This window comes from uncultured Maricaulis sp. (genome assembly GCF_905480005.1).
Classification (GTDB): domain Bacteria; phylum Pseudomonadota; class Alphaproteobacteria; order Caulobacterales; family Maricaulaceae; genus Maricaulis.
In genome coordinates this window covers 57,672-105,783 of record NZ_CAJQOO010000011.1, presented here as the reverse complement: position 1 = coordinate 105,783, position 48,112 = coordinate 57,672, and the positions used below count along the sequence as shown (strand labels likewise).

The 48,112-nt window shown below is 64.6% G+C and carries 40 protein-coding genes (1 of these 40 running past the window's edge); 24 read left to right on the top strand and 16 right to left on the bottom strand.

Annotated features, from left to right (window positions below; translation table 11 throughout):
- Together QZ266_RS02235 and QZ266_RS02230 are read left to right on the top strand one after the other, a co-directional pair.
- On the top strand, positions 1 to 535 hold a 535-nt coding region (locus QZ266_RS02235; RefSeq protein WP_295691297.1), incomplete at its 5' end, for a hypothetical protein.
- A 91-nt stretch (positions 536 to 626) separates the two neighbouring features.
- Positions 627 to 1,403: a hypothetical protein gene (locus QZ266_RS02230; protein ID WP_295691296.1), complete on the top strand. Its 777-nt coding sequence runs from the start codon at positions 627 to 629 to the stop codon at positions 1,401 to 1,403.
- A 10-nt stretch (positions 1,404 to 1,413) separates the two neighbouring features.
- Here the strand turns inward: QZ266_RS02230 and QZ266_RS02225 are convergent, their stop codons facing one another.
- Positions 1,414 to 2,103 (bottom strand): SOS response-associated peptidase, encoded by a 690-nt coding sequence (locus QZ266_RS02225; protein ID WP_295691295.1) that lies wholly within the window; start codon positions 2,101 to 2,103, stop codon positions 1,414 to 1,416.
- A 112-nt stretch (positions 2,104 to 2,215) separates the two neighbouring features.
- Here QZ266_RS02225 and QZ266_RS02220 point away from each other — a divergent pair, with 112 nt between their 5' ends.
- The 4 genes from QZ266_RS02220 (at position 2,216) to QZ266_RS02205 (ending at position 8,590) form a co-directional block, all read left to right on the top strand.
- Positions 2,216 to 3,289 (top strand): hypothetical protein, encoded by a 1,074-nt coding sequence (locus QZ266_RS02220; protein ID WP_295691293.1) that lies wholly within the window; start codon positions 2,216 to 2,218, stop codon positions 3,287 to 3,289.
- Positions 3,201 to 4,862: a hypothetical protein gene (locus tag QZ266_RS02215; protein WP_295691291.1), complete on the top strand. Its 1,662-nt coding sequence runs from the start codon at positions 3,201 to 3,203 to the stop codon at positions 4,860 to 4,862. The genes QZ266_RS02220 and QZ266_RS02215 overlap by 89 nt, the downstream gene beginning before the upstream one ends.
- A gap of 66 nt (positions 4,863 to 4,928) precedes the next feature.
- Positions 4,929 to 5,342: an endonuclease domain-containing protein gene (locus QZ266_RS02210; protein ID WP_295691290.1), complete on the top strand. Its 414-nt coding sequence runs from the start codon at positions 4,929 to 4,931 to the stop codon at positions 5,340 to 5,342.
- Positions 5,342 to 8,590: an error-prone DNA polymerase gene (locus QZ266_RS02205; protein WP_295691288.1), complete on the top strand. Its 3,249-nt coding sequence runs from the start codon at positions 5,342 to 5,344 to the stop codon at positions 8,588 to 8,590. The genes QZ266_RS02210 and QZ266_RS02205 overlap by 1 nt, the downstream gene beginning before the upstream one ends.
- Before the next feature lie 273 nt (positions 8,591 to 8,863).
- On the opposite strand, the gene QZ266_RS02200 is transcribed toward QZ266_RS02205, so the two are convergent.
- The 4 genes from QZ266_RS02200 to QZ266_RS02185 form a co-directional block, all read right to left on the bottom strand.
- The gene (locus QZ266_RS02200; RefSeq protein WP_295691287.1) at positions 8,864 to 11,386 is read right to left on the bottom strand and encodes a hypothetical protein; all 2,523 of its coding nucleotides are present in this window, start codon (positions 11,384 to 11,386) and stop codon (positions 8,864 to 8,866) included.
- A gap of 91 nt (positions 11,387 to 11,477) precedes the next feature.
- Positions 11,478 to 12,248: a DUF1295 domain-containing protein gene (locus QZ266_RS02195; RefSeq protein ID WP_295691285.1), complete on the bottom strand. Its 771-nt coding sequence runs from the start codon at positions 12,246 to 12,248 to the stop codon at positions 11,478 to 11,480.
- A 9-nt stretch (positions 12,249 to 12,257) separates the two neighbouring features.
- Positions 12,258 to 13,958 (bottom strand): sodium:solute symporter family protein, encoded by a 1,701-nt coding sequence (locus QZ266_RS02190; RefSeq protein ID WP_295691283.1) that lies wholly within the window; start codon positions 13,956 to 13,958, stop codon positions 12,258 to 12,260.
- Positions 13,955 to 14,278: a DUF4212 domain-containing protein gene (locus QZ266_RS02185; RefSeq protein WP_295691282.1), complete on the bottom strand. Its 324-nt coding sequence runs from the start codon at positions 14,276 to 14,278 to the stop codon at positions 13,955 to 13,957. Before QZ266_RS02185 ends, QZ266_RS02190 begins: the two co-directional genes overlap by 4 nt.
- A 125-nt stretch (positions 14,279 to 14,403) precedes the next feature.
- Here QZ266_RS02185 and QZ266_RS02180 point away from each other — a divergent pair, with 125 nt between their 5' ends.
- Positions 14,404 to 14,769 (top strand): BlaI/MecI/CopY family transcriptional regulator, encoded by a 366-nt coding sequence (locus QZ266_RS02180; protein ID WP_295691281.1) that lies wholly within the window; start codon positions 14,404 to 14,406, stop codon positions 14,767 to 14,769.
- Between the two features lie 3 nt (positions 14,770 to 14,772).
- Here QZ266_RS02180 and QZ266_RS02175 read toward each other — a convergent pair whose 3' ends face one another.
- From QZ266_RS02175 to QZ266_RS02165, 3 genes are all read right to left on the bottom strand, one after another.
- Complete coding sequence (locus QZ266_RS02175) at positions 14,773 to 15,735, bottom strand: alpha/beta fold hydrolase (RefSeq protein WP_295691280.1); 963 nt, start codon at positions 15,733 to 15,735, stop codon at positions 14,773 to 14,775.
- Positions 15,736 to 15,849: 114 nt separating this feature from the next.
- Entirely contained in the window at positions 15,850 to 18,162 is a 2,313-nt protein-coding gene (locus tag QZ266_RS02170) for a TonB-dependent receptor (RefSeq protein WP_295691278.1), read from the bottom strand.
- Positions 18,159 to 19,070, bottom strand: a complete 912-nt coding sequence (locus QZ266_RS02165) for an alpha/beta hydrolase (RefSeq protein ID WP_295691277.1) — start codon at positions 19,068 to 19,070, stop codon at positions 18,159 to 18,161. Before QZ266_RS02165 ends, QZ266_RS02170 begins: the two co-directional genes overlap by 4 nt.
- Before the next feature lie 154 nt (positions 19,071 to 19,224).
- Here QZ266_RS02165 and QZ266_RS02160 point away from each other — a divergent pair, with 154 nt between their 5' ends.
- The 6 genes from QZ266_RS02160 to QZ266_RS02135 all read left to right on the top strand — a co-directional run bounded on the left by QZ266_RS02160 (position 19,225) and on the right by QZ266_RS02135 (position 24,552).
- Entirely contained in the window at positions 19,225 to 19,761 is a 537-nt protein-coding gene (locus QZ266_RS02160; RefSeq protein ID WP_295691275.1) for a TetR/AcrR family transcriptional regulator, read from the top strand.
- Complete coding sequence (locus QZ266_RS02155; protein ID WP_295691274.1) at positions 19,758 to 20,552, top strand: enoyl-CoA hydratase/isomerase family protein; 795 nt, start codon at positions 19,758 to 19,760, stop codon at positions 20,550 to 20,552. The genes QZ266_RS02160 and QZ266_RS02155 overlap by 4 nt, the downstream gene beginning before the upstream one ends.
- Entirely contained in the window at positions 20,552 to 22,054 is a 1,503-nt protein-coding gene (locus QZ266_RS02150) for a long-chain fatty acid--CoA ligase (RefSeq protein WP_295691272.1), read from the top strand. The genes QZ266_RS02155 and QZ266_RS02150 overlap by 1 nt, the downstream gene beginning before the upstream one ends.
- A complete protein-coding gene (locus QZ266_RS02145) occupies positions 22,051 to 22,446 on the top strand; it encodes a MaoC/PaaZ C-terminal domain-containing protein (RefSeq protein ID WP_295691270.1) in 396 nt (131 codons plus the stop codon). Before QZ266_RS02150 ends, QZ266_RS02145 begins: the two co-directional genes overlap by 4 nt.
- A complete protein-coding gene (locus tag QZ266_RS02140; RefSeq protein ID WP_295691268.1) occupies positions 22,443 to 22,832 on the top strand; it encodes a phosphate acetyltransferase in 390 nt (129 codons plus the stop codon). The genes QZ266_RS02145 and QZ266_RS02140 overlap by 4 nt, the downstream gene beginning before the upstream one ends.
- Before the next feature lie 70 nt (positions 22,833 to 22,902).
- Positions 22,903 to 24,552 (top strand): NAD(P)/FAD-dependent oxidoreductase, encoded by a 1,650-nt coding sequence (locus QZ266_RS02135; RefSeq protein WP_295691267.1) that lies wholly within the window; start codon positions 22,903 to 22,905, stop codon positions 24,550 to 24,552.
- A 71-nt stretch (positions 24,553 to 24,623) separates the two neighbouring features.
- Here the strand turns inward: QZ266_RS02135 and ppa are convergent, their stop codons facing one another.
- From ppa to QZ266_RS02120, 3 genes are all read right to left on the bottom strand, one after another.
- Complete coding sequence (ppa, locus tag QZ266_RS02130) at positions 24,624 to 25,151, bottom strand: inorganic diphosphatase (protein WP_295691266.1); 528 nt, start codon at positions 25,149 to 25,151, stop codon at positions 24,624 to 24,626.
- Positions 25,152 to 25,261: 110 nt separating this feature from the next.
- Positions 25,262 to 29,791, bottom strand: a complete 4,530-nt coding sequence (gene gltB, locus QZ266_RS02125) for a glutamate synthase large subunit (protein ID WP_295691265.1) — start codon at positions 29,789 to 29,791, stop codon at positions 25,262 to 25,264.
- The gene (locus QZ266_RS02120) at positions 29,788 to 31,209 is read right to left on the bottom strand and encodes an NAD(P)-dependent oxidoreductase (protein WP_295691264.1); all 1,422 of its coding nucleotides are present in this window, start codon (positions 31,207 to 31,209) and stop codon (positions 29,788 to 29,790) included. Before QZ266_RS02120 ends, gltB begins: the two co-directional genes overlap by 4 nt.
- 401 nt (positions 31,210 to 31,610) lie before the next feature.
- Here QZ266_RS02120 and moaA point away from each other — a divergent pair, with 401 nt between their 5' ends.
- The 7 genes from moaA to QZ266_RS02085 all read left to right on the top strand — a co-directional run bounded on the left by moaA (position 31,611) and on the right by QZ266_RS02085 (position 36,301).
- The gene (gene moaA, locus QZ266_RS02115; RefSeq protein WP_295691263.1) at positions 31,611 to 32,624 is read left to right on the top strand and encodes a GTP 3',8-cyclase MoaA; all 1,014 of its coding nucleotides are present in this window, start codon (positions 31,611 to 31,613) and stop codon (positions 32,622 to 32,624) included.
- Positions 32,625 to 32,628: 4 nt separating this feature from the next.
- Positions 32,629 to 32,880 (top strand): MoaD/ThiS family protein, encoded by a 252-nt coding sequence (locus QZ266_RS02110; RefSeq protein WP_295691261.1) that lies wholly within the window; start codon positions 32,629 to 32,631, stop codon positions 32,878 to 32,880.
- A 3-nt stretch (positions 32,881 to 32,883) separates the two neighbouring features.
- On the top strand, positions 32,884 to 33,354 hold the full coding sequence (locus tag QZ266_RS02105) for a molybdenum cofactor biosynthesis protein MoaE (RefSeq protein ID WP_295691259.1): 471 nt from the start codon (positions 32,884 to 32,886) through the stop codon (positions 33,352 to 33,354).
- Positions 33,354 to 33,863: a molybdenum cofactor biosynthesis protein B gene (gene moaB, locus QZ266_RS02100; protein ID WP_295691257.1), complete on the top strand. Its 510-nt coding sequence runs from the start codon at positions 33,354 to 33,356 to the stop codon at positions 33,861 to 33,863. The genes QZ266_RS02105 and moaB overlap by 1 nt, the downstream gene beginning before the upstream one ends.
- Complete coding sequence (gene moaC / locus QZ266_RS02095) at positions 33,863 to 34,348, top strand: cyclic pyranopterin monophosphate synthase MoaC (RefSeq protein WP_295691256.1); 486 nt, start codon at positions 33,863 to 33,865, stop codon at positions 34,346 to 34,348. Before moaB ends, moaC begins: the two co-directional genes overlap by 1 nt.
- Positions 34,345 to 35,529 (top strand): gephyrin-like molybdotransferase Glp, encoded by a 1,185-nt coding sequence (gene glp, locus QZ266_RS02090; protein WP_295691255.1) that lies wholly within the window; start codon positions 34,345 to 34,347, stop codon positions 35,527 to 35,529. The genes moaC and glp overlap by 4 nt, the downstream gene beginning before the upstream one ends.
- A gap of 94 nt (positions 35,530 to 35,623) precedes the next feature.
- Positions 35,624 to 36,301 (top strand): GntR family transcriptional regulator, encoded by a 678-nt coding sequence (locus QZ266_RS02085; protein ID WP_295691253.1) that lies wholly within the window; start codon positions 35,624 to 35,626, stop codon positions 36,299 to 36,301.
- 98 nt (positions 36,302 to 36,399) lie between these two features.
- Here QZ266_RS02085 and QZ266_RS02080 read toward each other — a convergent pair whose 3' ends face one another.
- Together QZ266_RS02080 and QZ266_RS02075 are read right to left on the bottom strand one after the other, a co-directional pair.
- On the bottom strand, positions 36,400 to 37,401 hold the full coding sequence (locus QZ266_RS02080; RefSeq protein WP_367178198.1) for a 4-hydroxyproline epimerase: 1,002 nt from the start codon (positions 37,399 to 37,401) through the stop codon (positions 36,400 to 36,402).
- A 16-nt stretch (positions 37,402 to 37,417) separates the two neighbouring features.
- Complete coding sequence (locus QZ266_RS02075; protein WP_295691251.1) at positions 37,418 to 38,338, bottom strand: dihydrodipicolinate synthase family protein; 921 nt, start codon at positions 38,336 to 38,338, stop codon at positions 37,418 to 37,420.
- A gap of 259 nt (positions 38,339 to 38,597) precedes the next feature.
- Here QZ266_RS02075 and QZ266_RS02070 point away from each other — a divergent pair, with 259 nt between their 5' ends.
- Together QZ266_RS02070 and QZ266_RS02065 are read left to right on the top strand one after the other, a co-directional pair.
- Positions 38,598 to 41,111 (top strand): zinc-dependent metalloprotease, encoded by a 2,514-nt coding sequence (locus tag QZ266_RS02070; RefSeq protein WP_295691250.1) that lies wholly within the window; start codon positions 38,598 to 38,600, stop codon positions 41,109 to 41,111.
- Between the two features lie 14 nt (positions 41,112 to 41,125).
- Positions 41,126 to 42,166 (top strand): hypothetical protein, encoded by a 1,041-nt coding sequence (locus QZ266_RS02065; RefSeq protein WP_295691248.1) that lies wholly within the window; start codon positions 41,126 to 41,128, stop codon positions 42,164 to 42,166.
- 61 nt (positions 42,167 to 42,227) lie between these two features.
- On the opposite strand, the gene QZ266_RS02060 is transcribed toward QZ266_RS02065, so the two are convergent.
- The 3 genes from QZ266_RS02060 to QZ266_RS02050 form a co-directional block, all read right to left on the bottom strand.
- Positions 42,228 to 42,899, bottom strand: coding sequence for a TorF family putative porin (locus QZ266_RS02060; RefSeq protein ID WP_295691246.1), 672 nt, complete (start codon positions 42,897 to 42,899; stop codon positions 42,228 to 42,230).
- 250 nt (positions 42,900 to 43,149) lie between these two features.
- Entirely contained in the window at positions 43,150 to 44,481 is a 1,332-nt protein-coding gene (locus QZ266_RS02055) for an ammonium transporter (RefSeq protein WP_295691245.1), read from the bottom strand.
- Positions 44,482 to 45,079: 598 nt separating this feature from the next.
- On the bottom strand, positions 45,080 to 45,439 hold the full coding sequence (locus QZ266_RS02050) for a YbaN family protein (RefSeq protein ID WP_295691244.1): 360 nt from the start codon (positions 45,437 to 45,439) through the stop codon (positions 45,080 to 45,082).
- A 426-nt stretch (positions 45,440 to 45,865) separates the two neighbouring features.
- Here QZ266_RS02050 and QZ266_RS02045 point away from each other — a divergent pair, with 426 nt between their 5' ends.
- Together QZ266_RS02045 and ilvC are read left to right on the top strand one after the other, a co-directional pair.
- A complete protein-coding gene (locus tag QZ266_RS02045; RefSeq protein WP_295691242.1) occupies positions 45,866 to 47,587 on the top strand; it encodes a dihydroxy-acid dehydratase in 1,722 nt (573 codons plus the stop codon).
- A protein-coding gene (gene ilvC / locus QZ266_RS02040; RefSeq protein WP_295691240.1) for a ketol-acid reductoisomerase crosses the window boundary here: on the top strand, positions 47,584 to 48,112 show its 5' portion. The gene runs 488 nt beyond the window's last position; only the first 529 of its 1,017 coding nucleotides appear in the window; its start codon is at positions 47,584 to 47,586; its stop codon lies beyond the right edge, outside the window. Before QZ266_RS02045 ends, ilvC begins: the two co-directional genes overlap by 4 nt.

The following is a 48,112-nucleotide window of genomic DNA, read 5'->3' as shown; positions in this document are numbered from 1 at the left end:
TCGCACGGCCGAGACCGTGACCCAGTTAACAACCCGGATCGAGGCCGGCTCGGCCTTCGAAGCCATGCTGGTCCAGCCGCCCGAAGAGGTTGATCCGACCGACTTCTATATCGCCATGGTCAACGCCATAGGCACGCCAGTTCCCGCCGGCCGGTCAGCCACTTATGCCGAGTTGCTCGCCTCCGGTGAAATGCGCCTGATCCGGTCGGAAGCCCTGCGCTCGGCGCTGGTCGAATTTGACGAGCAGGTGCGACGCCAGGAACTGGCCTATGCCTCGCTGGCCCGCCTGATCACTGACAATGCCGGCATTCTGCTCGAAGCCAGCACCTGGACGGTCGCCGAGATCGACACGCTGCCGCCCCATCTCGCGGCCGCACCCGCAGACCTGCGCCGCTCACCCGACCTGCTTGTCGCCGCCCGCCTGACCATCCGCGCCAATCTCGCCAATCGCGTCTGGCATGAAGGTACGCTGGCGCGCGCACGGGATGTACTCGCCGCCCTGCCGGAAAGCGCTCGCGAGGCGAGCGCGCCATGATCCTCGCCCGTATCGCCCGCGCCCTGAAGGACCAGAACTGGCTGGCCGTTGGACATTCGTTGTCCGCTCGGGCGCAGCCCGATGATGCTGGATGAGGCGCCGCTTTCGCCGCAAGGTTGAACGGTCCGCGCCACTTCCCGTGCGCCATGCCTGGATGACGACCTGGATCATCATGCTGGCGGCCTTCTTCTGGTATTTGCTCCATCTGTTTTCGACCATCTCCTTTAGTTGTCGCGAGATCCATGACTGGTGGTTCGAACGCGAGATGATCGGCATGGCGACGCTGCAATGGACCAGCCTTTATGCGGTTACCCTGGCGTTGTGGTTCTGCGTCCTCATTGTCCGCCCCAAACGCGAACGCATCCCCTTATGGATCCGCTTTTTCCAGGGCAAGATGATCTTCTGGATGGTGGTAATCAGCGTCTTCCAGTGGGGCATGTTCCGCCCGCAATCCGACGAGTCCCGTGTCTATGACTGGTTCCAGGAAGAGGTCACGGGCTGGCCGGTGATGAATTGGTATTTCGGGGTCGAAGTGGCGGTCTCTGAGGAAATCCAGGATTCGATCTACGGCATGGAAATTGACTACGATGACCCGTTGTTCGACGAGGCCGAGGCCCTGCAGGCCGAATATGACCGAACTTTCCGGGCCATCATGATCCCCCGCTGGATGGGGATGTATGGCGGCGAGCTGGAATGCGAGGCGACGGCCCGGGTCGACAAGACCTGGGAGCGGGCCTTCACCGTCTATTACAAGCGCTGGCGCGAGGACCAACCGGTCGAAGTACCCACATGGTCAGTCTGGGACATGCCCATCGAGATTGACCCGGGGCCCGATCCGGAGCCCGGCCCGGTCCGCGCTACTCCCTGAATACACCCGCCTAGATCAGCCCGACCCGCTGCGGGCCATCACCCGGTTCGATCAGCCAGTCCTCGTCGATGCGGACATTGCCGACCGCCTTGTTGGCCTCGCGGATGACCATCGCGTCGGACGGCAATCCCTTGAGCAGGGTTTCGACCTCCAGATTGTCGGTATCGGTCCAGGCGTCAAAGTCTTCCGGGCCGAGAATGACCGGCATGCGGGTGTGGATCGTCGCCATGGCCGCGTTCGGCTGGGTGGTCAGGATGGTGAAGCTCTCGATCGTCTCGCCCTCGATTTCGACACGGTCCCACAGACCGGCAAAGCCGAACCAGTCCTGGTCTTTCACGGTGATGAAATGGGGTTTTTTGGCGCCTTTCGGGCCAGTCCATTCGTAAAAGCCGACGGCCGGGATGATGCAGCGGCGCTTCTGGAAGGGGACGCGAAAACTGGGGGCCGAGGCGGCCGTCTCCGACTTGGCGTTGAAGGTCGAGTATTTCATCGCTTTCAGCGGCTTCTGCCAGAAATAGGGGACCAGCCCCCAGCGCGCCATGACCGCTTCGGTGCGGCCATCCTCACGGCGGATGATCGGCGCCCGCTGGGTCGGCGCGATATTCCAGCGCGGTTCCATGTTGAGCGCGCCCTGCTGGAGTTTGAACGTCTCCTGCAGGATCCACCACTCAAGCTTTCCAAGGGCATAGCGTCCACACATGGCGGGGAGTCTAGCGCGTTTGGCCGGCCCTGCGAAAGCACCCGGATTCGCTGCTTGACTCTTTTTCCTCAGATGAGAACATAAGTAGAACATCAAGCGAGAGCCAAACCTGATGACTGTGCCGTCACGTCCTGACCGGCGGCAGCAGCTTGCCGAGCTGCGCCGTCAGATACGGGCCCTGGATATGAGCGAAAGCGGATCGCCTGAAACGTCGGGCAAACCGCCAATCGGACGGTCGGGAGAGACTGTGCGTGCGGGCGCCGGGCCTGCGGCCAATTCCGGTGCGGTGACGGACCCCGGTGTGGTGGCGAACCCCTGTGCGGTGACGGACCCCGGTGCGGTGACGGACCCCGGTGCGGTGGCAAACCACGGTGCGGTGGCAAACCCCGGGCCGGCCCGCTGCGGCGATGCGGCGCGCTGTGGTGATGATCCGCTCGAGCTGGCGCCGGGCCTGCACGAGATCTGTCCGGCCGGCTATCTCGACACGCCCGCCGCCCTGGCTTTCCAGGCGGGTCTCATGGCGACCCATCTGGGCGGTGCAGGGCAAGGCCATGGCGGGCGCGAGCAATTGGCGCAACGCCCGGTGCTCTGGGTCCGGCGCTCCATGGGCACCGGGCAGGATTTCGGTCGCCCCTACCCGCCGGCACTGGCGCAATGGGGGCTCGATCCGGCCCGGCTCATCCTGGTCGAGACGGGCAGCGAGACGGATACGCTGTGGACGCTGGAAGAGGGTTTGAAGACCGGCGCCGTGGTGATCGGCGAGACCGGGCCCTCGGCCCGCTATGACCTGACCGCCACGCGCCGGCTCGACCAGGCGGCGCGGCGGGCCGGAGCCCTGGCTCTGGTCCTGCGACCGCATGAGGGCCTTGCGCCCAGCGCCGCGCTCAGTCGCTGGCGTATCGCCGCCCGCCCGTCCCCGGCACGGGCCTGGATCGGCGCACGAGGGCTGCCGGGATTGGGAGAACCGCGGTTTCACGCCGCACTGGAACGGGTCAGGGGCGGCCCGCCACAGGAATACGAGATCGAGTGGAAACATGCGTCGTTTCATGTCCTTGAGCCTGCCCCGCTGGCCGACCGACCGGCATCGCCCGAGCGCAATGCCGAGCCCTATACCCGACCCGCCAGCCCGGCTCCGGCCGGTTTCGGCCCGGCCCTGGCCGGCCAACTCATCCGCCTCACCGGATAAGCCGGCCTCACCGGGGCCGTCAGGCAAGCTGGACAACACCGGGACGCCGACCCGGCAGTCCCCCTTCGCCCTTGTCCACTCCACGACGGGCGGCGAACGCCTCTATGCGCTCGATACCGACGCGGTCCGATGCGGCCTTCAGCCCGGCCAGGCGGTTTCCGATGCCAAGGCGCTCGAGCCGACCCTGCAACTGCGCCCGGCCGATCCGGCTGGCGATATCCGCCGCCTGGCCGCGCTGGCGCGAGGCTGTGGTCGCTGGTCGCCCTGGACCGCCCCCGATCCCGGCCAGCCCGGCGAGGACGGCATCCTGCTGGAAATCACCGGTTGCGCCCATTTATTCGGTGGCGAGGCGGCCTTGCTCACCGAAGCCCTGACCGCCCTGCGCCGCCAGGGCCACAAGGCCCATGGCGCCATCGCGCCGACGATCGGCCTGGCCTGGGGTCTGGCCCGTCACACCGCCCCCGACGCACCGGATGGCCAGGTCGTGGTCAAGGACATCGCTGCCCTCAACCCGCTGCCGGTCACCGCCCTGCGCATTGGCGAGACCGCCGCCACCCTGCGCCGTTTCGGGCTCAAACGGGTCGGCGATATCGCCAGCCTGCCGCGCGCCAGCCTGGTTCGCCGCTTCGGCCGCGCGCTGGTCGACCGGCTCGACCAGGCGACCGGCCGGGCCCGCGAAATCCTCAATCCGCTACAGCCGGTGACGCCCTTTCGCGCCCGCACCCGCTATGTCGATGCCCTCCTCCTGCTGGACGGGTTGAAACAGGGGGTGAAGGACACGGCCGAGGGTTTGTGCGAGGCGCTGGAAGCCGCCGGGCGCGGCGTCACCCGGCTCGACCTCCACCTCTTCCGCGTCGACGGCAAGACCCATCTCCTCACCCTGGGCACCGCCGCTCCGGCCCGCGAGGCCGGTCATCTCGCCCGCCTGTTCAACGAGAAGCTCGACCGGGCCGAGATCGATATCGGTTTCGGGATCGAAATGATCGAGCTGACTGCCCGCGCCACCCAGCGTCTGGGCGAACGCCAGGACGGGCTGGTCGATGATGGCCGGATCGACGAGACCGATCTGGCCCGCCTGACCGATCGCCTGGTCGTGCGCCTGGGTGAGGACAAGGTCCAGCGCGCCGCCCGCCGGGCCAGCCATCAGCCTGATCGCGCCGCCCTCTGGCGCCCGGCGCTGGCATCCCCGCCCGTCCCTTCTGCCTCACGCCGCTCCGCCATGCTGGCTGTCGCCGAGCCCGCACCGCAATCCACGCTCCTGCCACCGCCACAACGCCCCCTGCTCATCCTGGCCCGACCGGAACCGGCCGAAGCGGTCGCTGAAATCCCCGACGGCCCGCCGCGCAGCTTCATCTGGCGCCGGGTCCGTCATCAGGTCGACCGTGCTGAAGGCCCGGAACGCCTCGCCCCGGACTGGTGGCGGGAGGGTGTCTGGCAGACCGAACGCCCGGCCCGCACCCGCGATTATTTCCGCGTCGAAACCCGCGAAGGCCGCCGCTTCTGGCTCTATCGCGACGGCCTCTACGGCCTCGAAACCACCCGCCCCCAATGGTTCGTCCATGGCGCGTCATGACCCGCCCCTGCAAGGCGGGGGAGGTGTCGAGCGCAGCGAGACGGAGGGAAAAGAAAGGAGTCAGACATGCGAGAAGACCGCGAACGCGCCACCCGGCAAGCCCGCCACCTGCGCCGGAACATGACGATGAGCGAAGTCCGCCTCTGGCAGGGCCTGCGCGGACGCCGCCTCGACGGGTTCCGCTTTCGGCGCCAGCATCCGCTGGGACGCTATATCGTCGACTTTGCCTGCCTGTCGGCGCGGCTGGTTGTGGAGGTTGATGGCCCGCCCCATCTCAGCCCCGGGCAGGTCCTGTATGATGCGGCGCGGACGGACTGGCTGACCGACCAGGGCTGGACGCTTGTCCGCGTGTCCAATGAGGCCGTGTTTCAGGACTTTGACCGGGTTGTGGCTGATATTCGCCGCGCGCTGGCCGACACACCTCCATCGACCCGCCGCAAGGTGCCGGACCCAATCCCCCGCCTTGCGGAGGACGCGTAATGAGCCGTGAGTTTGCGGAATTGCTCACGGCCAGCAATTTCACCTTCCTCACCGGCGCCTCGCATCCTGACGAGATGGTGGCCCAGGCCCGGGCGCTGGGTCTGGCCGCCATCGGACTGGCTGATCGCAACAGTTTTGCCGGCATGGTCCGCGCTCACCTGGCCGCCAAGGATGCCGGTATCGCGCTGCTTCCCGGCACCCGTCTTGTCACCCGCTGCGGACTGGAAATCGCCGCCTATCCAACGGATCTGGCCGCCTGGGCCCGGCTGACCCGCCTGCTCACCGACGCCAATTTCGCGGCCAGCAAGGGCGATTGCGAATTGCACGCCGAGGCGGTCGCGAACGCCTCGACGGGCCAGCTTCTGCTGCTGATCCCGCCGCGCGAGCCGAGCCAGGATTGGCAGGACAGGGTCACGACCTTCCTGCCCGGGCTGAAAGGCGAGACCCATCTGGTCCTGACGCGCTGGTTTGATGGCCGCGACGGCGAACGCCTGCACCGGCTCAGCATGCTGGCGCAGGATTGGGGCCTGACCACGGTCGCCAGCACCGATGCCCGCTATCACGCGCCGGGCCGCAAACCCCTGGCCGATGTCGTCACCTGTATCCGCGAGCATGTCCGCATTGACGAGGCCGGCTTCCACCTCGCCGCCAATGCCGAACGCCACCTCAAACCCGCAGCCGAGATCTATCGCCTGTTTGACGGATATGAGGAGGCCGTCGCCCGCTCTGTCGCGATCGCCCGCCGCCTGACCTTCTCGCTGGACGAGCTGGTCTACAATTATCCCGATGAGGTGATCGGCAAGAATGAAACCCCGAACGAGACCCTGCGCCGTCTCGCCGCCGAAGGTCTGATGACCCGCTATCCCGGCGGCGCACCGGACAGGATCGCCGCGGCGGTCGCGCGCGAGCTGGATCTGATCGAAGGGCTCGACTACCCGTCCTATTTCCTCACCGTCCAGGACGTGATCCGCTTTGCCCGCTCCCGCGGAATCCTGTGCCAGGGGCGTGGCTCGGCGGCCAATTCGGCGGTCTGTTTCGCGATCGGCATCACCGAGGTCGATCCGGACCGGATTGATTTGCTGTTCGAACGTTTCGTCTCGGCCGAGCGCGGCGAGCCACCCGATATCGATGTCGATTTCGAGCACAATCGCCGCGAAGAGGTGATCCAGTATGTCTATGAGAAATACGGACGCCGCCGCGCCGCCATGACGGCGACGGTCAATTGCTATCGTCCGCGCGGCGCCATCCGCGAAGTCGGCAAGGTGTTCGGCCTGTCCGGCGATGTCATCTCCGCCCTGTCGAAAAGCCTGTGGGGCTGGTCGTCCGGCGAAATCCAGGAGAGCCGTATCCGCGACGAGCTGGGCCTGGATCCGGACAGCCCGGCCCTGGCCATGACGCTGCGCTATGCCCGCGAGCTGATGGGCTTTCCGCGACACCTGGCCCAGCATCCCGGCGGCTTCGTGATGACCCGGGCCCGACTCGACGAGATCGTGCCCCTGCACAATGCCGCCATGCCCGAACGCACCATGCTGGAATGGGACAAGGAGGATATCGACGCGCTCGGCCTGATGAAGGTCGATGTGCTGGGTCTGGGCATGCTGACCTGTGTCGCGCGCGCCTTCGACCTGCTGGCCACGCATCATGGCCGCCATCTGACCATGGCCAGCATCCCGGCCGAGGACCCGCGCGTCTATGACATGATCTGCAAGGCCGACACGGTTGGTGTTTTCCAGATCGAGAGCCGCGCCCAGATGACCATGCTGCCCCGGCTCAAACCGCGCAATTTCTATGATCTGGTGATCGAGGTCGCGATCGTCCGGCCCGGACCGATCCAGGGCGACATGGTCCATCCCTATCTGCGCCGGCGCCGCGGCGAGGAAGTCGTGGAATATCCCTCACGCGAACTGGAGGAGGTACTGGGCAAGACGCTCGGCGTGCCGCTCTTCCAGGAACAGGCGATGCGGATCGCCATTGTGGCCGCCGGTTTCACCCCGTCGGAGGCCGATCGGCTGCGCCGCTCCATGGCCGCCTTCCGACGCTCGGGCACAATCCATGAAATGGGCCAGAAACTCATGCATGGCATGATTGCCAATGGTTATGAGCCGGACTTTGCCGAGCGCTGTTTCAAACAGCTCGAAGGCTTCGGCGAATACGGCTTTCCCGAAAGCCATGCCGCCAGCTTCGCCCTCATCGTCTATGTCTCCTGCTGGCTGAAGCATTATTATCCCGACGTCTTCCTCGCCGCCCTCTTGAACAGCCAGCCCATGGGGTTTTACGCCCCGGCCCAGCTGGTGCGCGATGCCCGTGAACATGGCGTCGATGTGCGTCCGCCGGACATCAATCATTCCGACTGGGATTCCACGCTGGAAGAGACCGATATCCCGCGCCGCGACGGCACCGGCATGCGCTTTGCCGTGCGGCTGGGCCTGCGCCAGATCAAGGGCATGAAAGAGCCCGCCGCCGCCCGCCTGGTCGCCGCGCGCCAGGCCGAGGGATGTTTCGAAAGCCTGGCCGATCTCGCCCGCCGGGCCCGGCTGGACAAGGGCTCACTCGACCGGCTGGCCAATGCCGATGCGGTCGGCTCCCTGGACATGGACCGGCGCAAGGCGAGCTGGACCGCCCTGGCCGAGGCCGGCAAGCCGCTTCCCCTTTTCCAGCATGCCGACAGCTGGGGCGCCGAACACCCCGTCGCCCTGCCCGAACTGACCGGCGGCGAACAGGTCGCGCAGGATTACGCCACCCTGCGCCTGTCCCTGAAGGCTCACCCGCTGAGCTTCTTTCGCGGCGAGCTGGCCGAGACCGGCCATGTGCCCTGCGCCGCCCTCAGTGACATGCGCGATGGCCGCTGGGTCACCCTGGCCGGGCTGGTCCTCGTGCGCCAACGCCCCGGCTCGGCCTCGGGTGTGATCTTCGCCACGCTGGAGGACGAGACCGGCATCGCCAATATCATCGTCTGGCCAAGCTGTTTCGAGCGGCACCGCCGCATTGTCATGTCATCGAAACTGCTCGGCGTGACCGGCCGGGTCCAAAAGGAGGGCCGCGTCATTCATGTCGTCGCCAACCGCCTCACTGACCAGTCCTGGCGCCTCGCCGCGCTCGCTGACGGGGCTGATTTCGCTGAAGCCGTCGCCCATGCCGACGAAATCGCCCGCCCCAATGCCGACCCCCGAACCGTTGCCCTCTACCGCCGCGTCATGCAGGGCGAACGGCTGGAAGACATCTTGCCCAGGAGCCGGGATTTTCATTGAGGGGGGAGACCGGAGACAATCAGCGTCCCGCGCGGTTCATTCCGGGCGCAACCGCGCGCAATCATCCATTGATCCCTTGTCAGCCAGCAAGCCGCATCCGATTTTCCAGCTCAAGGGTGAAACCGCGCAGCGGCCGCTTTGCGGCCCTTGACCTGGAAAACCGGATACGGCGACATCTCGGCAAGTGATGAATGGCGGGGTGAGCGCCCGGCGAGCGCCTTCAACCAAGATCGAAACCCTCCTTATGCCGCAGAAATCGAGCACCCGTCCTGATCAGGTGATCCATGAACTCGTAACGGTCACCTCATAGGCGCCGACATCATCACGACGAATATAGAATTCTCCACCCGTCCATCCGGCGCTCCAGACAACATAAACCTGACTGCGGTCGCTGTTCGGCAGAATCGCCGAAAAGCCCAATGGATAGGTGATGCCATAATCGGGACTCATCCGGGCTTCAGCGTCGCCATCCAGCACAATCAGACGCTGATCACTGATCACCCCTGCAAACAGATCCGGATCACCCTTCAAGATCAATGTGGACCGGCTCGAAGGTGGCACCGAACGCCCCGCCAGAGCATTCCCGATGATCTGCTCAAGCCCGGCGCCCGGTTCATGAACCGGAACCCGGATGGCGGCCGCATCGTGGCCAAGGACTTCGCTGATCATGAGGCGGATCAGCTCGGCCTCGTGCACACGCGCCGGATCAAAGGGCGTGAGCGGCAATCCGTCGATACCATCATCAAGCCCGTCGCCATCAGTGTCGGGGTTCGTCATGTCCAGCCCGATCCGATGCTCAAAAACATCCGTTAGCCCGTCCTCATCCTGGTCCCGGGTCAGAACAGCGAGCCGCGCCGTGATGAAAAGACCGTCCTCCTCCCGTTTCAGCGCCAGGCCGATCGGCGGGAAGGTGATGCTGGCCGGGTCCAGTTGACGAACCACGACGGCCAGCTGAAGGCGGTCATCGACGATCATGGGCAGACTCGACCCAGGCAGGATGACGTAGGGGAACATCGGTTGCAGACCGAGATAGACCGGCTGCTGCCAATCGGTGCCACCCGGTTCACTCTGGACGTACCAATACCCGCCAGCTGAGACCTCACCCGTCGGGTCGAGTTCAGTGGAGGTGTAGATCAGGTCCCAGACCTCACCACGCGGTTCCAGCCGGGCAACCTGCCATTCACTAACCGGCAAGACGACCCCATCCGGGACTATTGCTGGCTCCGGGAACATGATTGCAGGTTCCGTGCTGACTCCCTCTGGCAGTGGCAATTCCTCGAAGACCGTGAGGCGAGGCGGCGGCACGACTTCCGTGTTTTCTTCGACAGTGGCCGGAGTTGGGGAGGACTCGGCAGTCGCTCGCAAAGCGAGAAAGCCGGGGATGTCCAGATCCAGTTCAACGTCCTGATTCCAGCCGCTGCCCGAGGCCGCATCAGCGCGAACCAGATGTGCAGCCAAGGCGTCGGTATCTTCGGCGCCCTCCAGCAGATCGACCGCAATATCACCAAAAACAAGGGGCGCGCTCGGGATCAGCCAGAGCCAGCCCGCCGTCGCTCGGGCCATACCGCGTTCGTCGGGACGCATGACATCGCGCGTCGGCCCACCCAGCACAAAGAGATTATAGCGCTCATTCGGCGAGAATTGCGGAGACATGGCCTCCCGCAACATGGCCCCAAGCGCCGCATCAGCGTGACTTGCAATCCGGGTCCGCCGGTTCCCGTAGCGCTGCGTTGACGCGTAGGCCTCGGCAATCGCCGCATCTTCTTCGCTAAAAACGGCGATATCATCCGCTTGCTCAAGCAAGTCAGCCGCCACATCCAGTCGCGCCTGATCGATCGCCGATGCTGCGAGCCAGACCATCAACTCATAGGTTTGCTGGCGTGACCTTTGCGATTCGGCTGCCCCTGATGGCGAATGGCTGGTCAGGGACCAGAGTTGCCGCTGCTCATCTGAACTCAAGGCGACAAACATGCCGAAGGCACGTTCATGCTGCCCGACACGGATCGCGCTACGCATGACAAGCGCCTTCAACACCAGACGTTCAGCGCGCCCGACAGCCCGCCCCGGCGCATGCTCCAACAACCAGGTCAGATAGGCAAATTGATCAACCTCACTGACATCGCCGGGCGGCCGCGTGAAAACAGACTGCAGGAATTCAAGATCAAGTGCGCCCTCATCCAGCGCGACCAGAATGCGAAAATCCTGAGTGTAGCTGTATTCGTCCCGAAGGAATTCCAGCGTCGAACCCGCTGACACCCAACTCGCGCTCATTCGCACCCAATTGAGCTTGAATGAGTGCTGTCGTCCAAAGGACGCAAAGAGCAAAGGCGCTTCTGACAGTACCGGAACCTGCTCCCAGAGCGCTGGCAAGACGCTATCCGCAGGCCAAGCGCAACCGAAATAGATATTGCCACAATCTCCCCGAAAACGACGTGTTTCGATCAGAAGCTCGACCGCCAATCCAGCCGCCTCGACAGAGATGTCGAGCTGGTCCGCAAATCGCCGGATGATCGCAGCTTCGCCCCCGCCACGCATGATGGCTTCCTGGAAGTAGAAGGCGAGATCAGTCGGCCCGTCTGCAACACGCGTCTCGTACGCATCCTCATTCTCCCGGCAGATTTGAGCCTCTTCCAGCGTCAGGTCGTCGGCATACAATCGGCATTCATAAAGCGCGCTCCCGGACCCGTTTGAGTCGCGCCAATACTCATCAAACCGTTCGGACCCTGACACCGATTGCGCCCAACCACTGCCCGCCGCGAAAACGGCTGTCGCTGCCGCAAGTAGAAACAAACGCATGAACACCCCCTCCAACTCCCGGCAGCAAGGATAAGCTGTCGATCCGGTCGAGAATACGGCGCAATTGAGATGAAGTCCGGGTCGAACCCCCTCACCCCCGCTTCGGCCACCACGGCACAAAGCCCGATGTCCGCGCGACATAATCCGCATAGCCGGGCCGGCTTTCGTGCAGGCCTTCTTCCAGCATTTTGGCGCCGGTCCAGCGGGTCAGGGTGAAGGTGAGGAAGAGCGGGCCGATGATTGTCCACCAGCCATCGCCATCGGCGACGGCGATCAGCCACAGCCCCCAGAACAGGACGGCATTGCCGAAATAGTTCGGATGGCGGGTATAGCGCCACAGACCCTTGTCCATGACCTGGCCCTTGGTGTCCGGATCGGCCTTGAAGGCGGCGAGCTGACGATCACCGATCACTTCGAAAGCAAGACCGACCACGAAGAGAACAATCCCGGCGATCGCGGCGGGCGCGGCATAGCTGGCGCCCTCCATGACCGCATGCTGGACCGGCAGGGCCGTCACCCAGAGAAGAACGCCCTGCAAGAGGAAGACCGCGACCAGCATGAAGATCGCTTCCTTGCCCGGCGGTGAGCGCTCCAGCAGTTTTTGATAGCGCTTGTCCGGCCCCTCATGCTGCCAGCGTGTGAAGAGATGATTGCCCAGGCGCAGGGACCAGATCGCCACCAGGACGACATACCAGGTCGAGCCGTCCGCACCGGCGAAGAGCAGCGAAGACAGCGCCAGCACGAGAAAGCCGAGCGGCCAGATCGCGTCGATATAGGACGGGTCCTTGCGGGGCACGCTGAACGGCCATGTCAGGACCATGACGCCAAGGATGACAGCGAGATTAAGGAGATAAGGGATCATGCCATGAACCTAGGGTGCGCGTATCCGTTCGACCAGCTCTCTCACCTCGGGGGGCGGCGCCGGCGTCAGCAGGGAGACCGTCACCGAGACGGCAAAACTGATGACCATGCCGATCGTGCCAAAGCCTTCCGGCGAGACACCGAGTATCCAGTGCTCCGCATTGTTCGGGACCCAGCCGAAAATCTTGTAGGTGAGAATATAGGCGCCGGTGACCCCCAGCCCCGTCACCATGCCGGCAATCGCGCCTTCCTTGCTCATGCGCTGCCAGAAAATGCCCAGCAGGATAGCGGGGAAGAAGCTGGCGGCCGCCAGTCCGAAGGCCAGCGCCACGACCGAGGCGACAAAGCCCGGCGGATAGATGCCGGCGAGGATGGCAATCAGCACCGCCCCCGTCGCCGATAACCGGGCGATCAGGAGTTCCTGCTTGTCGGTGATGGATTTGAACAGGACCTTGCGACACAAATCATGCGAAATCGAGGATGAGATCACCAGCAGGAGGCCGGCCGCGGTCGAGAGGGCTGCGGCGATCCCGCCGGAGACGACGAGGCCGATCACCCAGGCGGGCAGATTGGCAATCTCCGGATTGGCCAGCACGAAGATATCCCGATTGAGCGTGGTGACCTCATTGGCCTCGGGATCGGCACGATACTGGATACGGCCATCGCCATTGCGGTCCTCGAAGGCGAGGAGGCCGGTCGTCTCCCAGCGATGGAACCAGTCCGGTGTCTCGCTCTCGCCCTCGACCAGGGCGGTGGTCTCGGCGTCATAGACACTCTCATTCACCGTCTCGATGAAATTGGTCCGGGCGAAGACGGCAACCGCCGGCGCGGTGACGTAGAGGATGCCGATGAAGAGGAGCGCCCAGCCGGCCGATTTGCGGGCATCGGCGGCCTTGGGCACGGTGAAGAAGCGCACGATGACATGGGGAAGACCCGCGGTTCCCGCCATCAGTGCCAGGGTGATGGCAAAGACGTCGAAGGTCGATTTGGAACCGTCGGTATAGGGGGCGAATCCGAGCTCGGTCAGCATGCCATCCAGCTTCATGAGGAGCGGCATGCCATCGCTGGCATTGCCGATGAAGCCAAGCTGCGGGACCGGCGTGCCGGTCAGCTGCAGCGAGATGAAGATCGCCGGCGTCATGAAGGCGAAGATCAGCACACAATACTGGGCGACCTGGGTGTAGGTGATGCCCTTCATTCCGCCGAGCGTGGCATACATCAGGACCACCAGCCCGCCGATCACGACGCCGGCCTCGATCGGGATTTCCAGGAAGCGCGAGAAGGCGATACCGACGCCCTGCATCTGTCCGGCGATATAGGTGAAGGAGACGAAGATCGCACAGATCACCGCAACCACACGGGCCGTGTCGGAATAATAGCGGTCGCCGATGAAGTCCGGCACGGTGAATTTGCCAAACCGCCTCAGATAGGGCGCGAGCAGCAGGGCCAGAAGGACATATCCGCCGGTCCAGCCCATCAGGAAAACCGAACCGTCATAGCCGGAAAAGGCAATCAGGCCGGCCATGGACAGGAAGGAAGCGGCGCTCATCCAGTCCGCCGCCGTGGCCATGCCATTGAAGACCGGCGGCACATGGTGGCCGGCGACGTAGAATTCATCGGTCGAGCCGACCCGCGAAGCGATCGCGATACCGATATAAAGCGCGAAGGACGTGATGACGAAGAAGCCGGTCCAGAACAGGGTTGCCGTCATGACGCGTCCTCCTGGTCAGGCGCATCCGTCGCGGCGGCGGGCGTCATGTCATCACTGCCAAGCTGTTCGGCAAAGCGCGCCTCGAGCCGGTTCATGGCCCAGGCGTAGTAGAAGATCAGCACGATGAAAACGAGGATGGATCCCTGCTGGGCGAACCAGAAACCCAGCGGCGCGCCGCCCAGCGAGACCTGGTCCAGCCAGGGACGCAAAAGAATGCCGAAGCCGAAGGATACGGTAAACCAGATCGCGAGCAAAACGCCCATGAGGCCAAGATTGGCACGCCAATAGGCCTTGCGCGCGGATGACTTGTCTTGTGCCATGTGCTCCCCCAGACTGATCGCATGACTTTGATGGCGATCTGCGGCGCGAGCTTTGCAAACAAATCCTTAACACACCAGACCTGTCACGTTTCAGGTCAGGCCGGAAATGTGGAAGGATGATGATGATGAGCCAGAGCGAACGCCTCACTGACGACGAGAACGCCACCATGCGCATCCTCTGGGATCGTGGCGGCGCCTCCGTGAGCGAGCTCGCCATGGCGACCCGCCAGCCGGCCGACACCACGCTGGCTGTCCTGCACGGCCTGCGCCGCAAGGGTGCCGTCGAGCGTCAGCAGGCCGGTCGCAATATCGTCTACCGTCCCTGCCTCAATCGCGAGACCGCCCGCACCCATGCCCTCGGCCGCCTCCTGTGCGGCGAGGAGGCCGGTGGCGAGAATGGTCTCGGCGTGGTGGTTCTGCGCGAAAGCGATGTCGACCCCAAGGACTGGGCCGATCTGCAGGCCGAGATCGCTCAGCGCCGCAAGGCCTGAGCCCTAGGGCGCCTCGAGAAACTCCCGCATGTCAGCCAGCGTTCGAGCGGGCGCTTCCTCATGCACGACGTGTCCGAGATCCGGATAGGTGACCAGTCGCGCGTCCGGAATGGTGGCGGCCATCAGGGGACCGTGTGAGGGCGGCACCATGCGATCGGCTTCGCCCCACACGATCAGGGTCGGAACCGCGATACGCGCGAGATCGGCGGACGGCTCGGGCAGGGTGAACACTTCCAGTCGTTCGACCATCGCCTCGCCCACGCCTTCCCCGCGCATCAATTCATGGACGCGGCCGGACATGCCCTCGGGCATGCGGGCCGGGTCTGCGAACAGGGCCTGGGTCGCCGCATTGATCACCGGTTCCGGCGCCTGGGTCAGGAAGAAGCGAACCGGGATTGGCACGTCGACAGGCTCTTCGGTGACGCCATTGATGGAATAGCCGCCGGGTGCCAGCAGGACGAGCCGGTTGACCCGGTCCGGATGCGCAACAGCCAGGCGCCAGCTGACCAGCCCGCCGAGGGAATTGCCGACCAGGGTCGCGTCGGGAATGTCGAGCGCGTCCATCAAACCATCGACAAACTCGACCGTCTGCGAAACCGAGTAACGCGCCTGCGGGTCCGGTCCGGTCAGTCCGTGACCGGGCAGATCCATGCGCACAACCCGGTAGTCGGCCGACAGATCCGCCGCCCACGCATCCCAGCTTTCCAGGGAGTGCGAGAAACCGTGCACCAGGATCAGGACCGGTGCTGTTTCAGGGCCTTCGATACGGACCCGCGTTGGCTGACCGGCGACATCGACCAGGCGGTCCGCCTCGCTCCACCAGGGCGAGTCGATGCCGGGCCCCTCCGCCAGGTCCACACCGCCATCGGCGGGCCCTGCCGCGTCCTGGCGCATCTGGGTCAGGACGTAGACGCCCACACCCACGAGGAAGAAGACACCGAGAAGAAGAGCGATCAGGACGCGCATGGCAGACCCCGTGAGTTGAGAAAACAAGAACGGCGGCACCCGGTCTGGGCGCCGCCGTCAGGATAGTCCGGAACCGGCGAACAGGGGAGGGTCCCGTCCGCCGAACCAGGAGGCCTAGTAGCGCCAGGAGATCGTGGCCGTCACCGTGCGCGGCGGGCCGTAATAGCCAACCAGCGTACCTTCAAGGCCCAGTTCCGGTGCCAGCGTCGTATTGTTGACGAAGTCATAGCCGGAGACCCGATACTCTTCATCGGTCAGGTTGCGGCCATGCAGGCCGAACTGCCAGTGACCGTCCTCGCCTTCCCAGACCATGGATGCGTTCCACAGGGTGTAGGCACCCTGATCAAGCAGCGGGAAGGGGAATTCGAACTGGCTGGAGTCACCACGATGGCTGATCGTGTTGATGACCGACAGATCGCCACCATGCAGCGGCGTGATGTAGGTCAGCGTGGCCGAAGCCGTGGTGTCCGGCGTGTTCTGGATCACGACCTGATCAGAGACATCAACACCGAAGGCATTGATGAACTGGTCGTATTCGCCGTCCAGCAGGCCGACGGCCCAGCCGAGGGTCATGATGTCGCCCTGGGCGAACACGTCCTGACCGAGATCCAGCGAGCCTTCATATTCGATACCGCGAATGGTGGCGGCGCCGGCATTGGTGGTCACGCCGGTGAAGGTGTCGTTGATACCGTCATTATCGGTATCGATACCCACAGAACCCGGCACCTGGATGTCGGTATAGTCCATGTTGAAGACGGCCAGGCTGTGGCGATAGCCATTGCCCTGGTATTTCCAGCCGATCTCGATGCTGTCGACCGTCTCCGGATCAAAGCTCATGAACTGGAAGACTTCATCGGCCTCGATCGTGCCGTTCTGGTCAAAGTCCGGTGTGCCCGTCGTCTGGGCGCGCGGATCGAAACCACCACCCTTGAAGCCCTGGGAATAGGTCACGTAGAAATTGTTCTCGGCATTCGGCTGCCAGGCAAGCGAGGCGGTCGGCGAGAAATCATCCCAGGAATTGGTGCCGGTGAAGTCCGATGTCGTGGCGATCGGAATGCCGGCGCCACCAAAGAACTCGGAGAAACCGTTGATATAGGTCCGACGCAGAACGGTCGATGTCCGCTCGTCTTCGGTGTAACGGCCGCCGAGTGTCAGCGAGAACTCATCGGTGAGGTCATAGGTGAAGTTGGCAAAGACCGACCAGGTCTTGGTGTCGACATCGCCGAAGGTCTGGGCGTTCAGGCCCGGCAGGGCGATTGCAGCGCCGAGGTTTTCCAGCAGCACATCAAAGACCGTCGTCGCATTGGCGTCGAGATAGTAATAGCCAACCAGACCGTTCAGACGCTCACCGGAGTAGAGCAGCTGGAACTCTTCGGAGAACTGCTCGTTCTCGTAGATCGCCGGCACGTCGAGATCGCCGGACGGCAGGTTGTCGAAATCGATCGGGGTGATCGAGGTGTCGGAGCGATCGGCGAGGATATTGCGGATCGTCCAATTCTCATTGATCTCCCATTCAGCGGTCAAGGCGACGCCATCGCCTTCGACTTCCTGGTCGACGACATTCAGGCCGGCGCGGGTGTCATGGACATTGTCCAGGACAGGCGCACCGGACAGGGCGCCCGGAATCAGGCGGTGACCGCCACGCGCATTCGATGTGTCAGAGACGCTGTCATAGGCCAGGCGAACAAAGAAGGTGTCCGTCGGTTCCCATTCGGCGGAGACGCGGTAGCCGAAGACATTCTTGTCGTAGTTTTCTTCGCCGGTATTCAGGTTCTCACCGAAGCCATCGCGCGTGAAACGGCCGATTGTCGCACCGATGCGGAATGTGTCGTCGAGCGGGGCGCTGCCGGACAGGACCGTGTCGAGCTGGCCATAGCTGCCGACGCTGACCCGGGTCGACAGGGTCGGCTGATCCGGGTCGATGCGACGGGTGACGTATTTGACGGCACCACCGATTGTGTTGCGGCCATAAAGCGTGCCCTGCGGGCCGCGCAGTACTTCGATGCGGTCGACATCATAGATATCGAGCACAGCGCCCTGCGGACGGTTGAGATAGACGTCGTCGACATAAATGCCGACACCGGCTTCGAAACCGGCAACCGGATCCTGCTGACCGACGCCGCGGATGAAGGCGGACAGGGTCGAATTGGTGCCGCGGGACACTTCCAGCGTGATATTCGGTGTGGTGTCAGCAATGGCGACGATGTCGAGCGCGCCCATGCGCTCGAGATCTTCCCCGGACATGGCCGAGACAGACAGCGGCACGTCCTGCAGTGTTTCCTCGCGACGACGAGCCGTCACGGTGATGACTTCGCGGTCCTGGGACGCGCCATTGTCCTGGGCCACGGTCGGAGCCGTGATCAGGGCTGATGTGGCAACCGTGCTCAGCAAGAGCGCGCTGCCCGTCAGGGTCTTGAACTTTTTCATTGGGTACTCCCCTCGATGGTGTCGTTGGATGCCGCCTGCGCCAGGGCCTGGCGGGCGAAGTTTCTGACCGCGTCGACAAATTCTTCCGGTTGTTCGAGATGCGGTGCATGCCCGGAGTGGGCGAACCCGTGCGCCGTTGCGGCGGGCAGGGTTTCGACGAGATAGCGGCTCGTCTCCGGGCCATAGGCATCGCTGCGTTCGCCGAAGGCGATCAGCGCCGGGATGGCCATTCCCGGAAGGGTTGCGCGCAGGTCTTGCTGCGCCATGGACGCCCACAGATCCGCCATGGAATTGGCGTTTCGGGCGACCAGGAGTGTCAGGGCTTCCGCGACGATTTGCGGCTCGCGAGCCGCCCGGTCGCGGGCAAAAATGCGCGGGGCAAAGGCGGCGGCATAGGCAGGCCAGTCGGCCCGCATGGCTGCGGTCGCGCGGACCGAAGCCTCGACATCCATGCCGCTCGACATGCCGAGCGTCCAGCTCGCATCATTGAGGATGCGCGGGCTCATATCCTCGATGACCATGCCGGCCAGCCGGTCATGGCCATGACGCTCGATCATCGACCACAATACCGTGGCCCCCATTGACCAGCCGAGCGCAATTATCGGGGCGATGCCCAGCGTGGCGATAAGCTCGTCCATGTCATCGGCCAGGTCGGTGATTGTCGCCCTCCCGGGCCCGGCCGGCGTATCGCCATGACCGCGCAGGTCCGGAATGATGACGCGAAACTCGTCTGCCAGTCGGGCCGCGATGTCTTCGAAGAAGATGCCCGACGCCGCCCAGCCATGGACCAGGAAGAGCACCGGTCCGCTACCGATATCGCGATAGGCCAGAACCGTCCCGTCACGCAGGGTGAGGTGACGCGTCATGCGCTCACCGTTTTCCGGACCTTGCGGCTGCGGGTTGGCCAAAACTCAAACTCCCCTTGGCCGTCCAATTTTCGCTGGATCGTGCCATATTGATTTAGGATCCATTTTGTGAAAACTGAATCATATGTCAACTTCTGAAACGAGCTCGGTCGATAAACGACCCAAGACCGCACGCGGTCAAAGGACCCGGAACAGGTTGCTGGATGCGGCTGAAGGGGCTTTCGGGGAGAATGGTTTTCATGCCACCTCGATCGGCGATATTACGCGCCGCGCCTCGGTGGCCCTGGGGACTTTCTACGTTTATTTCGATTCCAAGGACGAAATTTTCCGCGCCCTGGTGGCGCATATGGGCGACATGACACGCGGCTGGATCGCCGAACGCGTCAAGGGTGCGCCCGACCGCCTGGAGACCGAACATCGCGGTCTGGTCGCCTATATCGAATTCGCCCGCGCCCACCCGAATCTCTACCGGATCATCGAAGAGAGCCAATTCGTCGCGCCGGACGCCTACAAGGCTCACTACGACGTCTTCCTCGAACGCTATCAGCGCAATCTGGAAGACGCCGCGGCGCGGGGCGAGGTCCGGGCCGGCGACCAGGGTACGCGCGCCTGGGCCCTGATCGGGATGAGCGTTTTCATGGGGCTCCGATACGGTATCTGGGAAGGGGATCGCGACCCGGAAGAGGTTGCCCGCACCGTCTCCGACCTCATCGCCAATGGCCTGAAACCATGAGTGAAATGCCGGACATAATGCCGGTCATTCTCGACCGTGACGGCGATACGGCCTGGGTCCGCCTGAACCGTCCCGGACGTGCCAATGCCCTGACGCCCGACCTGCTCGACGCCCTCACCGAAGCGCTGTCGCACTGTGTTGATGCCCGCGCGGTTGTGCTCACCGGGCAAGGCCGGGCTTTCTCGTCGGGCGGCGATATCCGCGAATTTCACGCCCGCGCCGAAGATCCGGCAGCCCTTGAGGCCTTCGGCACTGCCGTTGTGTCCGCGCTCAACCGCACGATTCTGGCCCTGCGCGCTCTGCCCTGCCCCACCGTGGCCGCGGTCAATGGACCGGTGACCGGCGGTGCGATCGGCCTGATGCTGGCCTGTGATATCACGGTGATGAGCCAGGACGCCTTCATCCAGCCCTATTACGCAAAAATGGGCTTCGCGCCCGATGGCGGCTGGACCGCGCTCCTGCCGGAGCGGATCGGTACGGCACGGACCGCCAGCTGGCTTGCCCTCGACAATCGCGTCAGCGCTCTGGCGGCATTCGAGATGGGCGTGGCCGACATGCTCTACCCGGCCGCGGACTTCACGGACGGCGTGCAAACACTCCTCGCCGGACTGGCCAGCCACGACCCGGTCGTCGCCGTGACCGCCCGCCGCCTGCTCGAAGCGCGCGATGTCCGGGACCCGCTCTCGACCCGTCTCGACCGCGAGCTGGCAGCCTTCACCCGCCTCCTCGTCCGCCCGGAAACGCGTGAGCGGATGGCTGCCTTCCTCGGTCCGAGAGCGGAGGCCGGCTGATGGATATGATCACCGACATCACCGCAAGGCGCGCGGCGCTGACGCCCGACCGGACCGCCTTCCACAGGGTTGAAACCGGCGAGACGGTCAGCTTTGCCGAGCTTGAAGACCGCTGCGCTCGCGCGGCCAGCGTGCTGGCTGGACGCGGGGTGAAAGCCAAGGACCGCGTCGCCATCCTGTGCCGCAACCGGATCGAGTTTTTCGAGGCGCTGTTTGCCTGTGCCAAGCTGGGCGCCATTCTCGCACCGCTCAACTGGCGCATGCCGGCACGTGAATTGAGCGACTTGCTCGCCGATTGTGATCCGGTCCTGCTTCTGGCCGGTGCGGAGGATGCCGACGCCGCCGCCGAGGCCGCCGCCCCGACCGGGCTGACCTGCGTCGATCTGGAAGATGACTGGCCAAGCGCGCGCAAGGCAGCAGCCCCGCACCCGGGGCGCCCGGCCTGGCCCGGTGATGAGCCGTGGTATCTGATCTATACATCCGGCACGACCGGTCGTCCCAAGGGGGTGATCCAGACCTATCGCATGGCGCTGGTGAACTACGTCAACATCTCCCAGGCCATTGGTCTGCGGGACGGCGATGCGACGGTCAATTTCCTGCCTCTCTTCCACACGGCGGGCATCAATCTTCACACCCTGCCCGTGCTGATGGCAGGCGGACTCAATCACATCCTGTCCGGCTTCGATGCCGGCGCGGTTCTCAAACTGATCGATGAGGGCCGCCTGGATGTCATGTTGTGCGTTCCGGCGGTCTATCGCGAACTCTCCGTCCACCCGGCCTTCGAGGGCGCAGACCTGACGCGGCTGCGCCACTGGGCCTGTGGCGGTGCGCCCATGCCGGACGTGCTGATCGAGACCTTTGCTGCCCGCGGAGCGATCGTTTGCAACGGCTTCGGCATGACCGAGACCGGTCCGACCGCCTTTCTGATGGATCGCGAGCATGCGCTGGCGAAGATTGGCTCTGTCGGCAAGCCGCAACTCCTCATCAATGCGCGCATCGCCACGCCAGACGGCGCGCCATTGCCCACGGGCGAGACCGGTGAGGTGCAATTCTTCGGACCGGGCCTGACGCCGGGCTATTGGCATCGCGACGCCGAAACCGCATCGCTCTTCACCGCCGATGGTTGGCTCAAGAGCGGCGATCTGGGCCGTTTCGACGCCGATGGCTATTGCTTCATCGCCGGCCGGATCAAGGAGATGTACATCTCGGGCGGCGAAAACGTCTATCCGGCCGAAGTCGAGAATGTCCTCGACGAACACCCCGCCATCCTTGAAGCCACGGTGACCGGCGTGCCGGACGAGAAGTGGGGGGAGGTCGGCTGTGCCCATCTCATCCTGCGTTCGGGCAAATCGGTGACCGACGAGGCCCTGCGCGCCTGGTGCCGGGAACGGCTGGCGGGCTACAAGCTGCCCCGGCACTTCCTGCGCGCTGACGAGTTTCCGCGCACCGCCGCCGGCAAGGTGCAGAAGCATCTCCTGCCCCGACCGGAGGGGGTTGAATGACGGCCCCGAAACCCGTCCCGGCGCGTGACCATGCAGTCTTGGACAGGACTTTCAGCCAGGCCGATTTCAACGCCTTCGCCCGCCTGTCGGGCGATGACAACCCGATCCATGTCGACCCGGAATTCTCGGCCCGGACCCGTTTCGGTCGAACCGTCGCCCATGGCGCGCTTTTGTGCTCTGTCCTGCGCGGCCTGGTGGAGACAATCATGCCCGGTGGACGCCAGCTGAGACAGAACACGCAATATCCGGCTCCCAGCCCGGCGGGCGAGGCGCTTCGTTTCGAGGCCGAAACAGTGGGCGAAACAGAACACGGCGTGACGATCGCACTGAAAGTCACACGCCTCTCGGACGGCGTCATCACCTGCCTCGGCGAGACCGAGGTGACGGTATGAGTCAGCCGCTCGCGATCGGTCAGAGCGCGATCACGCGGCGCACCTTCTCGCCGCAGGATGCCGACGCCCTGCACACACTCACCGGCGCTCCGCTCGCCGGCGACACCGTGCCGGAAGCCCTGATCAACGGCCTCTTCTCCTATCTTCTGGGCGTCGACCTGCCGGGTGAGGGCACGAATTATCTCAAGCAGGAAACCCGCTTCCTGGCGCCGGCGCCGCTGGGCGACGAATTGACGGCCCGAATCGAGATTACGCGCCTGCGCCCCGACAAGCATCTCGTCGATCTGGCCACGACCTGCGTCACCAAAAGCGGGCACATCATCGCCGAAGGGCGCGCCCTCGTGCTGGCCCGGGATGTCGCCGGCGCCTTTGCCAGCACGGCCTGAGCCACGCTCCGCCGGCACAACTTGCACTCTGCATTGTGCTTTTTCCGGTTCGCGGCCAATCTCCTGCGCCATGAACGCCCTCAAGAAAACCGCCCACACCCCTGCCGACGGCGCCCGTCCCGACCGTGACATCATCATCGTCGGTGGCGGCCACAATGGTCTGGTCTGTGCCGCCTATCTGGCCAAGGCCGGTTTGAAAGTGACCGTGCTGGAACGCCGCGACATGGTCGGCGGCGCAGCGGTCACCGAGGAATTCCATCCCGGTTTCCGCAATTCCGTCGCCAGCTACACCGTCTCGCTGCTCAACCCGAAAGTAATCGCCGATCTCGATCTGCACGGGCATGGCCTCGAGATTGTCGAGCGGCGGATCGGCAATTTCCTGCCGCTGGAAGACGATCGCTATCTGCTGGCCGGCGACGCACTGACCCGCGAGCATCTCGCCAAATTCTCGCCCCGCGATGCCGAACGGCTGGGGGATTATGAAGCCCGTCTTGAAGTCGTCGCCGACACGCTGCGCGCGCTGGTCCTGGAGACCCCGCCCAATCTCTCGGAGGGCAGTTTCCTGGGCGCCATTCCGGACTTGCTGAAAGCCGCCAATCTGGGTGGAAAACTGGGCAATATGTCGATGACGGCGCGCCGTGACCTGCTGGACCTCTTCTCCAAATCGGCCGGAGACTGGCTGGATGGCTGGTTCGAGAGTGACGCCATCAAGGCGCTGTTCGGTTTCGACAGCATTGTCGGCAATTTCGCCAGCCCCTACACGCCGGGCAGTGCCTATGTCCTGCTCCACCACCTGTTCGGCGAGGTGAATGGCAAGAAGGGCGCCTGGGGTCATGCCATCGGCGGTATGGGGGCCATCACCCAGGCCATGGCGCGCTGCTGTGAGGCACGCGGGGTCGAGATCCGCACCGGATGCGCGGTCGAGAATGTCCTGGTCGATGACGCCGGACGCTCGGGCGCGGTCAGACTGGCAAGCGGCGAGACGCTCAGCGCCCGGGCGGTGGTCTCCAACCTCAACCCCAAACTCCTGTTCGGATCCCTGATCGACCCGGCCGCCCTGCCCGATGATTTCAGCGAGCGCATCCGCCATTATCGCTGTGGCTCGGGCACATTCCGGATGAATGTCGCGCTGGACCGGCTGCCGAGTTTCACAGCCCTGCCGGGCGAGGGCGATCATCTCACCGCCGGCATCATCATGGCGCCCTCTCTCGCCTATATGGAACAGGCCTATGTCGACGCCCGCCGCGATGGCTGGTCAAAGGCGCCCATCATCGAGATGCTGATCCCCTCAACGCTGGACCCGACCCTGGCGCCGGACGGCCAACATGTCGCCAGCCTGTTCTGCCAACACGTCTCGCCGGAACTGCCCGGCGGTCGCGACTGGGATGATCATCGTGACGAGGTCGCCCGGGTCATGCTCGACACGGTCGAGCGCTGGGCGCCCGGCTTCAAGGACAGCGTGCTGGGCTACCAGGCCCTGACGCCGAAGGATCTGGAACGGACCTTCGGCCTCGTTGGCGGCGACATTTTTCATGGCGCGCTGAGCCTGGACCAGCTCTTCTCGGCCCGCCCGGTGCTTGGTCATGCCGATCATCGCAGCCCGATCAAGGGCTTGTATCAATGTGGCTCCGGCACCCATCCCGGCGGCGGCGTCACCGGTGCGCCCGGCCATAATGCCGCCCGCGAGATCCTGAAGGATTTCGGCAAGCGGATGGGATAGGCGCGCCAGCGCACAGAAAAGCCCCGGACCAGCCAGTCCGGGGCTTTTTCGTGTCGGCGGTGCGAAAAGGCTCAGCCCTTCTCGCGCTCGATCGATTCGACGATCAGCTCGCGCGCCTTGGCCGCATCACCCCAGCCGATCACCTTCACCCACTTGTTGGGCTCGAGATCCTTGTAGTGCTCGAAGAAATGCTTGATGCGCATCAGCTGCGGTTCCGGGATGTCCTCCGGCTCGTTGACCTTGCCGTATAGCGGCGACAATTTGGGATGCGGAACGGCCAGGATTTTCTCGTCCATCCCGCTCTCGTCTTCCATCAGCAGCACGCCGATCGGACGGGCGCGCACGACGCAGCCGGGCACCAGCGTGGTGTGGCCAACGATCATCACATCGATCGGGTCACCGTCTTCCGACAGGGTGTGCGGCATGAAGCCGTAATTGCACGGATAGCTCATCGGCGTGTGCAGGTAACGGTCCACAAAAAGCGTGCCCGCATCCTTGTCCATCTCGTACTTGACCGGCTGGCCGCCGACCGGGACTTCGATGATGACATTGATGTCCTCAGGCGGATTTTCGCCCGCGGGGATTTTGTCGATCCGCATCACATGCTCCTTGCGGCTGGTCCAGGCGATGTCTTACGCCCGATTTCTGGCGCGACCAATGCCCGTGTTGCGCCGCAATATCAATTCTTGAGGTGCGAAAACAACACCATTCAGGCCGTCTGGCTGTCATTGGCCGCTGCGAGGGCGGCCCGTTCACGCTTGACCACTTCCTCGCCGCGCAGGTGCACAAAATGCTCCCGCTCCGTCGACCAGGCGGCCAGAAGACGGGCTGCCACGCGCGATCCGGTCTCTTTCGCATGGGCCTCGATCATGGCCAGGCACCGTCGCTCGGCCTCACCTTCCAACTCGAAGGCCAGCACGGTTTCGCGGTTCAGGCGGGCATCGAGGCGGCGGCTCGGGTCATGGATGAAGACATCGCCGCCCGTCATGCCGGCCGCGAAATTATCGCCCACCGGCCCGAGGATCACCGCCATACCGCCGGTCATGTATTCACACCCGTTCGTGCCACACCCCTCGATCACAGCGTCGGCACCGGAATTGCGGACAGCAAAGCGCTGACCGGCGCGGCCCGCTGCCAGGAGGCGGCCGGAGGTGGCACCATACAGACAGGTGTTGCCGATGATGGCGTGTTCCTCATTGGCCTCGGTCGCGCCACCATATGGCCGCACGATGATACTAGCACCGGACAGGCCCTTGCCGACATAATCATTGGCATCGCCATCGAGCTCGATCCGTAGCCCCTTGGCCGAAAAGGCCCCCAGCGACTGACCGGCCGAGCCGCGCAGGCGCAGGGTGAGATGGTCCGCGCCCAGCCCGTCCGGACCGAAGCGGCGCACGATCTCGGCCGAGGTCCGCGTCCCGACAGCGCGATCGGTATTCTTGACGCCATAATCCAGCTGCATCTTCTCGCCGCGATCGAAAGCGGGCGCCGCATCGGTGATGATCTGCTCGTCGAGGGCGGGCGCCACATCATTGCGCAACAGGCGGGTCGAGCGGGCCGGCCGCTCCACCGCATCGGCCCGCGACATGATCGCGGAGAGGTCGAGATCGTCGAGCGATTCCGAACCGCGCGAGACCTGGTCGAGCAAATCAGCCCGCCCGATCACATCTTCCAGCGAGGTGGCTCCGAGGCCCGCGAGGATCTCGCGGACATCCTGGGCCAGGAAGGTCATCAGATTGACGACATGGTCGGGCGCGCCGCCGAAACGGGCCCGCAGATCATCATCCTGGGTGCAGACACCGACCGGGCAGGTATTGGAATGGCACTGGCGCACCATGAGGCAGCCCAGCGCAATCAGCGAGGCCGTGCCGACGCCGAATTCCTCGGCACCCAGCATGGCGGCAACGACGATATCGCGGCCGGTCCGGATACCGCCATCCGCGCGCAGGGTCACGCGTTCGCGCAGCCCGTTGAGAGACAGCATCTGATGCGCTTCCGCGAGGCCGAGCTCAAGCGGTCCACCGGCGAACTTGATCGAGGACAGGGCCGCGGCCCCCGTCCCGCCAACCGAACCGGAAATATTGATGATATCCGCATTGGCCTTGGCCACACCGGCCGCCACCGCGCCGACACCGGCTGCCGCAACCAGTTTCACCCCGACGCGGGCGGTCGGATTGATCTGCTTGAGATCATAGATGAGCTGGGCCAGATCCTCGATCGAGTAGATATCATGGTGTGGCGGCGGCGAAATCAGGCTGACCCCCGGGGTCGCCAGACGCATGCGGGCGATGAAGTCGGTGACCTTGAAGCCGGGCAATTGCCCGCCCTCGCCGGGCTTGGCGCCCTGGGCAACCTTGATCTCCATTTCGCGGCACTGGCCGAGATATTCCGCCGTGACGCCGAAGCGTCCGGAAGCGATCTGCTTGACCGCCGAATTCATGTTGTCGCCATTCGGCATCGGCTTGTAGCGGACCGGGTCCTCCCCGCCCTCACCTGACACCGATTTCGCGCCGATCCGGTTCATGGCGACATTGAGCGCGCCGTGGGCCTCTGGCGACAGCGCGCCGAGCGACATGCCCGGGGTCACGAAGCGACGTCGGATGCCATTGATCGACTCGACCCGGTCCAGACCGACAGACGGCCCGATCGGACGCATGTCGATGAGGTCACGCAAATGGATGGGGCCCTGAGCTTTGACGGCCTCGCGGTAGGACTTCCAGGCGACCGGGTCATTGTCACGGACCGCGCCTTGCAGCGCGCTGATCACCGGCGCGTTCAGGGCGTGGCGATCACCGCTGGAGCGCTGGCGGTAGAAGCCGCCGATCGGCAGGCGCGCCTCGCCAGTCCAGGCCTTGCGATGAAGGTCGAGCGTGCGGGCTTCCAGGCCCGGCAGTCCGATGCCGGAGATCCGGCTGACCACGCCAGGCAGATAGGCTTCAACAAGCGCGCGGGAGAGGCCGAGGACTTCGAAATTGCAGCCGCCCCGATACGAGGAAATGATCGAAATCCCCATTTTGGAGAGGATTTTCAGCAGACCGCCGTCGAGTGCGGTCTTCAGGCGCGCCGCTCGGGCGCGGGCCCAGTTTTCGCCGCCCACTTTCTCGCGACCGGCCGTCACCGTGTCGAAGGCAAGATACGGGTTCACCGTCGTCGCACCGAGCCCGATCAGAACGGCGGCGTAGTGCGCGTCGAAACACTCGCCCGCGCGCACATTGAGCGAGCAGAAATTGCGCAGACCCTCGCGGGTCAGGGTTGAATGGACAGCCCCGGCCACCAGGATCATCGGCAGAGCCGCATTCTCGCTGTCCTGGCGATGATCGGTAAGGACGAGATGGGCAGCGCCATCGCGCACGGCTGCGACGCACTGGGTGATGACGTCATCAATGGCCTGGCGCAGGGTCTGGCCGTCGCCCGAAGCGTCCCGGATTGGCAGGAGGCAGTCGACTTCCTTGACCGCGCCGCCCATATGGCCGCGCCAGCGCTCGTAACTGCCATTGGACAGAACCGGGCTGTCGAGCACCAGCACGCTGGCGCGCGCTTCGCCCTGACCGAGAATATTGCCGAGATTGCGGAAACGGGTCTTCAACCCCATCACCCGGCCTTCGCGCAGCGGGTCGATTGGCGGATTGGTGACCTGGGAGAAATTCTGGCGGAAGAAATGGGAGAGCGGGCGGTAGTTTTCCGACAGCACGGCCAGCGGTGCGTCATCGCCCATCGAGCCAACGGCTTCCTTGCCATCCTCGGCCATCGCCTTGATGACCAGCTCGATATTCTCGAAGGTAAAGCCGGACGCGGCCTGGCGCCGCGTTCGGTCCGCATCGGAGAAGACCTGGTCTTCCGCGCCCGGACCAACGACGGTCTCCAGATCCTCCATCTCGCCCAGCCAGCGCGTATAGGGATGTTGCTCGGACAGCTCGTTGAGAATGTCCTGCTCGCGATAGAATTTTCCCTCGACGATATCCAGCGCGATAAGGCGACCCGGCGTGATCGACCCACGCTCGGTGACGGTGACCGGATCGACCGGGGCCATCCCGGTTTCCGAGCCGGCGACAAGCACATCATCATTGGTCAGCGCATAGCGCATCGGACGCAGGCCATTGCGATCCAGACCGGCAATCGCCCAGCGTCCGTCAAAGGCGGCAATGGCCGCCGGCCCGTCCCAGGGCTCCATCACGGCATTGCAATACTCATACATCCGGCTCCAGCCCTCGGGCATGACATCGGCCCGCTTGGACCAGGCTTCCGGGATGAGGAGTGTCTTGGTCATCGGCGCCGACCGCCCGGCCCGCACCAGGATTTCAAAAGTCTGGTCAAGCGCCGCACTGTCAGAGGCGCCCTGCTGGATGACGGGTTTCACATCGTCTTCGGCGTCGGCGAAAGCCGTCTCCGCGATGTGGACCTCATGACTGCGCATCCAGTTGATATTGCCGCGGATCGTATTGATCTCACCATTGTGCGCCAGCATGCGGAAAGGCTGGGCCAGCCGCCATTCCGGGAAGGTATTGGTGGAGTAGCGCTGATGGAAGATCGCGAAGGGCGAGACGAAATCCGACGATTGCAGGTCACGATAGAACGCATCGATATCCTCGGCCCGGAACAAGCCCTTGTAGATGATGTCACGCGAGGACAGGGAGCAGACATAGAGATCGCGCAGGTTTTCCTCACGCGCCCGGCGCTCGATGCGGCGGCGCACGATATAGAGAACGCGTTCGACGGCTTCGCTGTCGCGATCGCGCGGATCGCGGAACAGGACCTGCTCGATTTCCGGCAGCGTCGCCCGCGCCTTGTCACCCAGAACAGACGTGTCGATCGGCGGTTGGCGCCAGCCATAGAAGGCGAACCCCTCGCGCAGGATTTCCGCCTCGATGATAGCGCGCGCCCGTTCGCGGGCAGCGAAGTCCGTCCGCGGCAGGAAGATCATGCCGACAATCACATCGCCCCGCTCCGGCTCGTGACCCGTGCGCGACACCGCCGCCTTGAAGAAATCCTGGGGCACACCGACCCGCAGACCGGCGCCGTCGCCGGTCAGACCATCGGCATCCACCGCCCCGCGGTGCCAGACCGCCTTGAGCGCATCGATGGCCAGCTCGACGATATCGCGGCGGGCGCGGCCCTTCATGTCCGCGATGAGGCCGACACCGCAGGCGTCGCGCTCGTCCCGCGGGTCGATCAGGCCGGCATGGGTGAGGGTTTCCAGCCCCTGGCGATGGGCGGCTTCGGTCCAGGTCTTGTCTGTCATTCGGCCGCTCCCAGAACACGCATGCGATCATCGAGGTAGGATTCAATCGAGTGCGCGGCATCGAGCCCGTCCTTGATCGCCCACACCACAAGTGACGCGCCACGGTGCAGGTCACCGGCGACGAAGACACCGTCGAGACTGGCCATGCGCGTATCGCGATCCGCCTCGACACGACCGTCACGATGCACGGACAGGTCCGGCGCTTCAAAGAGGACGGGCAGGTCTTCCGGCGTGAAGCCGAGGGCGGAGATCACCATGTCGGCCGGGCGGTCCCAGGTCTTGCCGGGATCAGCCTCCGGAGCGCGTCGGCCGGAGGCGTCGGGAGCCCCCAGACGCATGCCCTGGACGCGAACGGCAGAGATCGCCTCCCCCTTGGTCAGCACGGCGAGCGGCGCGGACAGCCATTCAAAGACGACGCCCTCCTCCTCGGCATGTTTCACTTCGCGGGCCGAGCCCGGCATGTTGGCGCGATCACGTCGATAGAGGCAGGTCACCGACCTGGCGCCCTGGCGCACTGCGGTACGCACGCAATCCATGGCGGTATCGCCGCCACCGACCACGACCACATCCTTGCCGCCGGCGTCGAGCTCACTGTCATCGGCAGCCGGATCGCCCAGATCATCGCGATTGGAGCGGGTGAGATAGTCGAGCGCTGCCAGCACACCATCGCCGGAGCCCGGACAGGTCAGCTGGCGGGCCTGATAGACACCTGTGGCCAGCAGGACAGCATGATGCTGCTCGCGAATGTCGTCGAGACTGGCATCGCGGCCGACCTCGAATCCGAGCTTGAACACAACCCCGCCCCTGGAGAGCCGGTCGAGCCGACGCTGGACCACGTGTTTTTCCAGCTTGAAGCCGGGAATGCCATACATCAGCAACCCGCCAGCGCGGTCGGCTCGTTCATAAACAGTGACGGCGAAACCGCCCTCGCGCAGGCGTTCCGCAGCGGCGAGGCCGGCCGGACCGGACCCGATGATGGCGACACTCTGGCCCCGTTCCGGGCCGGGTTTGAGCGGCTCGACCCACCCCTCTTTCCAGGCGGTATCGGTGATGTATTGCTCGACCGCGCCGATGGTGACGGCGCCATGCCTTGACTTCTCGACCACACAGGACCCTTCGCAGAGGCGGTCCTGCGGACAGATGCGCCCGCAAATTTCCGGCATGGTCGAGGTCGCTGCGGAGGCGTCATAGGCTTCGCGCAGACGATCCTCTCCGGCCAGCATCAACCAGTCGGGGATATTGTTCTGGAGCGGACAGCCGGATTGGCAGAAGGGCACGCCACATTGCGAACAGCGCGAGGCCTGGTCGGCCGCGGCCTCGGTCGAGAAACCGCGATAGATCTCATTGAAATCCTTACGCCGTTCGCTCTCCGAGCGCTTGTCCGGATAGGCCTGGTCGATGTCCACAAATCTGAGCAATCCCGCCCCCGTCTCAGCTTCAAAAGTTCGCTAATGCAGCACACACTTCGCACTCGCACAAGTCGGCGACCCTGCGGCGAAATGGGATTTTATGCCCTGAAACAGCACTTCAGGGAATGTCATTGCCAAACAATAGCGCTGATATTGCCAATCTCGCAAATACTTCGCTCAATTGGTTCGCGGATCCAAGCGGCGGCGCGCAAGAATGGTGCATCCCTGCTCGCGAATGCCGCAGAATTGCGCCCGATGCCCGCCCGGGCTGGAGACAGCATGCGCCGATCGGGAAAGTCGCAGGACGTCAGCCCGGCGGACGGCTCCCGGTCGGTCACAATCGCGTGGCGGACCGGCCAGCTCCGCCAAAACGGCTTGCCCCGCAGCAGCACACCCCCCAAATTCACCCCATGAGCCCCGCCGCCACAAGTCAGCCCCTGATCGACAGCTTCGGTCGCCAGATTCGCTATCTGCGCCTGTCGGTGACCGATCGCTGCGACCTGCGCTGCGTCTATTGCATGAAGGCGCAGCCGGACTTCCTGCCGAAGTCCGAGCTCTTGAGCCTGGAAGAGCTCGAGCAGGTCGCCGGAGCCTTTATTGATCGCGGCGTCTCCAAGATCCGCATTACCGGCGGTGAACCCCTGGTCCGGCGCGATGTGGTCACCCTGATCGAACGCCTCGGCGGGCGTCTCGGCGAGACGGGCGGGCTGGACGAACTGACCCTGACCACCAATGCCACCCAGCTGCCCCGCTTTGCCGACCGCCTGGCCAATGCCGGCATGCGCCGCATCAATGTCTCGCTCGACACGCTCGATCCGGACCGTTTCCGTCGCCTGACACGGGGCGGACAGCTTGCAGACACGCTGGCCGGGCTGACCGCCGCCAGCCGGGCGGGTCTCAAGGTCAAGCTCAATGCGGTCGCCATGAAGGGCGAGAATGAGGACGAATTGCCGGATCTCATCGCCTGGGCCCATGACCAGGGACATGATGTCACCCTGATCGAGGTCATGCCGATCGGCGATGTCGGCCTGGACCGCGCCATTCAATTCCTGCCGCTGACCGCCGTGCGCGAGCGCCTCGAGCAAGACTGGACCCTGACTCCGCTGGCCGAGACCACCGGCGGACCGGCGCGCTACCACCGGATCGAGGAGACCGGTGGCAAGCTGGGTCTGATCACGCCGCTGACCGGTAATTTCTGCGCCGGCTGCAATCGCGTCCGCCTGACCTGTACCGGTCAGCTGCATGCCTGTCTGGGCCAGGAGGGTTCCGTCGATCTGCGCAGCGCCCTGCGCGAGCGCGGCCCGGCAGGTCTCCATGAGGCGCTGGACCAGGCCGTGGCCGAAAAGCCGGAAGCCCATGATTTCGACGTCCGTCCCGGCGCCGCACCGTCCGTGACACGCAGCATGGCGACAACGGGGGGCTGACATCATGCAGATTCATATCCGCTATATGGCGGCCCTGCGCGACCGCCTTGGCGATGGCGAGACCGCTCACGACCTGCCTGCCGACATCACCGACAGCGAAGCCCTGATCGCCCACCTGACCCGATCCGACGCGGAAGCGGCGGCGTTGGCGGCACCGGAGATCCGCCTGATCCGCAATGACCGCATCGTCACCCGCCCCAGCGCGCTGGCCGATGGCGACCGCCTGGCCTTCTGCCCGCCTTTCACCGGAGGCTGAACCATGCCTTTGGGTATCCAGGTCAGTGTCGAACCGATTGCCGCCGCCGAACGCCTGTCCGCCCTCACCGGCCAGAGCCCGCATGACGGGGCCGTCGCCAGCTTTGTCGGCCAGGTCCGGGCCGATGGCGACCTGGTCGCGCTGGAACTCGAACACTATCCCGGAGTGACCGAGGCCGCGTTGGGGGCCCTGCGCGAGCAGGCCATTTCGCGCTGGTCACTCAGCCAGGCGATCATTCATCATCGTGTCGGCCGCATGGAGATTGGCGAGACCATTGTGCTTGTCGCCGCCAGCGCCCCCCATCGCCGCGCCGCCCTGGAAGCGGTCAGCTTCCTGATTGATCGCCTGAAGACCGAAGCGCCGTTCTGGAAATGCGTACACACCGCAAGCGGTCGGCACTGGGTCGAGGCCCGTGACAGCGACACCGCCGCGTCGCAATACTGGCGCGACCAGATCGCCCAGGAGGATGCCTGATGCCCGACCGGCAGCTCGGCTTTGCCGTTATGACAATTTCCGACACGCGTGACACTGCCAGCGACAAGACCGGGCCCTGGTTGCGTGAGCAGATCGGCGATGCCGGCCATACCGTGATCGACCATGCCATCGTGCCCGACACGATCGAGACCATCCGCGCCCAGCTGCAGGCCTGGCTCGATGATCCGGCCATCCATGCCGTGATCACCACGGGCGGGACGGGACTGACCGGTCGCGATGTCACACCGGAGGCGGTCAGGCCGATGCTCGACAAGGAGATTGACGGTTTCTCGGTCGTCTTCCATCAGATTTCCTTCCAGTCGGTCGGCGTCTCGACCCTGCAGTCGCGTGCGCTCGCAGGGATCGCCAAGGCCACTTATGTGTTCGCCATTCCGGGGTCGATGGGCGCCTGCAAGGATGCCTGGAACGGCATTCTGCGACATGAATTCGACGCCTCGCACAAACCCTGCAATCTGGTCGAGATCCTGCCGCGCCTCGGAGAAAGCTGATGAGCAATTTGACCCATCAGGACGCGGAGGGCCGTGTCCGAATGGTCGATGTCGGAGACAAGACTGTCACCCGCCGCACCGCGACCGCCAGCGCCCGGATCGAGATGAGCCCCGAGGCCTTTATCGCCGTCCGCGATGGCCAGGGACCGAAAGGCAATGCCTGCCGGACCGCCGAGCTCGCCGGCATCATGGGCGCAAAGAAGACGTCGGACCTTATCCCGCTCTGCCACCCCCTGCCGATCACCAAGGCCGAGGTCACGATCGAACCGGTCGCCGGCGAGACCGCGTTTGCGATCACGGCCACTGTACGGACCGACGGCAAGACCGGGGTCGAGATGGAAGCGCTGACCGCCTGTTCGGTCGCAGCCTTGACGCTCTATGACATGGCCAAGGCCCTCGACAAGGGCATGCGTATCACGACGATCCAGTTGGAGCAGAAACAGGGCGGCAAGTCCGGCGACTGGCAGCGCGAGGGCACAACGTGATCCCCCTGACGGACGCGATAGCGCGCGTCCGCAGCGGTCTGACCGCCTGTGATAGGGAAACCATCGGCCTGGGCGAGGCCGCTGGCCGCGTCCTGGGGCAAGCCGTGAAAGCCCGGCTCACCCAACCGCCCTTTCACGCGTCGGCCATGGATGGCTATGCCGTCCGATCCGGTGATCTGGGCGAAAACCCGGTCGATCTGACGCTGGACGGCGAGTCGGCGGCCGGTCACGGCCTCGACCGCGCCATTCGTGGCGGGACAACGGTCCGGATATCCACCGGCGCGGCCCTGCCCGAAGGCGCCGACCAGGTCGTCATCCAGGAAAACACCGTCCGCGAGCAGGACATCATTACGCTGAACGACACGTCCCAGCCGATGCGGCATGTCCGCGCCATGGGCGAGGATTTTACCGATGGCGACACCCTGCTCGCTGCCGGCACCCGGCTGACACCGGCCCGCCTGGCCCTGGCTGCAGCCGGTGGTGCAAGCGAGCTGAGCGTCACGCGCAAGCCCCGCATCGGGGTCCTGGCCTCCGGCGACGAGCTGGTTCCGGCCGGCGCGCCGCCAGGCCCGGGACAGATCATCAATTCCAATGCTCCCGCCCTGGCGGCGCTTTTGACCCAATGGGGAGCCGAGCCGGTCGATCTGGGCATTGCCCGTGATACACTGGACGCGGTCCGGGCGTCGCTCGAGCAAGCCGAAAATCTCGACCTCCTGGTGACCATCGGCGGTGCCTCGGTCGGCGATCATGATCATCTGCGCCAGGTTTTCGCCGAGATGGGCGGCGCGCTCGCCTTCGAGAAGATCGCGCTCAAACCCGGCAAGCCGACCTGGTTCGGACACTTGCCCGACACGCCTGTCCTGGGTCTGCCGGGCAATCCCGTATCGGCTCTGGTCGTCGCGGAGCTGGTGCTGAGACCCGCTGTTGAGACCCTGTCGGGCGAGACGCCCCGCGCACGATTGCGGCCGGCATTTCTGGCTGCCGATCTGGCCGCCAATGGTCCGCGGGAAACCTGGATACGTGGTCGTTTCGATCCCGAAACAGGCGGGGTTCGCCCGGCTGGCCGTCAGGAGAGCGGGCTGGTCTCGGCCCTCGCAATGGCGGAACTTCTCATCCCGCGCCCGATCGATGCCCCGGCACTGCGCGCCGGCGAGCCGGTCGACATTCTTGTCCTCGACTGAGGCGGTTCGCAGGCCGCATGGCAGGGGCCGCATGACAGGGACAACCGGCCCGCCTAGTCTGGAGACTCGTCCCACGTCAGATTCGGAGCGCCGCGTGCCCGGCACCGACATCCAGTTTTCCGACCCCATCACCCCGGCTTCGGTTGTCGACCAGCTGGCGGCGCGGATTCGCGCCCGCATTCTGGGCAATGAGTTCAAGCCTGGCGAAGCCCTGCGGCAGGAAGCCCTGGCCGACGTCTACAAAGTCTCCCGCATGCCGATCCGCGAAGCGCTGCGGCGGCTGGAAGTGGAAGGCCTGGTCGTCTTTCACCCCAATCGCGGTGTCACCGTTTCGGAAGTCTCTGCGGCAGAGATGTCCGAACTCTTCGACATCCGGCAACAGTTGGAGCCGGGCCTCTTCGCCCAGGCCATCGAACGCGCCGGCGCCAGCGATATTGCGGCCGTCGAGGCGATCCGGGCCCGCGAAACCGCAGCCCTGGCAGAGGGCGATACGGCCAGGCTCGGCGCCCTCAATCGCGAATTCCACGCCGCCCTGCACGCCCCGGCCGACCGCCCGCGCACCCAGGCCATCGTGCTCTCCCTCAATCAGCATATCGACCGCTATGTCCGCCTCCAGCTCTCGCTCGGCGCCAATGCCCGCAAGACCGCCAATAGCGAGCATGACGGCCTGCTGGACGCGCTGAGAAGCCGCGACCCGATCGCCGGTGCCAACCGCATGGTCCAGCACATTGCGACAGCGCGGCGGGCGCTGGAGAAGGCGTTCGCGGGTTAGCGGCCGGTTGGCGGGCGTGAGCGAAGAAGCGCTGCGATGTCCTCGCCCTTGATCGGGGAGGTGGAGTGGTGACGGGCGTGTCATGGGGGCGCCGGGTTTCACCCCACCGTAAAGCCGTCCGCATAGGGGTCGCGATCATCGACCCAGATCGTATTGATGCCGGTCTGGATGGCCCATCCCTTGATGCTGGGGATGATGGCGGCGTGGTCGCCGACGGTGGTCGCGCTTTCGACCCGCCCTTCGAACAGGCTGCCAATCAGGCTCTCATGGACGAAATCATCGCCCGGCTTCAGGTCCCCGCGCGCGGACAGCTGAGCCATGCGGGCGCTGGTCCCCGTGCCGCAGGGTGACCGGTCGATCGCACGCTCGCCATAGAAGACAGCATTGCGGGCATGGGCTTTGGGATCGCGCGACCGCCCCGTCCACAAGGCATGGCTCACGCCGGCGACACGGGGATCATCGGGATGGCTCAGCGTGACAGCCGCATTGGCAGCGGCGCGAACCAGGGGGCTGAGGCGCAAGATGTCGGCGACGCTCACCTCGTCGAGATCGGCATAGCCGGGCTGGGGCTCGATGATCGCGTAATAATTCCCGCCATAGGCGATATCGACGGTGAGGGGCTGCCAGCCGGGGATGTCCAGCATCAGACCGGTGACGGCGAGATAGGAAGCGACATTGCGAATCCGCACGCCGGCGACCCGGTCGCCTTGCCAGTCAATCTCGGCCTCGACCCGGCCGGCCGGAGCGTCGAGCTTCACATATTGCCGGTCAGCGGGGGTGATAACGCCATTTTCCAGCGCCAGGGTCAGCGCACCGATCGTGCCGTGGCCGCACATGGGCAGGCAGCCGGACGTCTCGATAAACAGGATCGAGGCGTCCGCATCCTCGGAGCAGGGCGGATAAAACATCGCGCCGGACATCATGTCATGACCGCGCGGCTCGAACATGAGCGAGCGGCGGATCCAGTCGAAGCGGGCCATGAAGTCCACGCGCCGGGCGGCCATGTCCTCCCCCTTGAGGAAAGGCAGCGGGCCAGTGATCAGGCGAACCGGATTGCCACAGGCATGACCGTCCAGGCATTGAAAGACATGGCGCATGATGCGCTCCGCTCCAGGCCTAGTGGGCCAGGACGGATGGCAGTTTGAGCGGTCGCGTGTCGCGCGCCGTCTCGACCATCCCGATCACCGCCGCCCGGCGGTCTCCGCTCAGCGGCATGCGCGGCATGCGGACCCGTTCCGAACCGCGGCCCATGACCTGTTCTGCCAGTTTGATCGATTGCACGAGATCATGCTCGGCATCGAGATGAAGCAGCGGCATGAACCAGCGATAGATGGCGCGAGCGGTTTCCAGGTCACCGCTCTCCACGGCATCCCAGAGGGCGATCGACTCGGCCGGGAATGCGTTGGTCAGGCCGGAGACCCATCCCACCGCGCCGAGCAGGATCTCCTCCAGCGCCACATCGTCCAGGCCGGCGAAGACGAGATAGCGATCGCCACAGCGATTGAGAATATCGGTGATCCGGCGCGGATCGGGCGCGCTTTCCTTGATCGCCACCAGGGTCTCGACATCGGCCAGCCGCTCCAGCGTGTCGAGGGAAATCGAGACGCGATAGGCGGGCGGATTGTTGTAGAGCATGACCGGCAGGGACGTAGCGCCGGCGACGGTGCGAATATGCGCTTCCAGCTCGGCCTCGGTCGGGACATAGACCATGGCGGGCAGCAGCATCAGCCCGTCTGCGCCGATGCGGGCTGCATCCACGGCATAGCTCCGGGCGAGGTCAGTGGTCAGTTCGGACACGCCGGTCAGGACCGGAATGCGGCCGTCGACCGTGTCGACGATACGGGCAAGAACCTGACGTTTTTCCTCGGCGGTCAGGGAGTTGTTCTCGCCGACCGTGCCCATGGCGATGAGGCCATGCACGCCGTCCTCGACAAGCCCGGCCACCACCGCCGCCGTCGCATCGAGATCGACCGAGAAGTCCTCGGAAAATTGTGTTGTCGCCGCCGGAAAGACGCCGCTCCAGTTTGCTGTGGTCATGGTGTGTCCCTTCTCGACCCGGAGCCGGCCTTGAGGCCGTGCCCTGATCCCTGTTCCGCCTCGTTCTGGCCCGCCTCGTTCTGGCCCGCCTCGTTTTGGCCCGGGTCCGGCTGACGGCCGGCCCGGTCAACTTTCAGCCTGTCACTCTCGACGGTAGAAATCGAATGATTCCCAAATTGGATACAATATCCAATTTGGTCAAGCCGGTCGGGTGACACTCCCGCCAAGCTCGTCTAGCGTCGCCATGAAGAAGGGGAAGATGACCACCATGAAGACCACCACGAAGATGCTGACGATGATCGCTGCCTGCGCCCTGGCCGGTTCGGCCCTGACCCCGATCGCGGCCGCCCAGGACGCCGCCAGCTGGGCGGAGACGACTGAAAACCTTGAGCTGCGCGACGGGTTCATCCCGCTTTACATCGACACATCCGACGGCCGCATCCTCGCCCGTCTGGAGACCGGGGACAGCGACGATCTGGGCCGCATGATCTATACGGCCCGCATGACATCCGGTCTCGGTTCCAACCCTATCGGTATTGATCGCGGACTGGGCTCAAACTCTGAAATCCTTCGCTTTTTCCGTGTGAACGACCAGGTCTTCGCCGAGTTTGAAAATACCGGCTACCGCGCCGACGGTGCCGGTCCGGAAGAAGCAGCGGCCACCCGCAATTCCTTTGCCCGTTCCATCGTCTGGTCGACCCCTGTCCTGGCAGAGGAAGACGGACAGATTCTCATCGACTTGTCGGGCTTTCTCAAGCGCGACCCGGTCGGCACGATCAACCGGCTGAGCAATAGCGGACAGGGCAGTTTCTCGATCGCAGAGGATCGCTCCGCACCCATCACGGACAGCACTTTCGTCTTCCCGGATAATGTTGAAATCGATACACTTTTGACGCTGACCGGGTCCAGTCCGGGGTCCGAAGTCCGGGCCGTGACCCCGGCTCCGAATTCGGTGACCCTGACCGTCCATCACTCCTTCGTTGCCCTGCCGGATGGCGGGTATGAACCGCGTGAGGCCGATGACCGCTCCGGCGCGATCACGCGCAGTTTCTACGACATGGCGACCCCGCTGACCGATCCGGTCCGGCGTTCCCTGGCCTTGCGTCATCGCCTCGAACGTGTTGATCCGTCGGCACAATCCGGCCCAGTCGTCGAACCCATCATCTATTATCTCGATCGCGGCACACCGCCCCTGATCCGCGACGCCCTGATCGAGGGTGGAAACTGGTGGACTGACGCTTTCGAGGCCGCCGGCTATGAAGACGCCTTCCGCGTCGAACTCCTGCCCGAGGGCGCCCACCCGCTCGATGTTCGCTACAATGTCATCCAATGGGTGCACCGGCAGACCCGCGGCTGGTCCTATGGCGGCTCCGTCGTCGACCCCCGTACAGGCGAGATCCTCAAGGGGCATGTCATCCTCGGCTCCCAGCGCGTGCGCCAGGACCGAATGATTTTCGAAGGCCTGGTCGGGGTCGAGAATACGGGCAGTGGCGCCGCTGATGACCCTCTGGAACTGGCCCTGGCCCGGATCCGTCAGCTCTCTGCCCATGAGATCGGGCACACGATCGGTCTCGCACATAATTTCGCGGCCAGCATATCGGACCGGGCCTCGGTGATGGATTATCCAGCCCCGCTGGTCACCCTTGACGGGAATGGCGAGATCGATACCAGCCAGGCCTATGACACCGGCATTGGCGCTTGGGACAGCACAGCCATTTCCTGGCTCTATGGCGAGTTCGGCGATGGTCCGACCGAGGCCGACGCGCTCGACCGCATCCTCACCGACGCAGCGGCCAACGGCCTGCTCTACATCACTGACCGTCATGCCCGCGGCAATGCCAGCGGCCATCCACTGGCCAATCTCTGGGACAATGGCGCCGATCCCGTCGACATGCTGATCGAGACGATGGCGGTGCGCGAGCGGGCCCTCGCCGATTTCGGCCAGAATGTTCTCGCCCATGGCGAACCGGCCAGCGCGCTGCGCCAGGTCCTGTCTCCCATCTATCTCTATCATCGCTACCAGGTTGAAGCGGCGGCGAAATCCATTGGCGGCGTCACCTTCGGATACGGTCTCAACCGCGCGGATCTGGTCCGGATGGAGCCGATCTCCGCCGGTGATCAGGACCGGGCGCTTGCGGCCTTGCTCGCGACGCTGGACCCTCAGGCCCTGGACCTGTCGGACGATATCCTGGCGCTGATGATGCCGGCCGCTTTCGCCGATTACGACGCCGCGGCGACCCGTGAACTCTTCCGCTCCAATGATTATCCGGCCTTCTCCCGCAGCGGCGCGGCGGCCGCATCCGGGCGCATCACCTTGCAGGCCCTGCTCAACCCGGCCCGGCTTTCGCGACTGGCCGAACAGGCGGCCCGGGACAGCAGCCGGATGGACCTCGCCCAGCTGCTGGACGCCGTTGAGGGGCAGCTATTCGAGGCGCCGCGCGATGAGGCGGCCCGGCTGGCCCCGATCCGGCACGCGCTGCAGACTGAATATGTCGCGCAATTGATGGAAGTCCTGGCCGCTGACCCGACCGTTCCGGCGTCCGCGGCGCGGTTGCGGCTCGAGGCCATTGCCCGCAATGAACCCTCCCGTCGGCGCGATGACGCCGCAGCGGCCCACCAACTTTGGCTGGCCCGGGCGGCTCAGGCCGGACTCGATCGCCACGATGCGGGTGAAACACCGGAACTGGTCGAGACCCGCATCCCGCCGGGTAGCCCGATCGGAGCGGACACGTGCTGGCATTGCGACAGCGCCAGCCTGCTCGGCCTCGAATGATGGACACGGCTCGCATGGCCGGTGGAGCCGGCTGTTTTCTAGTGCTGGCCGCCTGCACCGCGCCAGAGGAGGCACCGGCTCCGGCATCCTGGTCACTGACACTCCAGGAAAGTGGCGTTTCAACCTCGCTGAGAGGTTTGAGCGTCGTGTCCGATGACGTTGTCTGGATTGGTGCCCCGGACGGGCAGGTCCTGCGTACGGTGGATGGTGGCGAGCATTGGCAAGTCCTGACAACAGACCTCGCCGACGGTGCCGACCTGCGCTCGGCGCACGGCTTCGACGCCGACACAGCCCTCTTCGTCACCGCCGGCCAACCGGGACGGATCCTGCGTACCGCCGACGGCGGCGCGTCTTTCCAGCTGATCTGGGAGGATGAAACCGGGGCCGCTTTCTTTGACAGTCTCGCTTTCTGGGATGACCAGCGCGGTCTGGCCTTCTCCGATCCGGTCGATGGCGCATTCCTGGTCCTGCGAACGCTCGACGGCGGCACGAGCTGGGCCGCCCTGCCGGCATTGCCAGCGCCGCTGGACGGTGAAGCGGGATTTGCAGCCTCCAACTCCTCGATCGCGCTGAGCGCCGATGGATGCGCCTTTATCGGGACCGGGGGCGGCGCCGTCGCCCGGATACTGCGCAGTTGCGATTTCGGCGACAGCTGGACCGCGCTCGAGACGCCGATGGCCGCGGGAAGCGGCGGTGCAGGCATATTCGGCGTCGCGATCAGCGAGGACGGTCTGCTTGCGATCAGCGGCGGCGACTATCAACAACCCGACGCCACCAGCGGCAATTTCGCTCTGTCGCATGACCGCGGGGATAGCTGGGCTCCCGCCCGCGCCGCGCCTGGTGGCTACCGCTCGGACGTGGTCGCGGCCTCCGGTCACTGGTTGACTGTCGGCACCAATGGCATCGACACGGGCGTGCTGCAGGGCGACCAGATCAGCTGGGAGGCAAGCGCCTGGCCGGTCGAGGCGCCCAATGCAGTCGCCGTCTCGCCCTCGGGCGAAACCGCCTGGATCATCGGTGCGAACGGCGGCGTCTGGCGGGCAAGACCCCAATGAAAGCGGGCCCGGCTAACAGCCGGGCCCGTTCACGCACCACAACAATCAGTTTGACGAATGATCAGTCGCCAAAGCTCTGCGAGAAGGTCACGACAAGGCTCTCATCTCCGCCGTCGGAGAGATCATGATAGCGCAGGTCCCAACCGACATTGCCGAAGACCGTGCCGGACACGCCAAGCTGATAGTCTTCATAATCGGCGCCCGGCACGTCATCAAAGCGGCTTGCCCCGATGCGACCATCGACGCTGATGCCGTCGAACACTTCCATGCCGAGACCGGTTTCCAGATACCAGGCCTGGCCGGTTTCACCATAGAATTCCGGGGAATAGGACAGTTTGGCATCCCAGCCGACCGGGCCGAAAGAGCGACCGATACCGCCATAGAATTCGACGAAATTCTGGTCTCCGCCAGCGCTCGGGCTGTCGGGATAGGCGTAGTAGATCACGCCGATATCATAATCGAAGCCGGCACCGGAGAAGGCGTAACCGCCATAGAGGTCGAGCTCCATCGTGGTGTCGTCCGAGAAGTCGACGCTGGAACCCCAGACACCGACATAGAAGCCCTCGGCCTCAACGTCGAAGCCGCCGGAAATGGCCGGGCCACCATCTGTCTGGGTGATACCGCGGAACACATAGTCCGAACCGAGCGCGACATTGCCGGTAACTTCCTGGGCGGCAACCGGGGCGGTGAAGGCGCAGGCAGCGAGGCCCAATGCGAGATACTTGATTTTCATGACTTACTCCTGGGTGGAAGATCGAGTGTGGGTGGTCTGGATTTCCTGAGGCTCCGATCGGCAGGACGAGAGCGCAGCTCTCCCGTTGACCGCGTAATGACCGGTGCGGATTTCAGTGTCTGTGGGTGGCTCGGCGAAGACCGACGCTCACCGGTTGATGACATAGTCTGGCTTGGCTCCGGGACGGCCCCGTCCGGCGGCGGGCCGGGATCCGGAGAGACGGGCTCTCCGGATCCGGCCGCTTGAGCCGTTACTGCGCCGGGGCTGAAGTCTTTCCCACGTCACTGGCGAAGATGGAGCCGGCGTCATGTCCGAGCTCGGACAGGTCACCGCCAACATTTTCGGCGTCTGGCGACAGTCGGATACCGACCGTGATCTTGAGGATCAGCCAGACAGCGAAGCTGGTTGCGAAGACGAAGGCACCGATGGCACCGACGCCGACGGCCTGGCCGAAGAAGGTGGCGTCGGAATTGGTCAGCGGCACGGCCATCGTGCCCCAGATGCCGGCGAAGAGGTGGACCGGGATAGCCCCGACAACATCATCGATCCGGACAGCTTCGAGCAATTTGGCGCCGAAGGTTGCAATCACTGAACCCACCGCACCGATGGCAATGGCCTGCAGGATTGTCGGCGTGAGCGGCTCGGCCGTGATGGCCACCAGTCCAGCCAGGGCCCCATTGAGGCAGTAGGCGAGATTGGCCTTGCCACCACCGAGCAGCATGGACAGGAGGTAGGCCGTCACGACGCCACCGGCGGCAGCCATGTTGGTGTTGGCAAAGATCTGCGAAATGGCGACCGCATCAGCAGAGGAACCCAGTGCGAGTTGCGAGGCGCCGTTGAAGCCGAACCAGCCGAACCAGAGAATGAAGGTACCCAGTGTTGCCAGTGGCAGGGAGCCCGGGGTCATTGGCTTGGAGTCCGGACCGAAGCGACCGGACCGCGCGCCAATCAGGATGGCACCGGCAAGGGCGGCCCAGCCACCGGTTGAGTGAACCAGGGTCGAACCGGCGAAGTCAGAGAAGCCGAAATCGGCATCCAGCCAGCCGCCGCCCCATTCCCAGCTACCCTGGATCGGGTAGATCAACGCGGTAAGGATGACCACGAAGATGAAGAAGGGGCCGAGCTTCACGCGCTCGGCAATGGTACCGGAGACGATGGAGGCTGCGGTGGCCACAAAGACCATCTGGAAGAACCAGTCCGAGGCCGCGGCATAGCCGGTCCCCAGATCGATCGCCTCGTCGCTCGCGAGTTCGGACGGCGCCCAGATTGCGGGCATTCCGAAATACGGGGTCTGCCCGCCATACATGACCTGATAGCCGACCAGGTAGAACATGATGCCGGCGATCGAGTAGAGAGCGATATTCTTCAGGCAGATGGCCGCGGTGTGCTTGGTGCGCACGAAGCCGGCTTCCAGCATGGCGAACCCGGCCGCCATGAGCATGACCAGGAAACCCCCGATCAGGAATAACAGCGTATTGAAAACAAAGGCTGTTTCCTCGGACACTTGAGCCTGTGCGGCACCGGTCAAGCCGATACCTGCCACTACGGCGCACAGCGCGCCTCGAGCCAGTGTCTTGTTCATTTGTGTCCTGCCAATCATTGGGATCCCCCCGTTTCTGGCAACTGCCCCTCACCATCCGGCCTGTCATCAGGTCGCGAACAGGGCTGCAGACTTCCTGCAGCACTTGAAAACTCTTTTCAGGATCAATGAGGTAGCGGTCGCCACGCGGGGCGCCCTGACCGGATATGATGCCCGGTCGATCACTCACGATCCGCGTCACACAGGTGTGACGGCGGATCCAATCAATTGCGCTCTGTGGTCAGGTCACCTTGTGGCGACTCTTGATTTCGAGAGCCTAGGACGCACTCTGCTGCATCGCAACATTTTTCTTTCAGTGCGCCTTGGGCGGTATTTTATTTCACCGGGAGTCCCGATATCGGTCCGATCTGGAATTATTTGCTCCTGGAAAGAGGCTGGCGTCGGCCGCCGCCAGCAGTTCAATCCACAGAGTCGCGACATGATCGGATGTCGCCCGAAAATTTGCTGCGCGTGCACAAATTTCCGTCAACCGCTTCGTGAAGTTTTTTTGTCAGACCCGTCAGGCTGCACGGAATTGAGCGCCCCTGCCCGGCGATGAAGCAAGGTGATAAGCGATTCAATTACCGCATACGACGGCGGCTCAAGGGCCATCCGGACGGGTCAGGATGAAGAAAGCGGCACAGGACAGGACGATGATCTGGATCGCGATAACCATCACACTCACCCCCATGGCGATACTCAACACCAACGCCATGAGCATGGCGGCAACGGCCAGAAGCTTGGATTTGCGATCGATGCTGCCATGCGCCTGCCAGTTCCGGATCAAGGGACCGAAACGCTTGTGGGCGAGGAGCCAGGCATGAAGCCGGGGTGAGGACCGCGCGAAGGCGAAGGCAGCCAGCAAGAGGAAAGGGGTGGTCGGCACGAGCGGCAAGACCACACCGGCAATTGCCAGGCCTACACAAACCAGGCCGAACACCCGCCAAATCAGTCGCTTCATCCACATACGGCCAAACTAGACTGTTTCACGCGCGCGAGCGCGTAGTATTCTTGTGCGCGAAACGCCTCCTTGCCGGATAATTATGCCCGGCAATGTCGAAACCTGCTCTTTGATGCAGTTTTTTTCCAAGTCGGGGTTGCCTTAACCAAAAAGCCGGGTCACGTTGCACCGCAATAGAGTTCTGGAAAGCCGATCTGATGATCAATGCGTACGCTCTGCCGGTTGCCCCGGCCGCTGCCCTGACGGGCGAGCGGGTGAACGCGCTCGGCCTACTCCTTCTCGTACTTGTACTTATTATCCCGACCATAACGGGAGCGGTAAGCGCGCCTGCCTGACGAGAGACCTCGCCAACCGGCAGACACAAAAAACCCCGCTCCCGGAACCCGGAGCGGGGTTTTTTTGTGTTTCGAGCCACGGAACACGACAATGACCCACGACAGCCGCAAGACCTCAGATGCCATCACTGCCGGTCCGGCCCGCGCGCCGGCCCGCGCGATGATGCGTGCCACCGGCATGGAGGATGCTGACTTCGACAAGCCGTTGATCGGTGTCATCAACACATGGACCACGGTCACCCCGTGCAACATGCATCTGGCTGACCTGGCGGAACCGGTCCGCGAGGCGGTCCGTGACGCCGGCGGCCACCCGGTCGACTTCAACACCATCGTCGTCTCCGACGGCATCTCGATGGGCACTGAGGGCATGCGCGCCTCGCTGATCTCGCGCGAGGTCATCACCGACTCGATCGAGCTGGCGACCCGCGGCCACAGCCTGGATGGGGTGGTCATCCTGGTCGGTTGCGACAAGACCATCCCGGCCGCAGCCATGGCGCTGGCGCGCATGGATGTGCCCGGCTGCATCCTCTATGGCGGCACGATCATGCCGGGCAAGCTGGGCGACCAGGCCCTGTCGATCCAGGACGTGTTCGAAGCCGTCGGCGCCCATGCTGCAGGAACGCTGGATGATGCCGGCCTGACGAAAGTCGAGAAGGCCGCCTGCCCTGGCGCGGGCGCCTGCGGTGGCCAGTTCACCGCCAATACGATGGCGATGATCCTGACCATGCTGGGCCTGTCCCCCATGGGCGTGAACGATATCCCCGCGCCCCATCCGGACAAGCCGGAGGCCGCCGCGCGCTGCGGCCGCCTGGCCGTCGAACTGGCAAAGGCTGGCACCACCGCGCGTCGCTTCATCACCGAGGATTCCCTGCGCAATGCAGTTATCGCCGCCTCGGCCTCGGGCGGTTCAACCAATGCCGTCCTGCATGTCGCCGCGATCGCCGCGGAAGCGGGCGTGGACTTCGATATCGCCGATTTCGACCGGATTTCCAGCGCAGCGCCGGTGATCACCGACCTGAAGCCGGGCGGGCGCTTCCTGGCCCACCACATGTTTCTGGCCGGCGGCTCGCGCCTGTTCGGCCAGCGCCTGATCGAAGGCGGCCTGCTGGCTGACACGCCGACCGTCACCGGAGAGAGCCTGCACGCCGAATGCGCAAGCGCCGAGGAAAGCCTCAATCAACGGGTCATCCATTCAGTCGCCAAGCCGGTCAAGGCCGACGGCGGCTTCCGGGTCCTGACGGGTGATCTGGCGCCCGAAGGCGCCGTGCTCAAACTGTCCGGGCATGACCGCACTGAATTCTCCGGTCCGGCCCGGGTGTTTGAATGCGAGGAGGATGCCTTCGCCGCGGTCGAGGCCAATGCGGTCAAGGCCGGCGACATTCTCGTCATCCGCAATGAGGGTCCCAAGGGCGGTCCCGGCATGCGTGAAATGCTGGGCGTCACCGCTGCCCTGGTCGGCCAGGGTCTGGCCGGCGATGTGGCCCTGATCACGGATGGCCGTTTTTCCGGCGCCTCCAAAGGTTTCGTCATTGGCCATGTCAGCCCGGAAGCTGCCGATGGCGGGCCGATCGGCCGCATCCGCAATGGCGACATCATCCGCATCGATGTGGCCACACGGCGCATCGATGTCGAGGCGGACCTCGCCAGCCGTCCACCCTCCTCATCCGGCCGGCCTGCGCCGACCGGTGTCTTCGCCAAATATGCCGCCCTGGTCTCTTCGGCCGCGCGCGGTGCCACCACTCTCATCGCTCCGCCGCCTGCAGCGACGGCGCGCCCCACACACACATCATCCAAGCAGGAGATGCCCGCATGACTGCCTCCACCCCGTCCCGCCGTGCCGCCTTCGAGGTCGACACGACAGCCTTCAAGGCCCAACCGGTCGCCGTTATCGGCTATGGCAGCCAGGGCCGTGCCCATGCCATGAACCTCAAGGACAGCGGCTGTGACGTCACGGTCGGTGTTCGCCCCGGCGGTGCCGGCGAGAAGAAAGCCAAGGCTGACGGCCTCAAGACGGCGACGCCGGAAGAGGCCACCAAGGCCGGCAAGCTGATTGCCATCCTGACCCCGGACATGAGCCATGAAGCCCTGTTCCGCGAATCCATCGCACCCAACCTGTCTCCCGGCGATGCGGTTCTGTTCGCGCACGGCTTCTCGGTCCATTTCGGCCGTGTCACCCCGCCGGAAGGCGTCGATATCATGCTGGTCGCTCCGAAAGGTCCGGGCGATCTGGTTCGCCGCGAATACGAAATCGGCCGCGGTGTGCCTTGCCTGTTCGCCGTCCAGCAGGATGCGACCGGCGAAGCCCGGGAGCGGGCACTGGCCTACACATCCTGCATTG

Coding starts and splice junctions, on each gene's coding strand:
- QZ266_RS02225 (WP_295691295.1), bottom strand. CDS start 2,103: ATGTGTGGACGCTATGCCCTTGGAAAGCTTGAGTGGTGGATCCTGCAG.
- QZ266_RS02110 (WP_295691261.1), top strand. CDS start 32,629: ATGCAGATTCATATCCGCTATATGGCGGCCCTGCGCGACCGCCTTGGC.
- QZ266_RS02065 (WP_295691248.1), top strand. CDS start 41,126: ATGGCCGGTGGAGCCGGCTGTTTTCTAGTGCTGGCCGCCTGCACCGCG.
- QZ266_RS02210 (WP_295691290.1), top strand. CDS start 4,929: ATGCGAGAAGACCGCGAACGCGCCACCCGGCAAGCCCGCCACCTGCGC.
- QZ266_RS02170 (WP_295691278.1), bottom strand. CDS start 18,162: ATGAAAAAGTTCAAGACCCTGACGGGCAGCGCGCTCTTGCTGAGCACG.
- gltB (WP_295691265.1), bottom strand. CDS start 29,791: ATGACAGACAAGACCTGGACCGAAGCCGCCCATCGCCAGGGGCTGGAA.
- moaC (WP_295691256.1), top strand. CDS start 33,863: ATGAGCAATTTGACCCATCAGGACGCGGAGGGCCGTGTCCGAATGGTC.
- moaA (WP_295691263.1), top strand. CDS start 31,611: ATGAGCCCCGCCGCCACAAGTCAGCCCCTGATCGACAGCTTCGGTCGC.
- QZ266_RS02155 (WP_295691274.1), top strand. CDS start 19,758: ATGAGTGAAATGCCGGACATAATGCCGGTCATTCTCGACCGTGACGGC.
- QZ266_RS02150 (WP_295691272.1), top strand. CDS start 20,552: ATGGATATGATCACCGACATCACCGCAAGGCGCGCGGCGCTGACGCCC.
- QZ266_RS02175 (WP_295691280.1), bottom strand. CDS start 15,735: ATGCGCGTCCTGATCGCTCTTCTTCTCGGTGTCTTCTTCCTCGTGGGT.
- QZ266_RS02215 (WP_295691291.1), top strand. CDS start 3,201: ATGCCGAGCCCTATACCCGACCCGCCAGCCCGGCTCCGGCCGGTTTCG.
- QZ266_RS02230 (WP_295691296.1), top strand. CDS start 627: ATGAGGCGCCGCTTTCGCCGCAAGGTTGAACGGTCCGCGCCACTTCCC.
- QZ266_RS02220 (WP_295691293.1), top strand. CDS start 2,216: ATGACTGTGCCGTCACGTCCTGACCGGCGGCAGCAGCTTGCCGAGCTG.
- QZ266_RS02045 (WP_295691242.1), top strand. CDS start 45,866: ATGACCCACGACAGCCGCAAGACCTCAGATGCCATCACTGCCGGTCCG.
- QZ266_RS02185 (WP_295691282.1), bottom strand. CDS start 14,278: ATGGCACAAGACAAGTCATCCGCGCGCAAGGCCTATTGGCGTGCCAAT.
- QZ266_RS02070 (WP_295691250.1), top strand. CDS start 38,598: ATGACCACCATGAAGACCACCACGAAGATGCTGACGATGATCGCTGCC.
- QZ266_RS02190 (WP_295691283.1), bottom strand. CDS start 13,958: ATGACGGCAACCCTGTTCTGGACCGGCTTCTTCGTCATCACGTCCTTC.
- QZ266_RS02195 (WP_295691285.1), bottom strand. CDS start 12,248: ATGATCCCTTATCTCCTTAATCTCGCTGTCATCCTTGGCGTCATGGTC.
- ppa (WP_295691266.1), bottom strand. CDS start 25,151: ATGCGGATCGACAAAATCCCCGCGGGCGAAAATCCGCCTGAGGACATC.
- QZ266_RS02105 (WP_295691259.1), top strand. CDS start 32,884: ATGCCTTTGGGTATCCAGGTCAGTGTCGAACCGATTGCCGCCGCCGAA.
- QZ266_RS02200 (WP_295691287.1), bottom strand. CDS start 11,386: ATGCGTTTGTTTCTACTTGCGGCAGCGACAGCCGTTTTCGCGGCGGGC.
- QZ266_RS02180 (WP_295691281.1), top strand. CDS start 14,404: ATGAGCCAGAGCGAACGCCTCACTGACGACGAGAACGCCACCATGCGC.
- QZ266_RS02135 (WP_295691267.1), top strand. CDS start 22,903: ATGAACGCCCTCAAGAAAACCGCCCACACCCCTGCCGACGGCGCCCGT.
- QZ266_RS02050 (WP_295691244.1), bottom strand. CDS start 45,439: ATGAAGCGACTGATTTGGCGGGTGTTCGGCCTGGTTTGTGTAGGCCTG.
- QZ266_RS02140 (WP_295691268.1), top strand. CDS start 22,443: ATGAGTCAGCCGCTCGCGATCGGTCAGAGCGCGATCACGCGGCGCACC.
- moaB (WP_295691257.1), top strand. CDS start 33,354: ATGCCCGACCGGCAGCTCGGCTTTGCCGTTATGACAATTTCCGACACG.
- QZ266_RS02145 (WP_295691270.1), top strand. CDS start 22,051: ATGACGGCCCCGAAACCCGTCCCGGCGCGTGACCATGCAGTCTTGGAC.
- QZ266_RS02060 (WP_295691246.1), bottom strand. CDS start 42,899: ATGAAAATCAAGTATCTCGCATTGGGCCTCGCTGCCTGCGCCTTCACC.
- QZ266_RS02075 (WP_295691251.1), bottom strand. CDS start 38,338: ATGACCACAGCAAACTGGAGCGGCGTCTTTCCGGCGGCGACAACACAA.
- QZ266_RS02055 (WP_295691245.1), bottom strand. CDS start 44,481: ATGAACAAGACACTGGCTCGAGGCGCGCTGTGCGCCGTAGTGGCAGGT.
- QZ266_RS02205 (WP_295691288.1), top strand. CDS start 5,342: ATGAGCCGTGAGTTTGCGGAATTGCTCACGGCCAGCAATTTCACCTTC.